This is a genomic window from Bradyrhizobium sp. CCBAU 11361 (assembly GCF_028128935.1).
GTDB classification, from domain to species: domain Bacteria; phylum Pseudomonadota; class Alphaproteobacteria; order Rhizobiales; family Xanthobacteraceae; genus Bradyrhizobium; species Bradyrhizobium niftali.
In genome coordinates, this window is the sequence record NZ_LBJZ01000026.1 from 1 (window position 1) to 54,376 (window position 54,376).

General features: G+C 65.3%; 57 protein-coding genes and 1 riboswitch (1 of these 58 cut by a window edge). Of the genes, 24 read left to right on the top strand and 33 right to left on the bottom strand.

Translation table 11 applies throughout. From position 1 onward, the window contains the following. The 5 genes from XI08_RS08950 to XI08_RS08970 form a co-directional block, all read right to left on the bottom strand. On the bottom strand, positions 1 to 312 hold a 312-nt coding region (locus XI08_RS08950; RefSeq protein WP_271574140.1), incomplete at its 3' end, for a M16 family metallopeptidase. 194 nt (positions 313 to 506) lie between these two features. Then, the gene (locus XI08_RS08955) at positions 507 to 1,232 is read right to left on the bottom strand and encodes a hypothetical protein (protein ID WP_271574141.1); all 726 of its coding nucleotides are present in this window, start codon (positions 1,230 to 1,232) and stop codon (positions 507 to 509) included. 96 nt (positions 1,233 to 1,328) lie between these two features. Further along, the gene (gene lspA / locus XI08_RS08960) at positions 1,329 to 1,823 is read right to left on the bottom strand and encodes a signal peptidase II (RefSeq protein ID WP_271574142.1); all 495 of its coding nucleotides are present in this window, start codon (positions 1,821 to 1,823) and stop codon (positions 1,329 to 1,331) included. 183 nt (positions 1,824 to 2,006) lie between these two features. Continuing rightward, a complete protein-coding gene (gene ileS / locus XI08_RS08965) occupies positions 2,007 to 5,015 on the bottom strand; it encodes an isoleucine--tRNA ligase (protein ID WP_271574143.1) in 3,009 nt (1,002 codons plus the stop codon). Between the two features lie 205 nt (positions 5,016 to 5,220). Further along, a complete protein-coding gene (locus tag XI08_RS08970; RefSeq protein ID WP_271574144.1) occupies positions 5,221 to 6,192 on the bottom strand; it encodes a bifunctional riboflavin kinase/FAD synthetase in 972 nt (323 codons plus the stop codon). A 232-nt stretch (positions 6,193 to 6,424) separates the two neighbouring features. Here XI08_RS08970 and XI08_RS08975 point away from each other — a divergent pair, with 232 nt between their 5' ends. Then, complete coding sequence (locus XI08_RS08975) at positions 6,425 to 6,820, top strand: response regulator (RefSeq protein WP_007596883.1); 396 nt, start codon at positions 6,425 to 6,427, stop codon at positions 6,818 to 6,820. Between the two features lie 177 nt (positions 6,821 to 6,997). On the opposite strand, the gene XI08_RS08980 is transcribed toward XI08_RS08975, so the two are convergent. The 3 genes from XI08_RS08980 to XI08_RS08990 form a co-directional block, all read right to left on the bottom strand. Continuing rightward, on the bottom strand, positions 6,998 to 7,852 hold the full coding sequence (locus tag XI08_RS08980; RefSeq protein WP_027546011.1) for a TIGR01459 family HAD-type hydrolase: 855 nt from the start codon (positions 7,850 to 7,852) through the stop codon (positions 6,998 to 7,000). Positions 7,853 to 7,867: 15 nt separating this feature from the next. Continuing rightward, complete coding sequence (locus tag XI08_RS08985; protein ID WP_271574145.1) at positions 7,868 to 9,361, bottom strand: EAL domain-containing protein; 1,494 nt, start codon at positions 9,359 to 9,361, stop codon at positions 7,868 to 7,870. Positions 9,362 to 9,503: 142 nt separating this feature from the next. Beyond that, positions 9,504 to 11,066: a winged helix-turn-helix domain-containing protein gene (locus XI08_RS08990; protein ID WP_271574146.1), complete on the bottom strand. Its 1,563-nt coding sequence runs from the start codon at positions 11,064 to 11,066 to the stop codon at positions 9,504 to 9,506. A gap of 120 nt (positions 11,067 to 11,186) precedes the next feature. Here XI08_RS08990 and XI08_RS08995 point away from each other — a divergent pair, with 120 nt between their 5' ends. Further along, entirely contained in the window at positions 11,187 to 12,026 is an 840-nt protein-coding gene (locus XI08_RS08995) for a class I SAM-dependent methyltransferase (RefSeq protein ID WP_271574147.1), read from the top strand. Between the two features lie 41 nt (positions 12,027 to 12,067). Here XI08_RS08995 and XI08_RS09000 read toward each other — a convergent pair whose 3' ends face one another. The 7 genes from XI08_RS09000 to uvrC form a co-directional block, all read right to left on the bottom strand. After that, positions 12,068 to 13,198 carry a YihY/virulence factor BrkB family protein gene (locus tag XI08_RS09000; protein ID WP_271574148.1) on the bottom strand — a complete coding sequence of 377 codons (1,131 nt, stop codon included), beginning with the start codon at positions 13,196 to 13,198 and terminating at the stop codon, positions 12,068 to 12,070. Position 13,199: 1 nt separating this feature from the next. Further along, entirely contained in the window at positions 13,200 to 13,787 is a 588-nt protein-coding gene (locus tag XI08_RS09005; protein WP_271574149.1) for a phage holin family protein, read from the bottom strand. An 89-nt stretch (positions 13,788 to 13,876) separates the two neighbouring features. Continuing rightward, the gene (gene prmB / locus XI08_RS09010) at positions 13,877 to 14,836 is read right to left on the bottom strand and encodes a 50S ribosomal protein L3 N(5)-glutamine methyltransferase (protein ID WP_271574150.1); all 960 of its coding nucleotides are present in this window, start codon (positions 14,834 to 14,836) and stop codon (positions 13,877 to 13,879) included. Beyond that, positions 14,836 to 15,318: a molybdenum cofactor biosynthesis protein MoaE gene (locus XI08_RS09015; RefSeq protein WP_271574151.1), complete on the bottom strand. Its 483-nt coding sequence runs from the start codon at positions 15,316 to 15,318 to the stop codon at positions 14,836 to 14,838. Before XI08_RS09015 ends, prmB begins: the two co-directional genes overlap by 1 nt. 4 nt (positions 15,319 to 15,322) lie before the next feature. After that, positions 15,323 to 15,574 (bottom strand): molybdopterin converting factor subunit 1, encoded by a 252-nt coding sequence (moaD, locus tag XI08_RS09020; protein ID WP_027546003.1) that lies wholly within the window; start codon positions 15,572 to 15,574, stop codon positions 15,323 to 15,325. Continuing rightward, positions 15,571 to 16,188 carry a CDP-diacylglycerol--glycerol-3-phosphate 3-phosphatidyltransferase gene (gene pgsA / locus XI08_RS09025; RefSeq protein WP_011090204.1) on the bottom strand — a complete coding sequence of 206 codons (618 nt, stop codon included), beginning with the start codon at positions 16,186 to 16,188 and terminating at the stop codon, positions 15,571 to 15,573. The genes moaD and pgsA overlap by 4 nt, the downstream gene beginning before the upstream one ends. Positions 16,189 to 16,285: 97 nt before the next feature. Beyond that, a complete protein-coding gene (gene uvrC / locus XI08_RS09030; RefSeq protein ID WP_271574152.1) occupies positions 16,286 to 18,346 on the bottom strand; it encodes an excinuclease ABC subunit UvrC in 2,061 nt (686 codons plus the stop codon). Between the two features lie 252 nt (positions 18,347 to 18,598). On the opposite strand from uvrC, the gene XI08_RS09035 reads away from it, so the two are divergent. Continuing rightward, entirely contained in the window at positions 18,599 to 19,222 is a 624-nt protein-coding gene (locus tag XI08_RS09035; protein WP_027546001.1) for an outer membrane protein, read from the top strand. An 87-nt stretch (positions 19,223 to 19,309) separates the two neighbouring features. Here XI08_RS09035 and XI08_RS09040 read toward each other — a convergent pair whose 3' ends face one another. The 4 genes from XI08_RS09040 to XI08_RS09055 form a co-directional block, all read right to left on the bottom strand. Then, positions 19,310 to 19,525, bottom strand: a complete 216-nt coding sequence (locus tag XI08_RS09040) for a cold-shock protein (protein WP_008544396.1) — start codon at positions 19,523 to 19,525, stop codon at positions 19,310 to 19,312. A gap of 250 nt (positions 19,526 to 19,775) precedes the next feature. Next, entirely contained in the window at positions 19,776 to 20,636 is an 861-nt protein-coding gene (locus XI08_RS09045; RefSeq protein ID WP_027546000.1) for a 23S rRNA (adenine(2030)-N(6))-methyltransferase RlmJ, read from the bottom strand. A gap of 123 nt (positions 20,637 to 20,759) precedes the next feature. Further along, the gene (locus XI08_RS09050; RefSeq protein ID WP_271574153.1) at positions 20,760 to 21,464 is read right to left on the bottom strand and encodes a ribonuclease T2; all 705 of its coding nucleotides are present in this window, start codon (positions 21,462 to 21,464) and stop codon (positions 20,760 to 20,762) included. Between the two features lie 120 nt (positions 21,465 to 21,584). Continuing rightward, positions 21,585 to 22,049 carry a hypothetical protein gene (locus XI08_RS09055; RefSeq protein ID WP_027545998.1) on the bottom strand — a complete coding sequence of 155 codons (465 nt, stop codon included), beginning with the start codon at positions 22,047 to 22,049 and terminating at the stop codon, positions 21,585 to 21,587. Between the two features lie 182 nt (positions 22,050 to 22,231). Between XI08_RS09055 and XI08_RS09060 the strand changes: the two genes are divergently transcribed. Both XI08_RS09060 and XI08_RS09065 read left to right on the top strand, forming a co-directional pair. Beyond that, positions 22,232 to 22,525: a hypothetical protein gene (locus tag XI08_RS09060; RefSeq protein WP_135176524.1), complete on the top strand. Its 294-nt coding sequence runs from the start codon at positions 22,232 to 22,234 to the stop codon at positions 22,523 to 22,525. 44 nt (positions 22,526 to 22,569) lie between these two features. Continuing rightward, complete coding sequence (locus XI08_RS09065) at positions 22,570 to 23,100, top strand: DUF3617 domain-containing protein (protein WP_271574154.1); 531 nt, start codon at positions 22,570 to 22,572, stop codon at positions 23,098 to 23,100. Between the two features lie 219 nt (positions 23,101 to 23,319). On the opposite strand, the gene XI08_RS09070 is transcribed toward XI08_RS09065, so the two are convergent. Genes XI08_RS09070 through XI08_RS09080 form a run of 3 tightly spaced genes read right to left on the bottom strand, consistent with a single transcriptional unit; the run spans position 23,320 to position 25,997 of the window. Then, positions 23,320 to 24,708 carry an ATP-binding protein gene (locus XI08_RS09070; protein WP_027545995.1) on the bottom strand — a complete coding sequence of 463 codons (1,389 nt, stop codon included), beginning with the start codon at positions 24,706 to 24,708 and terminating at the stop codon, positions 23,320 to 23,322. A gap of 18 nt (positions 24,709 to 24,726) precedes the next feature. Beyond that, positions 24,727 to 25,458, bottom strand: coding sequence for a response regulator (locus XI08_RS09075; RefSeq protein ID WP_027545994.1), 732 nt, complete (start codon positions 25,456 to 25,458; stop codon positions 24,727 to 24,729). Then, the gene (locus XI08_RS09080) at positions 25,455 to 25,997 is read right to left on the bottom strand and encodes a MarR family winged helix-turn-helix transcriptional regulator (protein WP_027545993.1); all 543 of its coding nucleotides are present in this window, start codon (positions 25,995 to 25,997) and stop codon (positions 25,455 to 25,457) included. Before XI08_RS09080 ends, XI08_RS09075 begins: the two co-directional genes overlap by 4 nt. A 338-nt stretch (positions 25,998 to 26,335) precedes the next feature. Between XI08_RS09080 and XI08_RS09085 the strand changes: the two genes are divergently transcribed. The 5 genes from XI08_RS09085 to XI08_RS09105 all read left to right on the top strand — a co-directional run bounded on the left by XI08_RS09085 (position 26,336) and on the right by XI08_RS09105 (position 30,686). After that, the gene (locus XI08_RS09085; protein ID WP_271574155.1) at positions 26,336 to 27,418 is read left to right on the top strand and encodes a branched-chain amino acid aminotransferase; all 1,083 of its coding nucleotides are present in this window, start codon (positions 26,336 to 26,338) and stop codon (positions 27,416 to 27,418) included. 138 nt (positions 27,419 to 27,556) lie between these two features. Next, on the top strand, positions 27,557 to 28,081 hold the full coding sequence (locus tag XI08_RS09090; protein ID WP_271574156.1) for a YegJ family protein: 525 nt from the start codon (positions 27,557 to 27,559) through the stop codon (positions 28,079 to 28,081). A 168-nt stretch (positions 28,082 to 28,249) separates the two neighbouring features. Beyond that, positions 28,250 to 29,770: a histidine--tRNA ligase gene (gene hisS / locus XI08_RS09095; protein ID WP_271574157.1), complete on the top strand. Its 1,521-nt coding sequence runs from the start codon at positions 28,250 to 28,252 to the stop codon at positions 29,768 to 29,770. A 117-nt stretch (positions 29,771 to 29,887) separates the two neighbouring features. Then, positions 29,888 to 30,091 (top strand): tautomerase family protein, encoded by a 204-nt coding sequence (locus XI08_RS09100; protein WP_008144861.1) that lies wholly within the window; start codon positions 29,888 to 29,890, stop codon positions 30,089 to 30,091. A gap of 190 nt (positions 30,092 to 30,281) precedes the next feature. Further along, on the top strand, positions 30,282 to 30,686 hold the full coding sequence (locus tag XI08_RS09105; protein ID WP_027545989.1) for a thioesterase family protein: 405 nt from the start codon (positions 30,282 to 30,284) through the stop codon (positions 30,684 to 30,686). A gap of 96 nt (positions 30,687 to 30,782) precedes the next feature. On the opposite strand, the gene proC is transcribed toward XI08_RS09105, so the two are convergent. After that, complete coding sequence (proC, locus tag XI08_RS09110) at positions 30,783 to 31,655, bottom strand: pyrroline-5-carboxylate reductase (RefSeq protein ID WP_271574241.1); 873 nt, start codon at positions 31,653 to 31,655, stop codon at positions 30,783 to 30,785. 116 nt (positions 31,656 to 31,771) lie between these two features. Beyond that, complete coding sequence (locus XI08_RS09115; RefSeq protein ID WP_027545987.1) at positions 31,772 to 32,272, bottom strand: YbjN domain-containing protein; 501 nt, start codon at positions 32,270 to 32,272, stop codon at positions 31,772 to 31,774. A gap of 464 nt (positions 32,273 to 32,736) precedes the next feature. Beyond that, positions 32,737 to 32,912: riboswitch (FMN riboswitch) on the top strand. A 76-nt stretch (positions 32,913 to 32,988) separates the two neighbouring features. On the opposite strand from XI08_RS09115, the gene XI08_RS09120 reads away from it, so the two are divergent. The 9 genes from XI08_RS09120 (at position 32,989) to XI08_RS09160 (ending at position 42,526) form a co-directional block, all read left to right on the top strand. Continuing rightward, positions 32,989 to 33,579 (top strand): 6,7-dimethyl-8-ribityllumazine synthase, encoded by a 591-nt coding sequence (locus XI08_RS09120; RefSeq protein WP_271574158.1) that lies wholly within the window; start codon positions 32,989 to 32,991, stop codon positions 33,577 to 33,579. A gap of 230 nt (positions 33,580 to 33,809) precedes the next feature. Continuing rightward, positions 33,810 to 35,003: an MHYT domain-containing protein gene (locus tag XI08_RS09125; protein WP_271574242.1), complete on the top strand. Its 1,194-nt coding sequence runs from the start codon at positions 33,810 to 33,812 to the stop codon at positions 35,001 to 35,003. A gap of 252 nt (positions 35,004 to 35,255) precedes the next feature. After that, entirely contained in the window at positions 35,256 to 36,119 is an 864-nt protein-coding gene (locus XI08_RS09130) for an FAD binding domain-containing protein (protein WP_271574159.1), read from the top strand. Positions 36,120 to 36,131: 12 nt separating this feature from the next. Next, positions 36,132 to 36,632, top strand: coding sequence for a (2Fe-2S)-binding protein (locus XI08_RS09135; protein WP_027545983.1), 501 nt, complete (start codon positions 36,132 to 36,134; stop codon positions 36,630 to 36,632). Beyond that, positions 36,629 to 39,049 (top strand): aerobic carbon-monoxide dehydrogenase large subunit, encoded by a 2,421-nt coding sequence (locus tag XI08_RS09140; protein WP_271574160.1) that lies wholly within the window; start codon positions 36,629 to 36,631, stop codon positions 39,047 to 39,049. The genes XI08_RS09135 and XI08_RS09140 overlap by 4 nt, the downstream gene beginning before the upstream one ends. Before the next feature lie 86 nt (positions 39,050 to 39,135). Beyond that, a complete protein-coding gene (locus XI08_RS09145) occupies positions 39,136 to 40,002 on the top strand; it encodes an AAA family ATPase (RefSeq protein WP_271574161.1) in 867 nt (288 codons plus the stop codon). Beyond that, positions 39,999 to 41,207 carry a vWA domain-containing protein gene (locus tag XI08_RS09150; RefSeq protein WP_271574162.1) on the top strand — a complete coding sequence of 403 codons (1,209 nt, stop codon included), beginning with the start codon at positions 39,999 to 40,001 and terminating at the stop codon, positions 41,205 to 41,207. Before XI08_RS09145 ends, XI08_RS09150 begins: the two co-directional genes overlap by 4 nt. Before the next feature lie 11 nt (positions 41,208 to 41,218). Continuing rightward, positions 41,219 to 42,058, top strand: a complete 840-nt coding sequence (locus XI08_RS09155) for an XdhC family protein (RefSeq protein ID WP_271574163.1) — start codon at positions 41,219 to 41,221, stop codon at positions 42,056 to 42,058. 9 nt (positions 42,059 to 42,067) lie between these two features. Continuing rightward, a complete protein-coding gene (locus XI08_RS09160) occupies positions 42,068 to 42,526 on the top strand; it encodes an SRPBCC family protein (RefSeq protein WP_271574164.1) in 459 nt (152 codons plus the stop codon). A 20-nt stretch (positions 42,527 to 42,546) separates the two neighbouring features. Here XI08_RS09160 and XI08_RS09165 read toward each other — a convergent pair whose 3' ends face one another. The 8 genes from XI08_RS09165 to XI08_RS09200 all read right to left on the bottom strand — a co-directional run bounded on the left by XI08_RS09165 (position 42,547) and on the right by XI08_RS09200 (position 50,303). Then, positions 42,547 to 43,581 carry a D-alanine--D-alanine ligase family protein gene (locus tag XI08_RS09165; protein ID WP_027545977.1) on the bottom strand — a complete coding sequence of 345 codons (1,035 nt, stop codon included), beginning with the start codon at positions 43,579 to 43,581 and terminating at the stop codon, positions 42,547 to 42,549. Beyond that, a complete protein-coding gene (locus tag XI08_RS09170; RefSeq protein WP_271574165.1) occupies positions 43,578 to 44,606 on the bottom strand; it encodes a putative zinc-binding metallopeptidase in 1,029 nt (342 codons plus the stop codon). Before XI08_RS09170 ends, XI08_RS09165 begins: the two co-directional genes overlap by 4 nt. 258 nt (positions 44,607 to 44,864) lie before the next feature. Then, positions 44,865 to 45,818 carry a ribose-phosphate pyrophosphokinase gene (locus XI08_RS09175; protein ID WP_271574166.1) on the bottom strand — a complete coding sequence of 318 codons (954 nt, stop codon included), beginning with the start codon at positions 45,816 to 45,818 and terminating at the stop codon, positions 44,865 to 44,867. Positions 45,819 to 46,012: 194 nt separating this feature from the next. Continuing rightward, positions 46,013 to 46,627 (bottom strand): hypothetical protein, encoded by a 615-nt coding sequence (locus XI08_RS09180; RefSeq protein WP_271574167.1) that lies wholly within the window; start codon positions 46,625 to 46,627, stop codon positions 46,013 to 46,015. A gap of 180 nt (positions 46,628 to 46,807) precedes the next feature. Next, positions 46,808 to 47,575, bottom strand: a complete 768-nt coding sequence (gene pgeF, locus XI08_RS09185) for a peptidoglycan editing factor PgeF (RefSeq protein WP_271574168.1) — start codon at positions 47,573 to 47,575, stop codon at positions 46,808 to 46,810. Continuing rightward, complete coding sequence (locus tag XI08_RS09190; RefSeq protein ID WP_271574169.1) at positions 47,575 to 48,690, bottom strand: class I SAM-dependent methyltransferase; 1,116 nt, start codon at positions 48,688 to 48,690, stop codon at positions 47,575 to 47,577. The genes pgeF and XI08_RS09190 overlap by 1 nt, the downstream gene beginning before the upstream one ends. Positions 48,691 to 48,711: 21 nt before the next feature. Next, positions 48,712 to 49,557, bottom strand: coding sequence for a prolipoprotein diacylglyceryl transferase (gene lgt / locus XI08_RS09195; protein WP_271574170.1), 846 nt, complete (start codon positions 49,555 to 49,557; stop codon positions 48,712 to 48,714). A 14-nt stretch (positions 49,558 to 49,571) separates the two neighbouring features. Next, complete coding sequence (locus XI08_RS09200) at positions 49,572 to 50,303, bottom strand: dienelactone hydrolase family protein (RefSeq protein ID WP_271574171.1); 732 nt, start codon at positions 50,301 to 50,303, stop codon at positions 49,572 to 49,574. 166 nt (positions 50,304 to 50,469) lie between these two features. Here XI08_RS09200 and XI08_RS09205 point away from each other — a divergent pair, with 166 nt between their 5' ends. The 4 genes from XI08_RS09205 (at position 50,470) to ychF (ending at position 53,482) form a co-directional block, all read left to right on the top strand. Next, complete coding sequence (locus tag XI08_RS09205) at positions 50,470 to 50,721, top strand: accessory factor UbiK family protein (RefSeq protein ID WP_271574172.1); 252 nt, start codon at positions 50,470 to 50,472, stop codon at positions 50,719 to 50,721. A gap of 268 nt (positions 50,722 to 50,989) precedes the next feature. After that, positions 50,990 to 51,715, top strand: a complete 726-nt coding sequence (locus XI08_RS09210; protein WP_271574173.1) for a 50S ribosomal protein L25/general stress protein Ctc — start codon at positions 50,990 to 50,992, stop codon at positions 51,713 to 51,715. 58 nt (positions 51,716 to 51,773) lie between these two features. Continuing rightward, positions 51,774 to 52,379 (top strand): aminoacyl-tRNA hydrolase, encoded by a 606-nt coding sequence (pth, locus tag XI08_RS09215; protein ID WP_271574174.1) that lies wholly within the window; start codon positions 51,774 to 51,776, stop codon positions 52,377 to 52,379. Between the two features lie 5 nt (positions 52,380 to 52,384). Further along, positions 52,385 to 53,482: a redox-regulated ATPase YchF gene (ychF, locus tag XI08_RS09220; RefSeq protein WP_271574175.1), complete on the top strand. Its 1,098-nt coding sequence runs from the start codon at positions 52,385 to 52,387 to the stop codon at positions 53,480 to 53,482. A gap of 118 nt (positions 53,483 to 53,600) precedes the next feature. Here the strand turns inward: ychF and XI08_RS09225 are convergent, their stop codons facing one another. Continuing rightward, on the bottom strand, positions 53,601 to 53,897 hold the full coding sequence (locus tag XI08_RS09225; protein ID WP_027545964.1) for a DUF4282 domain-containing protein: 297 nt from the start codon (positions 53,895 to 53,897) through the stop codon (positions 53,601 to 53,603). Between the two features lie 169 nt (positions 53,898 to 54,066). Here XI08_RS09225 and XI08_RS09230 point away from each other — a divergent pair, with 169 nt between their 5' ends. Then, positions 54,067 to 54,376, top strand: the 5' portion of a protein-coding gene (locus XI08_RS09230; protein ID WP_167771145.1) for a MaoC family dehydratase. 143 nt of this gene lie beyond the right edge of the window; only the first 310 of its 453 coding nucleotides appear in the window; the start codon lies at positions 54,067 to 54,069; its stop codon lies beyond the right edge, outside the window.

Here is a 54,376-nt window from a genome sequence, read left to right on the forward strand (position 1 = left end):
ACGAAGCACGGTCTGGGAGAATTCGCCGACCGGATGCTTCGAAGTGCCCTTGAACATCAGGTGCTCGAGGAAGTGCGCGAGCCCGGATTTGCCCGGCGTCTCGTCGGCCGAGCCGACCTTGTACCAGATCATCTCCGTGACCACGGGTGTGCGGTGATCCGGGATCACCACGACCTGCATGCCGTTGCTGAGCGTGAAGCTGGCGGGCGGGGCCGATGTCACCGTGGTCTGGGCGAGGGCCGCGCTGGCTGAGAGGACACTCGACGAAAGCAGCGCGGCAAGGAGGCGGGCAGCCGATCGGTAAGAGGACATCATGATCCCTAGTGAAAGGCCGAGGTCCGGATGTCCGGCTCGGCGGCACGGCATGCTACACCGTGCGGCTGAGGCTTCGCGTCACGAAGCAGAGAACGCCGTCATCGTGAAGTTAAAGATAAGTCATGTGCCTCGTCCGGCCTACACCGGTCGATTGCGGCAGTTCCGTATGGGGACGCCAATCGGCAAGAGCGCTATTTCTCTTTTTCCTTGCCGCTGAGCACGTCAAAATATGTCCTTTTGGACTTATCCGGTCCGCCGGCGCCATAGGCGTAGTTGGGCGAGGGCGTCTGGTATCCGGGCGGTGGTTCGGTCAGGGATGCCCGCGGCGGCTCAGATGTGAATTGCTTGGATTCTTCGCTGTCACCCTTGAAGATGCCGAGCAGACCGCCCTTATAGCCGAGCTGGCTGGGGCTCATGGTTGGATTGTTTCCGCCCGGCTGGACAGAGTCGTTGCTCGACGTGCGGCTGGTGCCGTTGGTCTTGGCGGCGTTCAACTCGGCCGGAGTGAGTGGTCGGGCCGCTTCCCAGGGGTTCACGAACTTGGTGCCGGATTTCTTCCTGGCTGCGGCAGCCTCCTTGCGGCGCTTCTCATCCGGGTCTTTTGGCCAGTTCGGAGGAGCCGCCTCGGCGGCCGCTGCCGGCGGCGGCAGGTCGAGCTTCGGCGGCACCACCAGCGGCGAACGTTCGCGGTACTCAATACCGGGCGTTTCCATGCTCTTGGCGCCGAGACCCGACATCAAATTATCGATGATCTTTTCCTCGAAGGTCCGATCGTCTTCGTCATCGTCGCCGGCGCGGGCCGCGCCTGCTGCCATGACGAGACCGATGCCGAGCGCGACAGCGGACAATTTCAACGCCCGCCAGAACCCCCACCGGGGGTCTCGAACCATCGAACCGCTGGTCTTCGAGCTGCGCATCAGTGTACCTGTTCCATATTGTGGCAGATTGCCGCTCGCCGGCGGCTCAAACTCTCGCAAAAAGCGGGTTCCACCTGCCGGTCGTATCGGCCGGGATCAGGGCGCTTTTGCGGCGGGTACCCCCAGGAAGGAATCATACAATAGCGCCGCCACCCCAGCAACGATGGCCACGTCGGCGAGGTTAAACACATACCAATTATAGGTATTTCCGCCGATCTCGATGTGGAATAGGGCGAAATCCACCACCGCGCCATAGGCCAGGCGGTCGATGCCATTGCCGATGGCGCCTCCGATGATCAGGCCGAGCGCGATGGTCGCAAGCAGGGTGTGCGAGCGGGCCATCCAGATCGCCAGCGCCACCACTGCGATACCTTTGACGGCCATCAGCGCGAGCTGCGCCGCCTGGCTGTCGTTCTGGAGCCAGCCGAAGCTGATGCCGATGTTCCAGGCCAGCACCAGGTCGAAGAACGGCGTCACCTTCACCGCGCCGCGACGGGCGAGGTCGAACACGTTCAGTAGCCAGAGCTTGGAGGCCTGGTCGAGGATGACCGTGGCGATGGCCGAGATGATGCCGGCGCGGAGGGGGGTCATCGTGAGTGACCCAACGCCGCCGCGGCACACTCCGCCGTCGTCCTGGCGAATGCCAGGACCCATAACCCCAGGCGGTCGTTGATTGAAAGACTCGTGGTCATCAGCCTTCGCTGCAATTGGCGACGGTGGTAATGGGTCCTGGCTCCCGTGCGCAATTGCGCACTAGGCCAGGACGACGCTAGATCAAACGCCGACCCCCAGCGCCTTCCATTCGCGCAGCGCCTTGGCATCGCGCGGGGTGACGTCGGGGTATTCGGGGTCTTCGCCGACTGTCGGCGAGATCTTCCAGGAGCGGGCGCATTTGGTGCCGACCGCCTTCTCCACCACGACGGCAACGCCGGGCACGGCATCGAGACGGAACGCAGACGCCGGCGCCTCGCCCTCGCGCACCTCGTAGTTCGAGGTGATGCAGACTTCGGCGAGGTCGGTGTCGAACAGCGTCGCCAGCATGTCGCGGTCGGCGACATAGATGACCGGCGAGGCCTCCAGCGACGAGCCGATGTTCTTGGCGGCGCGTTCGAGCTCGAGCGCGCCGGTGACGACACGGCGGACGTTGCGGATCGCCTCCCATTTCGCGGCGAGCTTGTCGTCGCGGAGCTTTTCGAGATCCCCCGGAAATAGCGTGAGGTGCACTGAAGGCTCCGCATCCGGCCGGTACATGCGCCAGGCTTCCTCCGCAGTGAAGCTGAGGATCGGCGCCAGCCATTTCAGGATCGAAGAGCACAACAGGTCGATCGTGGTCAGCGCCGCCTTGCGCGTCGGCGAGGACGGCGGATCGCAATAGAGCGTGTCCTTGCGGATGTCGAAGTAGAACGCCGAGAGCTCGCTGTTCAGGAACGCGGACAGCGTCGCCACCACGTTCTTGAAGTCGAACGTCTCGTACGCCTTGCCGATCAGCTCGGCGCGCATCGCGAGTTCGTGCAGCATCAGCCGCTCGAGCTCGGGCATCTCGGCGGGCGCGACCGCCTCTGTCGGCTTGTAATGATGCAGCGTGCCGAGCATCCAGCGCACGGTGTTGCGCAGCTTGCGATAGGTCTCGACCGTGTTCTTCAGGATCTCGGGGCCGATGCGCTGGTCGTCGGTGTAGTCGCAGGACGCAACCCAGAGCCGGAGGATGTCGGCGCCGGATTCCTTGATGACGGCCTGCGGCTCGATGGTGTTGCCGAGCGACTTCGACATCTTGCGGCCGTCCTCGGCCTGGGTGAAGCCGTGGGTCAGCACGATGTCGTAGGGCGCGCGGCCCCGCGTGCCGCAGCTTTCCAGCAGCGAGGAGTGAAACCAGCCGCGATGCTGGTCCGAGCCTTCAAGATACATCACGGTGTCGGTGCCGCCGTCGACCTTGCGCTTGATGCCTGACAGCCCCGGGAAGTGCACGGGGTCTTCGAGCACGAAGGCGTGCGTCGAGCCGGAATCGAACCAGACGTCGAGGATGTCGTCGACTTTCTGCCAGCCCTCGTTCGCATGCGCGCCCAGGAAGCGCTCGCGCGCGCCTTTCGCGTACCAGGCGTCGGCGCCTTCCTTTTCGAAGGCGTCGCCGATGCGGGTATTGACGGCCTCGTCCTGGAGGATCTCGGCGGAGCCGTCAGCCTTCTCGCGCACGAACACGGCGATCGGCACGCCCCAGGCCCGCTGGCGCGAGATCACCCAGTCGGGGCGCGCCTCGATCATGCCGTTGATGCGGTTTTCACCGGACGGCGGCACCCATTGCGTCACCGAGATCGCGTGCAGCGCGCGGGCGCGCAGCGTGTCGCCGGACTTGGTCTTGCCGCCTGCCGCGATATCCTTGTCCATCGCGATGAACCATTGCGGCGTGTTGCGGAAGATCACCGGCTTCTTGGAGCGCCAGGAATGCGGATATTGATGCTTGAGCCGGCCGCGCGCCAGCAGCATGCCCTTTTCGACCAGGGCCTTGATCACGGCCTCGTTGGCATCGCCCTTCTCGCCCTTGTCGTTGATGACGCGCTTGCCGACGAAGCCAGGGGCATGGTCGGTGTAGGCGCCGTTCTCATCGACCGTGTAGGGGATCGTGCTGTTGATGCCGCGCGCGTCGAGGTCGCGCGTGTTCGCCATCCAGACGTCGAAGTCCTCGCGGCCGTGGCTCGGGGCGGTGTGCACGAAGCCGGTGCCGGTGTCGTCGGTGACGTGGTCGCCCGACAGCAGCGGCACGGTGAAGTCATAGCCGCCGGCAAGGTCCTTCAGCGGATGGGCGCATTCGATTGCGTCCATGGTGTCGGCGGGGACGTCGCGCACCTTCTCATAGGCGGTGACACGCGCCTGCTTGAACACCTCGTCGGCGAGCGCATCGGCGAGGATCAGGAGATCGCCGGTCCTGGCCCAGTTGTCCGCCGGTGCGTCCGTCACCTTGTAGAGGCCATAGGCGATCTTCGGCGAGAACGAGATGGCGCGGTTGCCGGGTAGCGTCCAGGGCGTGGTGGTCCAGATCACGACGCTCGCGGAGGCGAGCGCGCCGTGCGCGGGCGAGGTCACCGGGAATTTCACCCAGACCATGTCGGAGGTGTAGTCCTCGTACTCGACCTCGGCTTCGGCCAGCGCGGTCTTCTCGACCACGCTCCACATCACCGGCTTGGAGCCGCGGTACAGCGTGCCGTTGGCGGCGAACTTCATCAGTTCGCGCGCGATCTGGGCTTCGGCCGGGAAGCTCATGGTGGCGTAGGGATGATCCCAGTCGCCGATCACGCCGAGACGCTTGAACTCCTCGCGCTGCACGCCGAGCCAATGGGTGGCATAGGCGCGGCACTCTTTCCGGAAATCGATCATCGCCGCACTGTCGCGGAAGTCGGGCTTCTGCTTGCCCTTCTTGCGATAGTGCTCCTCCTCGACCTTCCACTCGATCGGCAGGCCGTGGCAGTCCCAGCCCGGCACGTAGTTGGAATCGAAGCCGAGCATCTGCTGGCTCTTGGTGACGAGATCCTTGAGGATCTTGTTCAGCGAGGTGCCGATGTGGATGTTGCCGTTGGCGTAGGGCGGGCCGTCATGCAGCACGAACTTGTCGCGGCCCTTGGCGCCCGCGCGCAGCTTCTCGTAGAGGCCGATCTCGTACCAGCGCTTGAGGATCTCCGGCTCGCGCTGCGGCAGGCCGGCGCGCATCGGGAAGTCGGTCTGCGGCAGGAACAGGGTTTTCGAATAGTCTTTGACTTCGGACTTTTGGGACTTTTGCGGCTTTTCGGACATGAGGCTGACTGGCTCGGAAGGGCGCGGGAAAACGGATGGCGATGCGGAATCGCGGGGTGAAAACGACGAAATCCCGGTCTTGCGCCGAGCCAAAGGCTCAGGCGGAAGCCGGGCCGCTAATCCCTATGATGCGCCGCGCAAACATGGGCTCTCCATAGCAGGGGGCTAAGGGAAGCGCAAAGGTCCGGCCGGCCGGTTTTCGGCCTCAATCGATGACGCCAAGCCGCGGAAATGCGTCCGGGGCGGCGGCCAGCATGGCGCGGGCGCGGGCGGAATCGTCGTCCATCTGGCGGATCAGGGCCTCGATGCCGTCGAATTTCAGCTCCTCGCGGATGAAGCCGACGAAGGCGCAGTCGAGCACCTGCCCGTAGAGGTCGCCCTTGAAGTCGAACAGGAAGATTTCCAGGAGCGGAGCGCCATTGTCGAATGTCGGGCGGCGGCCGAAGCTGGCCACCCCGTCCAGGCGCTCGGCGCCGCGGCCGACCCGCACCGCATAGATGCCGTGCTTGAGGCCGCAATTGGCGTCGAGGCGGATATTGGCGGTGGGGTAGCCGAGGTCGCGGCCGCGCTTCTCGCCATGGATCACCTCGCCGGTGATGAACCAGGGGGCGCCGAGCATGGTGGTGGCCCCGTCAAGCTGGCCTTCGGCGAGCGCAATCCGGATGGCGCTGGAGGAGACCGGCCGCTCGTCGAAATCGACATGCGGCTGCACGTCGACCTCGATGCCGAGCCGGGGCGCCTCGTTGACCAGCAGGCTCGGCGAGCCGACCCGTCCCTTGCCGAAATGGAAGTCATAGCCGACCGCGATTGCGCTGACGCCGAGACGCCCGATCAGGTCATGGTGAATGAAATCTTGCGCGCTGGTGCCGGCTCTTGCCTTGTCGAAGGTCATGACCACGGCGCCGGAGAGCCCGGTCCCGGCCAAAAGCCGCAGCTTGGCCCGCTCGTCCGTCAGGCGGAATTGCGGGGTGTTGGGGCTGAAAAATCGCCGTGGGTGCGGCTCGAAGGTCAACGCCAGCGCAGGGCGGCCATGCGCCCGGCCCATCTCCAGGGCTGCTGCGATCACTGCGCGATGGCCAAGATGAACCCCGTCGAAATTGCCCATGGCGACCACTGCGCCCCGGGGAATAGCGGAATCCGGCGTGGTGTCGCGGATAACGGTAAAATGCGGGACCATCAGGGGAATTCTCGAGCCGGGCGGGACCGGCCGGGACCGTGGCTTGACCCGCCCGGCGAAGTCAAGCGGGGGAGGCGGCGGCATTGAACACGATTTCAATTCTTCGGGGGCCGCCCCAGTTAACGGGCTGTTTAACGCCTTGATGCTAGTCCTTGAAACGTGGAACTGCACGGGCCTCCCGGCCTGGCAGCTCCAATCGTAATATTCCTGGGTTTGCGTTGGGGGAGTCGAGATGGCGGTTGATTTGTCGATGTCGGTTCTGGTGGTTGATGACTACAGCACCATGATCCGCATCATCAGGAATCTGCTGAAGCAGCTTGGCTTCGAGAACATCGACGATGCCAGCGACGGTTCGGCGGCGCTGAACAAGATGCGCGGCAAGAAGTACGGCCTCGTGATCTCCGACTGGAACATGGAGCCGATGACGGGCTACGACCTCCTGCGCGAAGTGCGCGCGGATCCGAACCTCGCCACCACGCCTTTCATCATGATCACGGCGGAATCGAAGACCGAGAATGTGATCGCGGCCAAGAAGGCCGGCGTGAACAACTACATCGTCAAGCCGTTCAACGCGGCGACGCTGAAGACCAAGATCGAGGCGGTCTTCCCGGACATGGCGAGCGCGTAAGGCGCGCCTGAGTTTTCGGCTGAATTCGGAAAGCCCGGGCTTTGTCCCGGGCTTTCTGCGTTGGGAGTGTCATTCCGGGGCGCCCGAAGGGCGAACTACGGTGCGCGATTGCGCACCTGGGAATCTCGAGATTCCGGGTTCGATGCTCCGTATCGCCCCGGAATGACGATCAGATCACTACCACTTCAATTCGCGCATCAGCGCCTTCGGCGGGTGGCCGAACAATTCCATCACGGACGCCGGGTCGAGCTGGTCGAGGCCTTCGAACTCCTCGGCATGGATGCCGCGGGTGACGAACAGGCAGTCGATGCCGAATTCGCGCGCGCCGGTTAAGTCGGTGCGGACGGAATCGCCGATCGCCAGCACGCGTCTGCGGTCGATCTGATGGCCCTGGCGTTCGCCGGCGAGCGCCATCGCGCGCTCGTAGATCGGCCGGTGCGGCTTGCCGTAGAAGATCACCTCGCCGCCGAGCTCGCGATAGAGCTCGGCGATCGCGCCGGCGCAATAGATCAGCCGGTCGCCGCGTTCCACCACGATGTCCGGGTTGGCGCAGACCAGCGTCAGCTTGCGCTCGCGCGCCTTCAGCATCATGCCGCGATAGTCTTCCGCCGTCTCGGTCTCGTCGTCATAGAGGCCGGTGCAGACGATGTAGTCGGCCTGTTCCAGCGGCGCGGTCACCGCATCTAAGCCGCGATAGATCGAGTTGTCGCGCTCTGGGCCCAGCCAGAACATCTTGCGGCCGGGATGTTCGGCGACATAGAGCCGGGTCAGGTCGCCCGACGAGACGATCGCGTCATAGGTCTCGTCGGCGACACCGAGCTTGCGCAATTGCCGCTGCACAGAGTCGGCGGGGCGTGGGGCATTGGTGATCAGGATCACCGTACCGCCGCGGCTGCGATAGGTGTGCAGCGCCTCGCAGGCTTCGGGGAAAGATTCCAGGCCGTTGTGGACCACGCCCCAGATGTCGCTGAGCACGACGTCCACATCGCCCACGAGCTCGCGCAGGCTTTCGGCGAAATGCAGCGTGGTCATGATGCGCGCGACCGATCAGATCCGGCGTGCGAGCGCCGCGTTGCCGGTGATGCGTTGTGCCGGAGGTGCGGCTGACGTCGCGCCTTGGCTGAGTGGAGCGGAGCCATTGGATCCCTGAATATCCTGCGCCTGGTTCGGCGAGGCCCCGCCGGTAGCAGATGCCCCCTCCGGCCGCAATGGCCGGGGCGGCGCGAACAGGAACCCCTGGCCGAACCGAACGTCATAGTCGAGCAAATCGACCACGGCGCGCTCGCCTTCGATCCGCTCGGCGATCAGATCGATGCCGAAACGGCCGAGCAGGTCGGAGAGGTCGGACGGGTGGATGTCGGAGGTCGAGGCCTGCCTCGGGTCGAGCAACAGCGTGGCCGGAACCTTGATGAAGCGCACGCCGCGGTCGGCGAGTTCGCGCGGCTCGATGCGCAGATCCGTGACATGGTCGATCGAGAAGCGGAAGCCGCGCTGGGCGAGCGCGGCGAGGTTCTCGGACTCGGCCGGGCCGAGATTGCGGAAGGTCGACTGCTTGAACTCCAGCACCAGCGACGGCGCCAGCGCCCGGTTGGCTTCGAGGAAGTCGAGGCATTGCGCGAAGGTGGTCGAATTGCCGAGCGTGGAGGCCGCGACGTTGCAGAACACGCCGACGTCCTTGTTGCGGACCATGAGGCGGCGCAGCACCTGCACACAGCGCAGCATCACCATGTTGTCGATGCGCCCGATCAGGCCCGAGGCCTCCGCGATGCTGATGAACTCCTCGGCGGCGATCAACTGGTCGCGCTCGTCGCGGACGCGTGTCACCGCCTCGTAGAACCGCACCTTGCGCTGCGGCAGCGTCACCATCGGCTGGAGGAAGATGTCGATGCGGTTCTCGTCGACCGCGTTGCGGAGCGTCGCCAGCAATTGGGTCTGGTTACGTCCGTTGGCGGTCTGAACCGGTTGGGTGGTTTGGGCCTGAACTGCCGGTGCCGGCCGCGGCTGCGCTGCGGGAGGCGGGGGAGCCGCGGGAAGCAGTGGCGGCGCCACCGGCCGCTCTTGGAGCGGCGCGATCAGGTCGATCGGCGCTTCCGGGTCCGGCCTTGCGGCCGGAGCCGCCGCAGCTGCAGGCGCGGCGCCAGCCAGCAGGTCCTCATGGGTCGACACGGTGGAAGCAAGCTGCCTGACGAGCCCGCCGAGCTCGTTGATCTCGCCGACCACCGACTGGATGCGGTCGGAATTGGTCGAATTGGACGAAGCGATGCGCCCTTCGATCGCAGCTAACCGGCGGCCGAATTCGGCCACCTGGCGGGCGAGGTCGGCGGTGCCGCGGGAGAGGTCGGCGATCTGGCCGCCGACGTCGCTGCGGTCGCGCAGCCGCATCGACACCGCGTTGTAGAGGATCAGGAAGGTCAGCGCGGTCAGCGCCACGATCGCGGATTCGGTTCCGCTGATGCCGGCGACCGCGTAGAGCACAAGCCCGAGCGAGGCCGCGACCAGAACCATGCAGATGGCGATGAAGATCGTCGAAATGCGAATCATGCCGCGCGTTACGCCTCAAGAGCTGACTGCCTCACCCGGGAAAACACGGGTTACTGTGCGAACCCGTCACGCCTCATGCTCCCCCAAGCCGCATGACCCTAACATCATTGTTGATTCGAGGGGATAGTGGTCCGTTTGCCCTTCAAGTCAGGCCAGCCCGGCGAAAGCCTTCGAGATAGTGCTCGCGATCGGAGGCGAGTTTGATCGGCATGAATTCGGCGATCCAGGTCAGCGAAACGTTCGGCTGGGCCCGGTGGAGTTCCTTCAGGGCAACCCGGGCGGTCTCGGTTTGTCCGGCCATGCCGGCAGCGGCAACCAGCACCCGGTGCCCGCCGACGAAGTCGCTACGCTGGCGCAGCGACTCCTGTGCGAGCCGGATCGCTTCCGCGTAGTCGCTGCCGAGGAAGCGGGCGAAGGCGGCGATGCCGAAATAGACCGGCGCGTAGGGATCGCGCGGGCTGAGGCGGATCGCTCGGCACGCGGCCTCGTCGGCATCCTGCCAGCGGCCGCAATAGCCCAGCGCCAGACCATAATAGCCCTGCGCCAGCGCAAAATTCGGATTGAGCCGGAGCGCGGTCTCGAACTCGGCGAGCGAGTCCTCGAACCGCCGCGCGAACAGATGGACATGGCCGAGCGCATTGTGGGCCCAGGCATCCTCATCGTCGGCGCGGATCGCGGCCCTGGCCGCGCGCTCGGCGAGGGGTATTGCCGTGGCCATCTCCATCCAGCCCATATGCGCCGTGAACATGTAGCTGGTGCCGAGCAGGCCGAGCGCCTTGCCGTAGTTCGGGTCGAGCGCGATAGCCTTCTCGAGCAGCGCCTGCGCCACGACATGATCCTGCCGCGTCACGCGCCAGTAGTGGGAAAGGGCGCGCATCACGAGATCCCAGGCGTCCAGGCTGTCGGGCGGCTTGCGCTGGGCGCGAAAGCTCTCCGCGGCATAGAGCTGTGGCTCGATCGCGGCGACGATGGCTTCGGTGATCTCGTCCTGCACGGCGAAGACGTCGGCGAGCTCGCGGTCATAGCGCTCAGCCCAGAGATGACTGCCGGTGGCGACGTCGTTGAGCTGCGCGGTGATGCGGACGCGGTCGCCATCCTTGCGGACGCCGCCTTCGACGACATAGCGCACGCCGAGTTCTTCCGCGACCTGCCGCAGATGAACCGGACGGCCCTTGTAGATGAAGGAGGAGTTGCGCGCGATGACGAAGAACCAGCGCAGCTTCGACAGCGCGGTGATGATGTCCTCGCTGATGCCGTCGGAGAAATAATCCTGCTCGACTTCGCCGCTCATGTTGGTGAAGGGCAGGACCGCGATGGCCGGACGATCTGGCAGCGGCAATGCCGTTGGCGGCGCGTTGGACGGTTGGGCTGGCGCCGCGGGCGTTGCGGCCGAGGAAAGTTCCGTGACATCGCCGACGAAGCGCACGCCCTTGCGCGCGATGGTGCGGATCAGCCGCTGCTCCTCGCCATTGTCGTTGACCGCGCGCCGTGCTGCGTTGATCCGGCTGGTAAGGGTCGATTCCGAGACGACGCGGCCGTTCCAGACCGCATCGAGCAGATTGTCCCGCGTCACCACGCGCTCGCGGTTGCGGACCAGATAGAGCAGAAGATCGAACACCTGGGGCTCGAGCGCGACGAGCGAGTCCGCTCGCCGCAATTCGCGGCGCTCGGGATCGAGCACGAAATCCTCGAACTGAAACGCCACGCCTCGCCTCGGCCTCCGTGCGGAAATCAAGGTGCTCTCAGCGTAAAATAACGCTGGTCTCAAGGCCAGCGACCCGCATGCGCCCTATCGTCCCGGCGCTTTCAACCGCAGGAGATTGCCATGTCGACATCCGCCGCGCTCAAGCCCGCCGCAGCCCAACTCGATCTCGCCGCCGTCAAGCAGCGCCAGCACGGCGCCTGGTCGTCCGGCGACTATGCCATCGTCGGCACCACCTTGCAGATCGTCGGCGAGCAGCTTTGCGAGGCGCTGGACCTTCGCGCCGGCAGCAAAGTGCTGGACGTCGCTGCCGGCAACGGCAATGCGACGCTGGCGGCGGCCCGGCGCTGGTGTGACGTCACATCGACCGACTACGTTCCGGCGCTGCTCAAGCGCGGCCGCGAGCGCGCGGCAGCCGATCGTCTGATGGTCGAATTCCGCGAGGCGGACGCCGAAGCGTTGCCGTTTGCCGATGGCAGTTACGACGTCGTCGTCTCGACCTTTGGGGTGATGTTCACGCCGGACCAGGACAAGGCTGCTGCCGAACTCGCACGAGTCTGCAAATCCGGCGGCAAGATCGGCCTCGCCAACTGGACGCCGCAAGGCTTCATCGGCCAGCTGTTCAAGACCATCGGCGGGCATGTGGCGCCGCCGGCCGGCGTGAAGTCGCCGGCATTGTGGGGCACACCGTCCCGCCTCAAGGAGATGTTTGGAGACCAGGCGTCGGAGATCGCCGCCGAGCCGCGCATGTTCGTGTTCCGCTATCGCTCGCCGGAGCACTGGCTCGAAATCTTCAAGTCGTATTACGGGCCGATGCTCAAAGCCTTCGCCGCACTCGACGAGTCCGGTCAGGCTGCGCTGCGGCGCGATCTCATCACGCTGCTCGGCGAGTTCAACCATGCCGACGACGGCACGGTCGTCGTGCACAGCGAATATCTGGAAGCCGTCATCACCAAGCGCTGATGCGGGTTGAGGTCAGGCCGGCGTTCGGCCTGACCTCAACATCATGCCGGGGCGGCGGCGCCGACCGTGGCGGCCGAGACCGCCTCGCGGCTGCCGAGCGGCTTGGGCTCCCCGGTGGTCGTGTTGCGCAGGGTCTGCCGTTCGATCTCCGAGTTCAACTCGGCGCCGAACATGATGACGATCGCGGACATCCATAGCCACATCATCAGGCCGATCGCCGCGCCGAGCGAGCCGTAGGTGGCGTTGTAATTGGCGAACTCGGACAGATACCAGGACAGCAAGGCAGAGCCGGCAATCCAGAGCAGGGCGGCCGCCACCGCGCCGAGGCTCAGCCATTGCCAGCGCGGCGCGTCGCGGCTGGGTGCGAAGCGGTAGAGGATGGCGAGTGCCGCGAGCAGGACGACGAACAGGAGCGGCCATCGTGCCAGCGCCACGATGAGCTTGCTTTCGGGCGCCATGCCGAGATGATTGAGCGCGAGCGGGAAGGCGACGACGGCACCCACCATCAGCAGCAGCGCGGCGATGCCGCCGACCGTGAAGGCCAGCGACACCGAGTTCAGCCGGATGAAGCTGCGCTTCTCGCGCTCCTCATAGGCGACGTTGAGGGCGTCGAAGATCGATTTGACGCCGGCATTGGCGCTCCAGATCGCAAGCAGGAGGCCGAGCAGGAAGGTGGCGCCAAGCGTCGTATTGCCCTTCGACACTACGCGCGCGACCTGGTCCTCGACGATCTGGAACGAGCCCTCGGGCAGCATCGTCGCGAGGGTCTGGAGATTGGCGCTGATCGTGGCGGGATCGGCGAACAGCCCATAGGACGAGACCAGCGCGGTGACGGCCGGAAAGATCGCGAGCAGCCCGAAAAACACGACGCCGCCGGCGGTCGCGAGCAAGCGATCGTCGTCGATGCGCTGATAGGTGCGCCAGGAGATATCCTTCCAGCCGGCCCAGGGGATCGCGAAGGGGCTTCTGGAACGGCGCCCGCGGCCGGGCTGCGTCGCGGCACGGGTTAAGCTCGTTTCCGGAGAGCTTGCTTCGTTGTTGCGGTGGTCTTGCGGTGGACCCGGCCGGATCACGCCGGGGTCCTGGAAGTAGCGTTCTGCGGTCAGCACCAAGACGGCGGTGGCGGCGACCAGCAGCCAGGAGTCGAGCTGCCCTGAGCGCCGCGCGGGCATCTCACGCGTCCAATCCGTGCCGGTGCCGTCTCCGGCGCGCGGCCGTGAAGCCCAGCAGCCCGACGGCTGCGAGCATCAGACCCAGCTGCACGGGACGGTTGGCGCGCACGGGCCGGGTGTTGCCGCCATGGCGGCGTTCGCCGGGCGCGAGCGGTGCCAGGGGAATCGTCGTCGCGACCTCTTTCACTGCCTGCTTGACCGTTCCACGCGGAATCCGCGGGGTGGCGATCGCCACGCGCAGGCGGCTGGCCAGCGGCACGATCGGCTTGTCCCGACGCTTCATTTGAGCCAGAGCCGCGCCGGCGCAGCACGCAGCCAGGACCAGCAGGACCGCGCCGACGGCACCAAAGCCCCAGAATTGTCCGTAGGTGATTGCGATCCAGCGGTACAAGGCAACCAGACCGACAAAGAAGGCCGCGATCAGGAACAGCCCGGCCACTGCGAACAGGCCGGCCGCGACCGCATAGGAGGTCGCCCGTCCCGTGGCCTGGCTGGTGCGGTCACGCAAGTAAGACCGGGTGGCGCGCCTGAGATGGTTGAGTTTCAGCGCCATGCCGGCGCGCAGCAATTCACCCGATGGCGCGAGCATGCGGACATCCTCCGAGAGCGAGACATTCGTCGGGGATGAACGTGACGGGATTTGACTTGTTCCGCGCCGGGCGCCGCCGCGGTGACCGATCAGCCGAGATCGGCGGCCGCGATCCAGAACACCTCGCCTTCGGAGTCTTCGGTGTCGAGCCAGAGCAGCGGCAGCTCCGGAAAGGCCTCGTCGACCAATTCGCGGCCGCGGCCGATCTCGCAGATCAATCCGCCATCCGGCGTCAGGTGATCGGGGGCGTCGCGCAGGATCCGGCGCACCACGTCGAGACCGTCGGCGCCGCCGTCGAAGGCGAGCTTGGGCTCGGCCCGGCATTCCGGCGGTAATGCCGCCATGCCTTCCGCATCGACGTAAGGCGGATTGGTGATGATGAGGTCGTATCTGTTGTCGCCGAGCGGGGCGAACAGGTCGCCGCGATGCAGGGTGACCCGCTCATCGAGCCCGTGCTCCCCGACATTGCGCGCGGCGACTTCGAGCGCGCCCTTGGAGATGTCGACGGCATCGACCGTTGCATTCGGGAAGTGATACGCGGCGAGGATGGCAAGGCATCCCGATCCCGTGCAGAGGTCGAGCACGCGCTCGACGGCGGTGGGGTCGTCGATCAGCGAGCCGGCCTCGCCGTCGCCGCCGAAATGCGAATCCAGGAGCTCGCCGATGAAGGAGCGCGGGACGATAACGCGCTCGTCGACATAGAAGGGCAGGCCGCGCAGGTAGATCTTGTTGACGAGATAGGCGGCCGGTTTGCGCGTGGTCACGCGCTTATCGATGAGATCGAGGATGGTCTTGCCTTCTGCAGCCGTGACGCGCGCGTGGGCAAAGGCCTCGAACTGGTCGGGATGCAGATGCAGGGCCTCGCAGACCAGAAAGGCCGCTTCCGCCACCGGATCGGTCGTTCCGTGCGCGAAGGCGAGCTTGGCCTCATTGAAGCGGCTCACGGCATAGCGGACGAAGTCGATGAGCGTGACAAGCTCGCCGCGGCCGACTTTCGCAAGTTTGGGCGCGGCGCGGCCGCGCGCGGTCTTTTTTGAAGCTCTTGCCATCAGGATTTCGTCCAGCGCGCGGCGGCCTCGTCGTCACGGGCGTGGGCTTCGACCCAGCCGGCGCCGGTGGCGCTCTCTTCCTTCTTCCAGAACGGCGCGCTGGTCTTGAGATAGTCCATCAGGAACTCGGCTGCCTGGAACGCCGCCTGACGATGCTGCGATGCGGTCAGCACCAGCACGATGTTCTGGCCGGGCATGAACCGGCCGACGCGGTGGATGACCGTGACGCCGTTGAGCGGCCAGCGCGTGGTCGCCTCCTCGACATGACGCTTGATCTCTTCCTCGGCCATGCCCGGGTAATGTTCGAGCGTCAACGCCGCGATCTTCGCGCTGTCCTCGTCGCCGCGGCAGATGCCGGAGAAGCTCACGACTGCACCGATGTCGGTCCGGCTCCCGGTCAGGAGCGCGATCTCGCGCGCAATGTCGAAATCGTCTTCCTGGATACGGATGGTGACGGGGCCGGTGGTCGCAGGGGAAGTCATGGGCCTAGCCGCCGGTCATCGGCGGGAAGAACGCGATCTCGCGGGCGCCCGCGATCGCGGCGTCCGACTTGACGTGGGCGTGGTCGATCGCGGCGCGGATGACCTTCGGTTTCTCGAAGGCGTAGGCATAGGCCTCGCTCCGGCCGGAGAGCCAGGCGATCAGCTCTTCCACGGTGCGCACGGTCGCTGGCGGCTCGACGGTCTCCTCGGCCTTGCCGACCCGTTCGCGCACCCAGGCAAAATATTTCACCTTCATACCTCATCCTCCTTGATGAGGTGATGGATGCCGGAGCGGAAATAATCGTAGCCGGTGTACATGGTGAGGATCGCCGAAGCCCACAGCAGCAAGAGGCCGATCTGGGTCACGACAGGCACGACCTGGTCGCCGGCCTCGCCCGCGAGCAGGAAGCCGATGGCGACGAGCTGGACCGTGGTCTTCCACTTGGCAAGCTTGGTGACGGGCACGCTGACGCGCAGCGCGGCGAGATATTCGCGCAGGCCCGAGACCAGGATCTCGCGGCACAGGATCACGATGGCGGCCCACAGCGACCAGCCATGGATGATACCGTCGGCGGCCAGCATCAGCAGGCAGGAGGCGACCAGCAGCTTGTCGGCGATCGGATCGAGCATCCGGCCGAACGCCGATTGCTGATTCCAGATCCGCGCGTAGTAGCCGTCGAGGTAATCGGTGACTGCTGCCGCGATGAAAATGGCGACCGCGACCCAGCGCAGCCACAGCGGCTGATCCAGAATCGACTGCGCATAGATGCACCCGACCACGACCGGGATCGCGGCGATCCGGCCATAGGTCAGGATGTTCGGGAGGGACATCGCGCGGCTGGTCGTCCCTCGTGTCGTGGCGATGTTCATCCGTCCTACCAATACCGCTGTGGCCCGAAGGTCAACCGTTCCGCTCCCCAAATGGGGTGCGGGATGCGACGACCATAAGACCACGGCCCCCTTTAGTTCACCCCGGCTGGGGATGGAAATACTCGAAAATCCTGCGGGCGCTTTCGGCGCTCACCCCCGGAACCTTGCCGAGATCGGCGATCGAGGCCCGTTCGATCTCCTTCAGGGTTCCGAAATGATGCAGCAAGGCACGTTTGCGTGACGGGCCGATGCCCGGAATCTCCTGCAAACCGGCCTCGCGGATGTCCTTCTTGCGCAGCTTGCGATGCGAGCCGATGACGAAGCGGTGGGCCTCGTCGCGCAGGCGCTGGATGAAATAGAGCACGGGGTCGCGCGGCTCGAGCTTGATCGCCTCGCGCTCCGGCATGAACAGGGTCTCGCGGCCGGCATCCCGGTCCGGCCCCTTGGCGACCGACATCAGCGACACCTGGGTCAGGCCGAGATTCGCAAAGATCTCCCGGACGGCATTGAGCTGGCCGCGGCCGCCGTCGATGATCACGAGGTCGGGCCATTGCGGAAAATCGTCGTCCTTGACCTTGGCGCCCTCCTCGGGCGGGTTGATGAGACGCTTGAAGCGGCGCTCCAGCACCTCGCGCATCATGCCGTAGTCGTCGCCGGGCGTGAGCCCTTCCGACTTGATGTTGAACTTGCGGTACTGGTTCTTCACGAAACCGTCCGGGCCGGCGACGATCATGGCGCCGACCGCGTTGGTGCCCTGGATGTGGCTGTTGTCGTAGACCTCGATGCGCTTGGGGGCATGCGGCAGGCTCAGCGTCGTCGCCATGGCGTCGAGCAGGCGGCCCTGCGTCGCGGTGTCCGCGAGCTTCCGGCCCAGCGCCTCGCGCGCATTGGTCAGCGCGTGGGCGACGAGTTCCTTCTTCTCGCCACGCTTCGGCGCGGTGACCTCGATCTTGTGCCCGGCCTTGATCGACAGCGCGTTGGCAAGCAGCTCGCTCTCCTCGATCTCATGCGAGAGCAGGATGTTCTTCGGCGGCGGCTTGTCGTCGTAGAACTGGGCGAGGAAGGAGCCGAGCACTTCTTCGGGCGTAAAGGTCTTCTCCGCCCGCGGGAAATAGGCGCGGTTGCCCCAGTTCTGGCCGGTGCGGAAGAAGAACACCTCGACGCAGGAGAAGCCGCCCTCCTGGTGGATGGCGAACACGTCGGCCTCTTCCACCGTGCGCGGATTGATGCCCTGCTGCGACTGGATCGCCGACAGCGCGGCGAGGCGGTCGCGGTAGAGCGCCGCGGTCTCGAATTCGAGCTCATTGGCCGCCTTCTCCATCTCGCCGGCAAGCTCCTGCTTCACCGCATGGCTCTTGCCGGAGAGGAAGTCGGTCGCCTCGCGCACCAGGGTCGTGTAGCCGGGGAAATCGATCTCGCGGGTGCAGGGACCGGCGCAGCGGCGGATCTGGTAGAGCAGGCAGGGCCGGGTGCGGCTTTCGAAGAAGGAATCGGTGCAGGAGCGGATCAGGAACGCGCGCTGCAGCGCCGTGATGGTGCGGTTGACAGCGCCGGCGGAGGCGAACGGGCCGAAGTACCGGCCGGGGCGGGTCTGCGCGCCCCGATGTTTCAGGATCTGCGGCGCCCAATGGTCGCCGGTGATCAGGATATAGGGAAACGACTTGTCGTCGCGCAGCTGCACGTTGAAGCGCGGCCGCAGCTGCTTGATGAGGTTGGCTTCCAGCAGCAGCGCTTCGGTCTCGGTGTTGGTCGAGACGATCTCCACGGTCACGGTGGCGGCGATCATGCGCAGGATGCGCGCCGGCTGCGGCGCACTCTGGCGCGCGTAGTTGGACAGGCGCTTTTTGACGTTCTTGGCCTTGCCGACATAGAGCACGTCGGCATTCGCATTGAGCATGCGATAGACGCCGGGCGAGGTCGGCGCGAGCCGGACTGCGCGCTCGATTGCCTCATGGCCCGTCGCCAGCGGCTCTTCGCCGACCGCGCCGCTCTCTTCCAGGATATCGGGCAGAAGCGCATCGTCCTCGTCGTCGCCGCCTGTGGTGGCGGGATCGAGGTCCGGCGGTGCCGTCTCCTGGGACGGGGTGTCCGGTGCCATGCCGCGCCTGGATTTGGGTGCGCGAGCGTCGTCCGGATTGTCGGTGGAATCGTGAACCATGGGACGAATTTAGGCGCTGGGGATGCCGATTTGAAGTTCCGGCCATGCTGCACGCACAGGATGGCGGGCGCGGTTCCCGATAACGCTTCCTTAAGTCTGTTAAGCGCGCGGTAACGGGTCTTAACAGCGCTTTAACTTAAAACTCTCGATAAATCTTACGCGAAAAGGTCTTGGTTCCGTAACCATGCGACGTGGCCCGGCGCGGCGGCGCGGGCATCGCACCGGTTTACGGCAGTTGCGTTGGAGTGTGTGATGAAGAGGCTCGTTGTGGGCGCGGCCGTGTTGGTTGCCGCAGGCTGGACAGCTTCGGCAGAGGCCGCCGATCTCAATTACGGGCAGCGTGCGCCCTATACCGTCAATCAGCCGCTCAATGCCTATAGCTGGGCCGGTCCATATCTCGGTGCCAATCTCGGCTATGAGTGGGGGTCGGTGAGTAACTCACCCGTAAAGCCCTCCGGCTTCGTTGGCGGTGTGCAGGCCGGCTATAATTTCCAGAACGGTCCATGGGTGTTCGGCGTCGAGGGCGATATCCAGGCCGCCGGCGCTGATGACACCTTCGCGCCGTGGAAGTTCTCCAATCCGTGGTTCGGCACTCTGCGCGGCCGTGCCGGCTATACCTTCAGCAACGTCCTGCTCTACGGCACCGCCGGCCTCGCCTTCGGCGAGCTGCGTGCGCAGACCTTCGGCTGGACCGAGTCGCACACGAGCGCCGGCTGGACCATCGGTGCCGGTGCGGAAGTGGGCTTCGCGCCCAACTGGACCGCCAAGCTCGAATATCTCTACATCGATCTGTCGACGAGTCAGTTCGCAATCACAGGCGTGTCAAACGGCTATAGCGCCAGCGTTGTGCGCGCAGGCGTGAACTATCACTTCTGATAGCCAAATAAGAAAATACCGGACAATAACCTCCCGGCCGCTCGCGGCCGGGACTTTTTTTGCGCCAGGTTTTTTGAGTCAGGCCCGCTAGGAAAGGATGACCAAATTGACCGCCTTCGGTCCCTTCCCTTTCTTGTCCGGTTCGACTTCGAAAGTAATACGCTGTCCTTCGGCAAGGTCCTTCAGTCCCGCTCGCTCCACAGCAGTGATGTGAACGAAGACATCGCGACCGCCGTCATCCGGCTTGATAAAGCCGTAGCCGCGCTCGCCGTTGAAGAACTTGACCGTTCCCGTCATGGCCATCGGGAAACTCCCCCTCATTGCTCCTCCGTCGCGACGCAGACTCACGTCACGACATGACCGGGCCGTACGGAGCCCGGGAGCTGGCCATCCTTGGGCGGACCTTTTGGTCCGGCCGGATCTTTCTTAGGCCTTCACTCCGCCGCAACCATTCGCGGAAGCGGAACGCAAAGCCAGTCACGGAAATAGCATAATACGGTTCTTTGCAGATTGACTACGGCTCCTGCATATTTTTCCCAAGAATGCCGGAGTGTTACGGCCTCGGCACCTCTAATCGGAATCTGGCAGCGCCGCCCTGGCCGAGCGGCATTTCGAGCTCGGGCAGGATCGTCTTGAGCTCGCCGTGCAGCGTGTAAGGGGGATTGACGATCAGCAGTCCGGTGGAGGTGAGGGCTGCGCCGTCCAGTTGCGGCGCGGCGCTGAATTCGAGGCGCAGGCATTTGCCCGGCGGCTTTGCTGCGGCTGCGAGCCGCGCCACGAGTTGCGCCAGCGTGTCGGTGGCGCGCCGGCTCTTGGCCGGATACCAGATTACATAGATACCGGTTGGCCATTTTGCGAAAGCCTCCGAGAAGGCTTCGCCCAGCCGTTCGAACTCGTTCTTTGCCTCGAACGGCGGATCGATCAGCACCAGCCCGCGCCGTTCCTTCGGCGGCACGAAGGCCGGCAGCGCCACCCAGCCGTCGAGATCGACCACGCGGGCCTGCTCGTCGCGGCGCAACACGTCGATCAGCGCCTTGCGCGCCTTCGGCTCGAGCTCGCAGGCGACGAGGCGATCCTGCGGCCTCAGCAGGCCGCGCGCGATCAGCGGCGAACCCGGATAGGCCTTGAGCTCGCCCTTCGGATTGAAGGCGCGGACGATGTCGAGATAGGGCTTGGTCAGTGCGGCGGTCTCGTTCGACAGGCGCGCCTGCATCAGCCGCGCGATGCCGGTCAGCCATTCGCCACCGCGCCGCGCCTCGTCGCTTTCGAGATCGTACAGGCCGGCGCCGGCATGGGTGTCGATGACGCGGAACGCCCCCGGCTTGTCCTGCAAGTAAGTGAGGATGCGCGCGAGCACGATGTGCTTGATGACATCGGCGAAGTTGCCGGCATGGAAGGCGTGACGGTAGTTCATCGCGGAGAGTTACGACATCGCGCGATGAAAGTAACTCCCGTCATTCCGGGGTCACGCTTCCGCCTTCGCTCTTCGAGCTTCGGCGGACAAGTCGCGTGCCCCCGAATGACGGAGCTGATTTAGCTACCCACCCCTGATCGGCGGCATCGTCACCTGGTCGCGGCGGCAGGCGCGGCGGTCGATCTCCTCGCAGGCGCGGAATTGCAGGTCCTTGCTGAGGCAGATGCGGACCTCGGAAAGCCGCGTCCGGTTGCAGGTCACCGAGACGGCGGCGCTGCTAAGGCCCGGATTGGCCTTGATGAAGGCCTCCTCGACCTCCGCCGGCGCCACGGTCTTGGCCTGCGACAGGTCGAGATACTCGGCCGGAATCTTGATCGCGGCACGCGCTTTCCGGATCGTCTCGAAATAGCTGCGATCGGCGAGCCCCGAGCAGGTGCCGTGCTTGTCCCACTCGTTGAAGATCAGGCCCGGTGCGGGCATCAGATCGAGCATCGAGGAGACGATGCTGCGGTTCAGCCGTGGCGCCGGCCGCTGGCAATATTCCGGAAAGCCGTTCTCGTATTGCGGCCACAGCCCGTGCACCACGAAAGCATAGGGCCGGCCGCTGCACTGGGTCTGGGAGCGGCCGCCGCGCTCGGCCGCCTCCTCGCAGAAGGAGGGCGACCACGACAGCGACAGCACATAGAAATCGAACTCGCCGGGCGCGTTCTGCCGCCTGTCCTGGGCTTGCGCGGCGCCCGTCAGCGAAACCAGCCCGGCGGCAAGGGGCAGGGCAAGGACCAGCGAGATCATCAGGCGGGAGAACGAGTGCAATCTGGAATGAAACATGGCGACGCCCCTCAACTAGACTGTGCAATCGAGCCTAGCAGGCGATAAGAACATTTCAAGAACAAAATACGGGCCGCCCCCGCCAAGCCGCTGGCTCGGTCCGAATCAGGGCTTGTCGAATTACTGCCTGGCGGCGCGGCAGGCCGGATTGTAGGCCCAGTTGCGGTCGAGCCCGACCACGCACCATTCGACACCATTGCCGTAACCGGCGAAGCCGCCATCCTCGATGATCGAGAAATGCACCTTGCGCACCTTGCCGTCGTTGAGCATGGCCTCGCCGGTGCAATAGCGGCGCGGAATGTTGTCGGACTGCCAGGGCCGGAACGCGGTCTCGCGCACGGCGGAGAAGCCGGTGATCTTCAACGAGGAGTTCCAGAAGGAGCTTTCCTTCTCCCAGAACTGGGTGGCGATCGTCGGCAGCGCCTTGTCGCAATCGGCAACGCCGCCGTCATAGCGCGGTCCGCTCAGCCAGAAGTTCAGCTCCAGCGGATTGGCCGCCCTGGCCTCACCGAGCGACAGCGCCCCGAACATGAGGCCGAGCACGGCGGCAAAGCGGAGCGATTTCAGGGGGGGCGAGGCGCGCATGGGCAATCCAGACAGAATGATCTGCGAAGGTCGGACGGTGCCGCGAAGGGCGGGTGAGGTCAAGTGCAGCGCGGCAACACTTGGCCAGGACTTGACCATAACGTCGCATCCGACAGGGCTTCAGTTCTTTTCACTTCCGTCCCGGCACCGTAAACTGGCGCCAACCAATTGGAGTAACGGGAATGCGAATCATTGCGGCCGCGGGCCTTCTTGCCCTGGGTATGATGGCGAGCCAGCCGGCGCGCGCCGATCTCCTTCCGGTGCCTCCGTTCAAGGGCAACGACACCGGCGGCATCATCGCCTATTCGATGGCCACCCAGGTCGATGCGCGGCAGGTCGCGGTCGATCACTGCGCGCGCTACGGCAAGGTCGTCAAATTCCTCGGCGTGCAGGCCTATGAGGGCGGCTACATCTCGTTCTCCTGCCGCTGGGTGCCCTATGGCGCCGCCAACCAGCCGATCCGCACGCTGTACTGAGGCGTTTTCGTAACGCAGCGATCTCTCAGCCGGGAGCTTCCCACATGACGCGCAAACTTGCTTTGCTCGGCTCGGCCGCTTGCTTCGTGTTGTCGGCCGGCAGCGCCTCTGCCGACGATCTGCCGGTGCGCAAGGCCGGCCTGTGGGAATTGAAGATGGTCAGGAGCGGCTCTGCGATGCCGGAAATGACCATGCAGCACTGCACCGACGAGACCGTCGACAAGGAGATGAACAACAACGTCTCCCCGATGGCCAAGCAGATCTGCGCCAAGCAGGACATCAAGAAGACTGCGACCGGTTATGTCAGCGATTCCGAGTGCAGCGTCGCCGGCATCAGCACCACCTCGCATGCCGAGATCACCGGCGACTTCAACTCGGCCTATACGGTGAAGACCTCGTCACACGCGCAAGGCGGCGCTGCCGGCACGGCGGGACGCGACACCAGCATGACGCTCGAAGCGAAATGGCTGGGCGCCTGCAAGCCCGATCAGAAGCCCGGCGACATCGTCATGCCCGGCGGCTTCAAGATGAACGTGCGCGACGTCGACAAGCTGAAGAACCTGCTGCCGAAGTAGGGTTGTCTTCCCCTCTCCCCTTGCGGGAGAGGGTGGCTCGCCGCGAAGCGGCGAGACGGGTGAGGGGTATCTCACCGCGTGTGACGCTCTTACTTCTGAATTCGTTGAGGCAACCCCTCATCCGGCGCCATAGCCGAAGCTTCGCTTCGGCGTTCTTAAGAACGGCGGCCGAAGGCCGCCTACGCCACCTTCTCCCGCAAGGGAGAAGGAAGATCGCGGCTACACCGGTATCCGCACACTCGCCCTTAATCCGCCCATCGGGCTGTCGCCAAGCGTGATGTCGCCGCCGTGGGAGCGGGCGATGTCGCGGGCGATGGCAAGGCCGAGGCCCGTGCCGCCCTCGTCCTGGTTGCGGGCGTTGTCCAGCCGCAGGAACGGCTTGAACACCTCTTCGCGCAGATGCGCGGGAATGCCCGGGCCGTCGTCGTCGACCGTGACGGTCAGATAACGGTGATCGCGCTGGCCGGTGATGGCGATGCTCTTGCCGTAGCGCGCTGCATTGGTGACGAGGTTGGCGAGGCAGCGCTTGAACGAGGCCGGCTTCACCGTCACCACGGGCAGTCCGTTGAATGCGACGGTCGCAGCGTGGCCGTGGCGTTCGGCATCGCTGCGCAGCTCCTCGAGCGCCTGCGCCATGTCGGTCGGCTGCGACTGCTCGCCGGAATCGCCGCGGGCAAAGGCGAGATAGTCCTCCAGCATCATCGACATCTCGTCGACATCCTTGCGCATGCCCTCGAGCTCCGGGTTGTCGCCGATCAGCGCCAGCTCGAGCTTGAAGCGGGTCAGGATGGTGCGCAGATCGTGGCTGACGCCGGCGAGCATCGCGGTGCGCTGCTCCATGGTGCGCTCGATGCGCGACTTCATCTCGAGGAAGGCGACCGCCGCGCGCCGCACCTCGCGCGCGCCGCGCGGCCGGAAGTTCGGCGCCTCGCGGCCCTTGCCGAAGCTTTCGGCGGCATCGGCAAGGCGCAGGATCGGCTTGATCTGGTTGCGCAGGAACAGCACCGCGACGATCAGCAGGATCGAGGACGTGCCGACCATCCAGAACAGGAAGATTTCCGAGTTCGAGGCATAGGCGGCGCTGCGCTGCGCGAACACGCGCATCACGGCGTCGTCGAGCTGGATGCGGATCTCGACGAGGTTGGAGCGGCCGACCGTGTCGATCCAGAACGAGCGCCCGATCTGGCGGCCGAGCTGCACCGACAGCGTCTGGTCGAGCAGCGAGAAGAACGGCTTTGGTCCCGGCGGCGGCATGTCGCCGGCGGGCAGGAAATCGACGACGAGGCCCAAACGCTGCTGGGCGATGCGACGGATCTGGTCGCGATCCTTGTCCTGCGGATAGCCCTTGTAGACGTCGATCAGCGCGGCGATGTCCTGCACCACCGCGGCCGACAGGCGGCGCGTCACCGTGTTCCAGTGCCGCTCCATGAACACGAAGGCGACGACCGATTGCAGGATCACCATCGGCACGATCATGATGAGCAGCGCGCGGGCATAGAGGCCGGTCGGCATCCAGCCCTTGAACGCATTGCCCATCCAGCCATTGGCGGCAGAGACGCGGCCGGCAGCGCTCTTCAGCAGCGTCAGGCCGGTATCGATCGTGCTCATCGGTCGCGCTTCACTGCTTTATGGCGATGCCACCAGCCGGTAGCCGATGCCGCGCACCGCCTGGAGGAACAGCGGATTGGCGGGATCGGTTTCGATCTTGCGCCTGAGGCGGTTGATCTGCACGTCGACGGCGCGCTCGTTGACGCTGCCATTGCCGGTCAGTGCGCTGCGCGGCACGGTCTCGCCCGGGGTCTCCGAGAGAATGCGAAGCATCTCGCGCTCGCGGTCGGTGAGGTGAATGACCTCCTCGCCCTGGCGCAATTCGCCGCGATCGAGATGGTAGACGTAGGGGCCGAACGCGATCTTCTCCACGACCGCGGCCTGCGGCGGCGGGGCGGCGCGCTTGAGGATGTTGTTGATGCGCAGCGCAAGCTCGCGCGGCTCGAACGGTTTTGCCACGTAGTCGTCGGCGCCGATCTGGAGCCCCTCGATGCGGGCTTCGGCCTCATGGCGCGCCGTCAGCATCACGATCGGCACCGAGGAGGAGGTCCGGATGAAGCGAGCGAGGTCGAAGCCGGTCTCGCCGGGCATCATGACGTCGAGGATCAAGAGGTCGAAATGCAGGCCCATGAGCTTCGAACGCGCATCGCTGGCGCTGGCTGCGGTCGAAACGCGATAGCCTTCGCTGGCGAGGAAGCGCGACAGCAGATCGCGGATGCGGCGGTCGTCGTCGACCAGCAGGAGATGCGGGGCGTCATCGGCCGGTTGCACCGGCGGACGGGCGAGCGTGGCAGCGAGCGGCACGGTCACTCCTTTGCGTCTTGATTGACGGATGCGAAGATCGTCTCCAGCACCTTGTCCGGATCGTCGCGGTCGATCATCGCGCGCAGGAAGCGCTTGACCGTTTCCGCATCCTGCGGCGCCATCTCGGCGAGCGCCTTGGTGATCCGCGTGGTCTGGAGCCCGGCGAGCTTCTGCACCAGCGCCTCGCCCTTCGGCGTGGCGTAGAGCAGACGCTGGCGGCGGTCATTGTCGCCGGTCTTCTGCACGATGTAGCCCTCGTCCAGGAGCTGCTTGAGCACCCGGCCGAGCGACTGTTTTGTGATGCGCAGGACGTCGAGCAGATCGGCGACCTTCAGCCCGGGATAGCGGTAGACGAAGTGCATGACGCGGTGATGGGCCCGGCCGAAGCCGAATGCCTCCAGCTCCTGGTCGGGATCGCCGACGAAGTCGCGATAGGCGAAGAACAGTAGCTCGATGATATCCCAGCGCAAATTGCCTCCTTCGCCTGCGGCCGGCCGGAGCTCGGCAGCGTCTTGAGAGGGAGTCGCGAAATTTATGTCAGGCATATTGACGTATCTTGGGTTCAATGTTACAAAACGATCAGCCCGCACGAAATTTTAGATCGTTTCGCGTCGGGTGGCATTTTCTAAGAGCGGCCGGAGAGAGCCGGACAGGCGGCAACGGCCGGATCAGATCTACCGTGCGATTGTCGAGCGGCATTTCGGCAAAACATACTGGACTTCCGCCTTCCGCAAAAGCATGTCCTCGGCGACATGCTGGTCACGGAAACCGGCCGTAACAAGGCTGGCGGTGGTTCGGCCAACAATCTAATCAAGCCAGCCGGGCCCGGAACGGGCAGGCGGGCGCCCGAACAGCGCCGCTACCGGCAGCGGGAGGCAAGGACATGAGCATGAAATTCGACATCCAGCCCGCATCCAATCCGACGCCCGAGAAGGATCGGGTCGCCAAGCTGGTGGACCCCGGCTTCGGGCGCGTCTTCACCGATCACATGGCGATCGTCCGCTACAACCAGGCTAAGGGCGGCTGGTACGAGGCGAAGATCGAGGCGCGTGCCAACTTCCAGATCGATCCAGCCGGCGCAGTCCTGCACTACGCCCAGGAGATTTTTGAAGGCCTCAAGGCCTACAAGCGCGACGACGGTGGCGTGAACCTGTTCCGCCCCGACGCCAATGCGCGGCGCTTCAGGGACTCCGCCGACCGCATGGCGATGGCGCAGCTGCCCGAAGATGTCTTCATCGAGGCGGTCGAGCAGGTCGTGCGCATCGACCGCGCCTGGATGCCGGGCGGCGAGGGGAGCCTTTACCTGCGGCCCTTCATGATCGCGAGCGAGACCTTCCTCGGCGTCAAGCCGTCGTCCGAATACATCTTCGCGGTGATCGCCTCGCCGGTCGGCTCCTATTTCAAGGGCGGGCCTGCGCCGGTCTCGATCTGGGTCTCGGAGAACTATACCCGCGCCGCGATCGGCGGCACCGGCGCCGTCAAGTGCGGCGGCAACTATGCCGCAAGCCTGCGCGCGCAGGCCGAGGCCATCCAGCACGGCTGCGATCAGGTCGTGTTCCTCGACGCGGTCGAGCGCCGCTACATCGAGGAGCTCGGCGGCATGAACATCTTCTTCGTGTTCGACGACGGCTCGCTCTCGACGCCGCCGCTCGGCACGATCCTGCCCGGCATCACCCGCGACTCCATCATCGCGCTGGCGAAGGATGCCGGCAAGACGGTGCGCGAGGAGCCGTACTCGCTCGACCAGTGGCGCAAGGATGCGGCCTCCGGCAAGCTGAAGGAGGCGTTTGCCTGCGGCACCGCGGCTGTGATCTCGCCGATCGGCAAGGTGCGCTCGGTGAGCGGCGATTTCGACATCAGCGGCGGCGCCGCCGGCCCCGTCGCCATGGGCTTGCGCAAGCAGCTCATCGACATCCAGTACGGCCGCACCAACGATCCGCACAACTGGATCCGCAAGGTGTTTTGATCGACGGCGATTACGTTTCCCCTCTCTCGCAAGGGAGAGGGGAAACGCGCAACGTTTGTGGCTTATTGCGCTATGAACGTGCTGCTGCCGACACGCGACAAAGCCAGGAGACATCGAAGCATCCTGGACATCGCGATCATGGCAACGCAACTCTCCCAGCCCCTGAAATGGGTCGTACTCGCCGCAATCACCGGCGTCTCCATCTTCGGCATCCTGACCATCGGCCCCACGCCCGAGGTCGCAGCGCAAGACCGCTCTCCGATCGTCGACGTGCGCACCACCGATCCCGAGATGAACACCGCGATCGCACGCGCCCGCGGCACGCTCCCGACCTTCTGGGCCTCGTACGAGGCGCCCAAGCCGTCGGAGGCCGGGCACGCCCTGAAAGTGCGCTTTCCCACCCGCAAAGGCGGCGAGCATATCTGGATCGCCGAGGTGAAGAAGCTGCCCAACGGGGCCTATTCCGGCCGCTTCGCCAATGAGCCGCGCGATCTGCCCGGAAAGCACGCGGGCGACGAGGTCAAGTTCAGCGAAGCCGACATCTCGGACTGGATGTTCATGCGCAACGGCAAGATCGTCGGCGGGGAGACCATCAAGCCGACGCTGAAGTCGCTGCCAAAGGCCGACGCTGATGCCCTCCGGGCGCGCATGGAGCAGCCGTAGCGGTAGGGTCGTCATTCCGGGATGGTCCGAAGGACCAGACCCGGAATCTCGAGATTCTGGGTTCGATGCTGTGCATCGCCCCGGAATGACGGCGAACTGGACAGGCCGTGGGGCTCGCGGCATGCCGCGGCGGTTGCCGCCTCGCGCGTCGGCTGGTAAACGCCGCGCATGGCCGAGAAACCCAAAAAACCCCAGAAACTGAAGGCGCGTCTGCCGCGCGGGCTCGAGGACCGTGATCCCGCCGCGATCCGGGCGACGCGCGAGATGGTCGAGAAGATCCGCGCCGTCTACGAGCTCTACGGGTTCGAGCCGGTGGAGACGCCGGCGATGGAATATACCGATGCGCTCGGCAAGTTCCTGCCCGACCAGGACCGCCCGAACGAGGGCGTGTTCTCGTTCCAGGACGACGACGAGCAGTGGATTAGCTTGCGCTACGACCTGACCGCGCCGCTCGCCCGCTACGTCGGCGAGCGCTACGGGACCGACGCTCTGGTCTTGCCCTACCGCAGCTACCGCGTCGGCTACGTCTTCCGCAACGAGAAGCCCGGCCCCGGCCGCTTCCGCCAGTTCATGCAGTTCGATGCCGATACGGTCGGCTCGGCAACGCCGGCGGCAGACGCCGAGATCTGCATGATGGCCGCGGACACGATGGAGGCGCTCGGCGTTCAGCGCGGCCAGTACGTGGTGAAGGTCAACAACCGCAAGGTGCTCGACGGTGTTCTGGAAGCAATAGGACTCGCCGGTGACGAGAATGCTGCACGCCGACTGACCGTGCTGCGCGCAATCGACAAACTCGACAAGTTTCCCGCCGACGAGGTGCGCAAATTGCTCGGTCCCGGCAGATGGGATGGAGGCGAAGAGGGCAAGGGCGACTTCACGAAGGGCGCCAATTTGAGCGCGGCCGAGGCTGACGTTGTTCTCGCCATCACCAAACCGCGCGACGATTGGAAAGAGGCCATTGCCGCGGCGGAAACTTACCTCGCCAAGACCGAAGTTGGTCAGGCCGGCGTGAGCGAGCTGGAAGAGATCGCCAAGCTGGTCACGGCGTCGGGTTATGGCGCGGACCGCATCAAGATCGACCCCTCCGTCGTGCGCGGCCTCGAATATTACACCGGCCCCGTCTACGAGGTCGAACTCCTGCTCGACACCAAGGACGAGAAGGGCCGCCCGGTGCGCTTCGGCTCCGTCGGTGGTGGTGGCCGTTATGACGGTCTCGTCTCGCGCTTCCGCGGCGAGCCGGTGCCGGCGACCGGTTTCTCGATTGGCGTCTCGCGTCTCCAGGCCGCGCTGACGCTGCTCGGCAAGCTCGACACGCGACCCGAATTCGGGCCTGTCGTCGTCACCGTGTTCGACCGCGACCGCGTCGCCGACTACCAGAAGATGGTCGCGTCCTTGCGCACCGCCGGCATGCGCGCCGAGCTCTATCTCGGCAATCCCAAGAACATGGGCAACCAGCTCAAATATGCCGACCGCCGCAACAGCCCTTGCGTCATCATCCAGGGCTCCGATGAAAAGGCGCGCGGCGAGCTGCAGATCAAGGATCTGATCGAAGGCGCCAAGGCGGCCGCCGCCATTGCCTCCAACCAGGAATGGCGCGAGAGCCGCCCGGCGCAGTTCTCGTGCAGCGAAGCCGACCTCGTCGCCAAGGTGCGCGAGGTGCTGGCGCGCCATGACGTGAGCTGGGGCTAGCCATTCGCGCATCGCCTGATGCCCGGGCTTGTCCCGGGCACCCACGTCCTGTTTGATGCACACGACTTTGAATGATCGGGATAGCCCGATCATGACGACAGCAGCAGGGAGAGAACGATGCCTGAGATCACCGTCAGCATGGCCGAAGGCCGCACCGACGAGCAGAAGGCCGGCATGATGCGCGACATCACGCAGGCATTGGTGAAGAATCTCGGCGTCGATGCCGATGCCGTCGTCATCCAGATCAACGAGGCCCCGCTCCGCCACAAGATGAAGGGCGGCAAGACGTTCGTGGAGCGCGCGGCCGCGGCGAAGAAGTAGCGACGGCTGGCGCGGGTAGCCACAGTCGCAGCAGCAATCACAACTGTCGTCCCCGCGAACGCGGGGACCCATAACCACAGGGAGCGGTTGTGGGCGAGCTGCTAACTACGTGTCTTCGCCAAGCTACTCCCTGTGGCTATGGGTCCCGGATCTGCGCTTCGCTTGTCCGGGACGACACTGAGCAAGCACCATGGACGCACGCGACTTCATCAAGGTCGGCATGAGCGCGGAACGCACACTGGTGGTGCCGGTGGAGCGCACGGTCGGACATTTCGTGCCCGGCATGCCTTTTGTCTATGCGACGCCGATGATGATCCTCGAGATGGAGATGACCGCGGGCGACGCGATCCGCTCTGCGCTTCAGCCGGGCTGGGTCACCGTCGGCACCGAGGTCGACATCCGCCATCTCGCAGCCGCCCTCGTCGGCGCGACGGTGCGAGCCACCGCGACAGTGGTCGCGGTCGAGCGCCGCGTCATCCGTTTCGAGGTCGGAGCGTTCGAGGGCACGCGCAAGCTCGGCGATGGTCGCCACGCGCGCGGACTCGTGAATGTCGAGATGTTCAACAAGCGCCTCGGGGCAGGCTTGAAATCGTAGGGTGGGCAAAGGCGCGAAGCGCCGTGCCCACCATTGCTCCGCGTGCGAGATAGATGTGGTGGGCACGCTTCGCTTTGCCCACCCTACGGCATCTTGCTACTTTGCCAATTCCCTCGACCGCTGCGTTGCGGCCGCAATCGCGCGGATCATCAGGTCGCGCAGTCCGGGCTCACCCATCAGCACGCCGAGCGCTGCGGCCGTGGTGCCGCCGGGCGAGGTGACGTTCTGGCGCAGCGTGCCGGAGGGAAGCTCGGATTGATGCAGCAGCTCGCCCGAGCCGGCGACGGTTTCGCGCGCGAGCTTCGTCGCCAGCGCCTCGGGCAATCCCGCTTCGACACCGGCGCGCGCAAGTTCCTCGGCGAGCAGGAACACATAGGCCGGCCCCGAGCCGGACACCGCGGTCACCGCATCCATCAGGCTCTCATCCTCGACCCATTCGACCGAGCCGGTGGCGCGCAGCAGCGCATCGGCGACCGCGCGCTGCGTGGCGCTGACGTTGTTCGCCGCAACCGCCACCGTGATGCCGCGGCCGATCGCGGCCGGCGTGTTCGGCATCGCGCGCACCACGGCGCCGCCGCAGACCTCCTGGAGCGAGGCGATCGTGGTTCCCGCCATGATCGAGACCACGGAGGTGTTCTCCGAGACGAAGGACTTCAGCTTCGCGCCGGCCTCGCGGAACATCTGCGGCTTCACCGCGACGACCATGGTCTCGACCCGGCCTGCCGCCTTCGCATCGGGATTGAGCGCCACGCCGTTGGCGGCAAGCACGCTGATCTCGGGCGCAATGTGCGGATCGACCACCGCGACACGGCGCGGATCGAGCCCGCCCGCAAGCCATCCGGTCAGCATCGCGCCGCCCATCTTGCCGGCGCCGGCGAGAAGGATGGTGCCGGTGATGTTTTGAAGGGTGCTGTTCGCCACTGTGGTCACCACAAATTCGGTGTCGTCCCGGCGAAGGCCGGGACCCATAACCACGAATGTTTCTAGTGGATGCAGGTGTTGGCAACAAGCCGCGTGCCCTAAGCGATTTCACGCGCAGGACGACGGTGGGGAGGGAGCGGCGGCTCCCTTACGTCACGAGAGACTTACGCCTCTCCCACCGTATCGAACATCGCCGCGTCCATCGCTTCCGTCGTGGTCTTGCCGGCCCACACCACGAACTGGAACGCCGGGAAGTAGCGCTCGCAGGCGTGGATGGCGCCGGCGAGCATGGCTTCGCATTGCGCGGTCGAGGCGGTCAGTCCGCCCGGCAGCACCAGGGCCTGACGGTGCATGACCATGCCGGTGTTGGTCCACAGGTCGAAATGGCCGACCCACAACTGCTCGTTGACGGCGGCGACGAGCCGCTGCACTTCGTTCCGCCGCGCGACCGGAATCTTCATGTCGAACGCGCAGGCCAGATGCAGCGCCTCGATCCCGCCCATCCAGGTGAAGGAGAGCTGGTAGTCGGTCCATTGTCCCTTCGAGACAATCGTGAGTTCGTCTTCGCCGGAGCGTTCGAACGGCCAGTTGTTGCTGGCAGCGATATCCTCGACCACCGCGAGCGGATGACTTCGGGAATCGATAGCGCCTTCGAGCAGGGACATGCCGTCTCGACCTCTTGCCTTCTTGTTGTCTTTGATACGCACGCGGTTGGTCCGGCGCGCGCTTCCTCAACATCACTGAGGCGATCCCCTCGGAGTCGCTCTCGCGATCCCGGGATCAGCGCGGGCTTGTCGCGGATCAACTGATGTGATTTGCGGAATCTGCGCAACTGGCTGCCGAGTCCGTCCACAAGTCAGGACTCGTTCGTCCACAGCTCATCTCCGCCACAATTCTTAACGGAGGAGAACAAACCGGAATCGGATCGACCGGCCCTGCTGCGTTCCGTGTGCCGGGGGCCCTCCTTGCGGGTCCGGATCGGTCCCGCCCTGTTCGATGTCCGCCCCGCAGGATTTTCGCAGAGTTTCGCTCTGACGTCATAGGCACATGCGTAGTACCCATAAGGAAGGTTCTTGCTGGCCGTCTCCCGGTTCGTCATAATTCGAAATAGTCCACCCATATCGGGTGGATAAGTTCTCAGGGCGGGGTGGAAGTCCCCACCGGCGGTAAGGGCCGAAAGGTCCAAGCCCGCGAGCGCCTTCCCCAGGATTTGTCCTGAAAAGGGATTTTTTCCGAAGGGAAGGGTCAGCAGATTCGGTGCAACTCCGAAGCCGACGGTTAAAGTCCGGATGAAAGAGAACGGTCGGTGGCAGACGCATCGCAAGGTGCGGCTGTTTGTCGTTCCGTGTGCCCTGATTCTGGTCCTTAACTGAGGAAAGCCATGAATCAGATGTTGCAAGATCCCCAAGTCCAAACTTCCAAAGTCCAAACTTCCAAAGCTGAAACTGCCGAGACGACCCAACCGCCGGTTCCCGTCGACCCGCCGGCCATCGAGCATCCGCGTTTTGCAAAGCCGCAGCGGGTGGCCTTCGTGCAGGCCTGCTGGCACCGCGACGTGGTCGAGGAGGCCCGCATCGCCTTCATGAAGGAGGCGGAGGCGCGTCACCTCAGCCACGTCGACGTGTTCGAGGTGCCGGGCTCGTTCGAGATCCCGCTGCACGCGCAGATCCTCGCCAAGACGCGGCGCTACACCGCGATCGTCGCGGCCGGCCTCGTCGTCGACGGCGGCATCTATCGGCACGAGTTCGTCGCCGACACCGTGATCAAGGCGTTGATGGACGTGCAGCTCCGCACTGAGGTGCCGGTGTTCTCCGCGGTGCTGACGCCGCAGCAATTCCACGAGACCGAGGTGCACTACGATTTCTTCCGCAGGCATTTTGCGATCAAGGGCGTCGAGGTCGCGGAAGCCTGCGCCAACACGCTGCTCGGTCTGGAGCGCTTGCGCGGCCAGGTCGCGGCGGGGATTGCGTAACGCAGCGCAACGACTCTCATCCCTCACCCTGAGGAGCGCGTAGCGCGTCTCGAAGGATGAGGGCCCGGATGCTGCCGCGGGCCTGCATGGTCGAGACCGCGCTTGCGCGCCTTCTCTCCATGAGGCTCCGGCAGCCTTCACACGCCGCTGATTGTCAATTCCGCCGCCGTCCCTGTAAAGTCGGCGGCGGGAGGAGGCCGTGCCGTGGAGACGGTGTGGCCGACAAGATCATGTTCGAAGGACACGATCCCTATCTCGTCGCGCTCTCTGTGGCGATCGCGAGCCTGGGTGGCTATACCGGCTTTGCGCTTGCGGCTCGCATCCGCAACACGCCTGGCGTCAGTAACCGCGTTCTTCTCGCGGGCGCGGCGGTGTTTTTCGCCGTCGGCATCTGGACCATGCATTTCGTCGGCATGCTAGCCGCGCCGCTGCCGCCCGACACGGTCTATCTCGTTCTTCCCACCATCATCTCGTTCCTGATCTGCGCGCTGGTGGTCGGCATCTCCCTGTTCTTCGTCTCGATCGGCGAGCCATCCCTGAAGCGGGTGGCCTCGTCCGCCGTGCTGCTCGGCGTCGGCATCGCCAGCATGCATTATGTCGGCATCCATGGGCTCGCCGGTCCCTTCGGCATCGCGCATGACCGGACGATGGTGCTGCTGTCGGTTTTGGTTGCGGTCGTCACCGCCTATGGCGGCTTGCGCGCCTTCCTGGCGCAGCAGGAAGGCGTTCGGCTGATCGTCAGCTCGATCGCTTTCGGCATCGCCGTCTCCGGCATGCACTACACGGCAATGCTCGGCATGCATTTCGAGCCGCTGACGGCGGCGGGGCATCACCATCCCGGCAGCGGTCTTGCCGCGTCGCAGCAAATTCTCTCCATCGTCGTCGCCGTGCTGTGCTTCGTGATCGCCGCCGGATTCCTGCTCTCGCTGGTGCCGGATCGCCGGCAGGCGCAGACGTCTCCAGCCGCCGACCCGGTTTTACCGCCAGTCGCTCCCGCTGAACCGGTCGTCGCGGCTGGCACATCGCCGCGGCCGGTGGGGCCGCTCGGCGGTCTCGGCCTGCCGCCCCGCGCACCGGCGCCGCGGCTGCCGGTCGAGGGAGCCGACGGCACCCATTTCATCGACACGGCCAACGTCCGCAGCGTTCGGGCGGACGCGCACTACACCCTCGTCCATGACGGCACGCGCGAGCGGATGTGTCCATGGTCGATCTCGGAGGCCGAGGCGCAACTCGATCCGTCGCTGTTCCTCAGGGTACACCGCAGCCATATCGTCGCGATCCCCCATGTCGCGCTGGTCCGGAAAGAGGGCGACGGTGCCGTGCTCGAGCTCGACGGCCCGTCACCACACTTGGTCCCGGTCAGCCGCGCCAAGATCGCCGAGGTGAAGGCGAGGCTGGGGCTGGCCAATCGGCGGCACGCGTAACGCTCCGGCCGCACGGGAAGTGCGCTCCCTGCCGCGCACTTCGAGCGCGTCGACCTCCCCCGCAAGCGGGAGAGGTGCGGCGAGATCGCCGCCTTAGGTCGCCGACCCTGACGCAATTCGTGCGTTCCCACCCGCAACTCGTGCGAAATCCGCTGTTCCGTGCCCCGGCGATTGCAGCTTGCCCCGCTCGGAGAGACCGTCCGGCCAACGTCCGCGCCGCCACCGGCCCAAGGACGATTATGGGAGGAGACGATGATCCCGGGCTCATTCAGCTATCACCGGCCGACGAGTGTCGCCGATGCCGTCAAGCTCTTGTCAGACCTCGGCGAGGATGCGCGGCCACTGGCCGGCGGGCACAGTCTGGTGCCGATGATGAAGCTTCGGCTCGCGACCCCCGCCCATCTGATCGATCTGCACGGCATCGCCACCCTGAAAGGCATCCGCCGCGACGGCAATAATCTGGTCATAGGCGCGATGACCACCCAGCACGAGCTGCTGGCCTCCAGCGACGTCGCCCAGTCCATGCCGATCCTGCACGAGGCAGCCCTGCTGATCGCCGATCCCCAGGTGCGCTACCGCGGCACGATTGGCGGGAACGTCGCCAATGGCGATCCCGGCAACGACATGCCGGCGCTGATGATGACCTTGGGGGCGACCTACCGCCTCGAAGGGCCCGATGGTGCCCGGGATGTCCCCGCCGCCGATTTCTATCAGGGCGCCTATTTCACTGCGCTCGAACCCGGCGAGATCCTGACCTCTGTCTCGGTCCCCGTGCCGGCAGCCGGCCACGGCTACGCCTATGAAAAGCTCAAGCGCAAGGTCGGCGACTACGCCACCGCGGCGGCGGCCGTTGTGCTCACCATGTCCGGCGGCAAGGTCGCGACCTGTTCGATCGGCCTCACCAATGTCCACGAGACGCCGCTGCTCGCCGCTGACGCCGCCAAAGCGGTGATCGGCACCAGCCTCGATCCAGCCACGCTGGAAAAGGCGGCTGCCGCAGCCGAAGCGATCATGGCGCCGGCGGCAGATGCGCGGGGGCCGGTCGAATACCGGAAACATGTCGGCGGCATCATGGTGACGCGCGCGCTTCAGCGCGCGGCCGCCGTCGCCAAGTAAGGGAGGGGATCGATGGCAAAGACACATGTGACCATGAAGGTGAACGGCGCCGAGGTCGAAGGCCTCGTCGAGCCACGCACGCTGCTGGTGCATTTCATCCGCGAGAACTTGCAGATGACCGGCACCCATATCGGCTGCGAGACCACCCATTGCGGCGCCTGCACTGTCGATATCGACGGGATGTCGGTGAAGTCCTGCACGATGTTCGCAGTCCAGGCGGACGGCTCCGACATCACCACGATCGAAGGCATCGCCAATGCCGACGGCACGCTGTCGGCCCTGCAGGAAGGCTTTCGCATGATGCACGGCCTGCAATGCGGCTTCTGCACGCCCGGCATGATTGTCCGCGCGCATCGGCTGCTGAAAGAAAACCCGTCGCCGAGCGAGCAGGAGATCCGCATGGGCATCTCCGGCAACATCTGCCGCTGCACCGGCTACCAGAACATCGTCAAGGCAATCCAGTACGCTAGCGCCAAGATCAACGGCGTGGAATTCCAGGAGGCCGCAGAATGAATGACCTCACTCCCACGCGGGAACAACGCACCGCCGCACTCGAGGGCATGGGCTGCAAGCGCAAGCGCGTCGAGGACATCCGCTTTACGCAGGGCAAAGGCAATTACGTCGACGACGTGAAGCTGCCGGGCATGCTGCATGGCGACTTCGTTCGCTCGCCGCATCCGCATGCGCGCGTCAAAAGGATCGACGACAGCGAGGCGCTGAAAGTTCCCGGCGTGCTCGCGGTCATCACCGCCGAGACGCTGAAGACCGTGAACCTCGCCTGGATGCCGACCTTGGCCGGCGACGTGCAGATGGTGCTCGCCGACGGCAAGGTGCTGTTCCAGAACCAGGAGGTCGCCTTCGTGGTCGCGACCGACCGCTATGCCGCCGACGACGGCATCAACAAGGTGGTGGTCGAATACGAGCCGTTGCCGCCGCTGGTAGATCCCTTCAAGTCGATGGATGCGGACGCGCCGGTGCTGCGGGAAGATCTCGCCGGCAAGACCACGGGCGCGCACGGGCCGCGCAAGCATCACAACCATATTTTCGAGTGGACCGTGGGCGACAAGGAACTGACCGACGCCGCCTTCAACAAGGCCGAAGTGAAGATCAAGGAGATGATCTCCTATCACCGCACCCATCCGTCGCCGCTCGAGACCTGCCAGTGCGTCTGCTCCTTCGACAAGATCAAGGGCGAACTGACGATCTACGGCACGTTCCAGGCCCCGCATGTGATCCGCACCGTGGTGGCGCTGATCGCAAAGCTGCCGGAGCAGAAGATCCATGTGATCGCGCCTGACATCGGCGGCGGCTTCGGCAACAAGGTCGGCGCGTATCCCGGCTATATCTGCGCGGCCGTCGCCTCCATCGTCACCGGCAAGCCGGTGAAATGGGTCGAGGACCGCATCGAGAACCTGACTGCGACCTCGTTCGCGCGCGATTATCACATGACGACGGAAATCGCGGCGACGAAAGAGGGCAAGGTCACCGGCCTGCGCGTGCACGTGCTCGCCGATCACGGTGCGTTCGACGCCTGCGCCGACCCGTCGAAATGGCCGGCCGGCTTCTTCAACATCGTCACCGGCTCCTACGACTTCCCGACCGCGCATCTGGCGGTGGACGGTGTCTACACCAACAAGGCGCCGGGCGGCGTCGCCTACCGTTGCTCGTTCCGCGTCACGGAGGCGGCCTACTGCATCGAGCGCGCCATGGATATTCTGGCGCAGAAGCTCAACATGGACCCGGCGGAGCTGCGGCTGAAGAATTTCATCAAGCCGGAGCAGTTCCCGTATCACTCGGCTTTGGGCTGGGAATACGATTCCGGCGATTACCACACCGCCATGCGCAAGATGATGGAGACGACCGGCTACGCCGCGCTCCGCAAGGAGCAGGTCGAGAAGCGCGCGGCCTTCGCGCGCGGCGAGACCCGCGAGATCATGGGCCTCGGCATCTCCTTCTTCACCGAGATCGTCGGCGCCGGCCCGTCGAAGAATTGCGACATCCTTGGGATCGCCATGTTCGACTCCTGCGAGATCCGCATGCACCCGACCGGTGCGGGCATCGCCCGCATGGGAACCAAGAGCCAGGGTCAGGGGCACGAGACCACCTGGGCCCAGATCATCGCGACCGAGATCGGAATCCCTGCCGACAACATCCAGGTGGAGGAGGGTAACACCGACACCGCGCCCTACGGGCTCGGCACCTACGGCTCGCGCTCGACGCCGGTGGCGGGCGCCGCAATCGCGATGGCGGCGCGAAAGATCAAGGCCAAGGCGCAGATGATCGCGGCCTACAAGCTCGAGGTCCACGAGGATGATCTCGAATTCGACATCGACGGCTTCCGCGTGAAGGGCCTGCCGGAAAAATTCATGTCGATGAAGGACATCTGCTGGGCAGCCTACAACTCCGTGCCGCCGGGCATGGAGCCGGGGCTGGAGGCGGTGAGCTACTACGATCCGCCCAATATGACCTACCCGTTCGGCGCCTATCTCTGCGTGATGGACATCGACGTCGATACCGGCGTGTACAAGATCCGTCGATTCTACGCGCTCGACGATTGCGGCACCCGCATCAACCCGATGATCATCGAGGGCCAGGTGCATGGCGGCCTGACCGAAGCCTTCGCGATCGCGATGGGTCAGGAGATCCGTTACGACGAGGTGGGCAACGTCGTCACCGGCTCGTTCATGGATTTCTTCATGCCGACCGCGGTCGAGACGCCGCATTGGGAGACCGACTTTACCGTCACCCCGTCGCCGCATCACCCCATCGGAGCCAAGGGTGTCGGCGAGAGTCCGAATGTTGGCGGCGTGCCGGCCTTCTCCAACGCCGTCAACGACGCGTTCTCGTTCTTGGGGAGTACGCATATCCAGATGCCGCACGACTTCTGGCGCAACTGGAAGGCGGCCAAGGATCTGGGCGCGGTTGCGTAGTTGGTTGGTTCGTCATTCCGGGGGCGCCTGATCTCGAGGTTCCGGGTTCGATGCTTTGCATCGCCCCGGAACGACGGAGAAAAGACATGAAAGGTCGTGACGAAATCGCACAATCCCTGTCCGCATCGGGCTACATCGCCGATGCGGACCTCGCGACTGCGATCTCGCTGATGCAATTGCTGCGGCGTCCGCTCTTGCTCGAAGGCGAGGCGGGCGTCGGCAAGACCGAGGTGGCGAAAACGCTGGCCAAGGTGCACGCGACCGAGCTGATCCGTCTGCAATGTTACGAAGGCCTCGACCAGTCGTCGGCACTTTACGAGTGGAACTACCAGCGCCAGTTGCTGGCGATCCAGGCCCATCGCGGCACTGACAGCATCGAGGACCAGGTCTTCTCGGAAAAGTACCTGCTGGAGCGACCGCTGCTCGCCGCGATCCGCCGGCCGAAGGCGCCGGTGCTGCTGATCGACGAGATCGATCGCGCCGACGACGAGTTCGAGGCGTTCCTGCTGGAACTGCTGTCCGACTTCCAGGTCTCGATCCCTGAGCTCGGAACCATCCCTGCGGTCACCATCCCGCATGTGGTGCTGACCTCGAACGGCACGCGCGAGCTCTCCGACGCGCTGCGCCGGCGTTGCCTCTACCATTATGTCGATTATCCCGACGTCGATCGCGAGACCCGCATCATTCTGGCGCGCGTCACTGGCGCCAGCCCGTCGCTCGCGCTCCAGATTGCTCGTATGGTCGAGGGCGTGCGCAAGGAGGAGCTGCGAAAAGTCCCGGGTGTCGCGGAGACACTCGACTGGGCGGCGGCCCTGGTCGGGCTTGATATCCGCGATCTCCACGATGCGCCCGAGACGGTGCATGAGACACTGGTCTGCCTGCTCAAGACCCATGAGGACCGCGCCCGCGTCACGTCGGAGGTGACGCAGCGCCTGCTGGGGAAGGTCGCATGAGCTGCTGCGGCTCCAGCCCCGGATATGACGATCTCAACGAGGTCTCTCGCCTCGTGTCGACACGGCTTGCCGCCTTCCTGCGCACGCTGCGTGATGCCGACTTCCGCGTCGGCCTTGCCGAGGGACAGGACGCGGCGACGCTGATGGCGTCGGGCTACGCGGCGCGGCCGAGTTTGTTGCGCGCGGCATTCAAGCACTTGTTCTCGGCGCGCAAGTCCGACTGGGACAAGTTCGACGGGCTGTTCGATGCGTTCTGGCTAGGCAAGCGCGTGCGCTCGCGCTCCCGCACGATTGGCTCGGCGCCCGGCGCCAGCAATCCGTCGCTGAAGAGCCTGCGGGACAAGTCGGCGGAGCAGAGCGGCAACCAGTCCGTCACCGACCAGCTCCCGTCGTCCGATGATGCTCCGGAAGGCCGTTCCGGCGAGGGTCGAATGGAAGGCGCTTCGCGCGCGGACAATCTTGCGGAGGTCGATTTCAGGAAGCTTGGCGATCCCGATCAGGTCGCACAGGCCCATGAAGCTGCGGCGCAACTCGCGAGCGCGATGCGCACGCGGCTGACGCGGCGCGATCTGGCGCGCCGGCGCGGCTACCGGCTTGATCTCCGCCGCACCATTCATCGCAATATCAGCCATGGCGGCGTGCCGATCAGCCTCGTCAAACGGCAGCGCAAGGACAAGCCGCTGCGTCTGGTCGTGCTGCTCGACGCCTCGGGCTCGATGAGCATGTACACATCAGTGTTCCTGCGCTTCATCCACGGCGTGCTCGACCAATTCCGCGAGGCCGAGGCGTTCCTGTTCCACACCCGCCTCGCCTACGTCTCCGATGCGATGAAGGAGAGGGACGCCGGCCGCGCACTCGACCGGCTCTCGATCATGGCGCAGGGCGCGGGCGGCGGCACGAAGATCGGCGAAAGCCTGCAAACCTTCAACCGATGGCATGCTTCGCGCGTTCTCCATTCGCGCAGCTGCGTGATGATCGTCTCCGACGGCTATGAGACCGGCGATGCCGCGCTGCTCGGCCGCGAAATGGCGGCGCTGCGCCGCCGCTGCCGCCGTATCGTCTGGCTCAATCCGATGATGGCCTGGGAAGGCTATGCGCCCGAAGCGCGAGGCATCAAGGCGGCGCTGCCGCATGTCGATCTCTATGCGCCCGCGAACTCGCTGCAAAGCCTGCGCGCGCTCGAACCCTATCTGGCGAAGCTCTAGAGGAGGCGCCGATGACCGCTCATGTCGAAGTGCTGGATCTCGTGGCGCAGATGAAGGCCGCCGAGCGCGCCTTCGTGCTCGCGACGGTGGTGCGTACGGTTTCGGTGACCGCGGCGAAGGCCGGCGCCAAGGCGATCATCGCGGCCGACGGCAGCATCGTCGCCGGCTGGATCGGCGGCGGCTGCGCCAAGGGTGCGGTGCTCAAGGCGGCGCGCGAAGCGCTCGCCGATGGCGAGCCGCGCATGGTCTCGGTGCAGCCGGAAAACCTTCTGGCCGAGCTCGGAGTCAGCGCCGGCGAGAGCCGCGACGGCATCCGCTTCGCCAGCAACATGTGCCCGAGCAAGGGCACCATGGACATCTTCGTCGAGCCCGTGCTGCCGCATCCCTCGCTCGTCATTCTTGGCGCCAGCCCGGTGGCGCTGTCGCTGGCCGCGCAGGCGCGCACGCTCGGCTATCACGTCACGCTGGCCGCACCCGCCGCCGACCTCACGGCCCAGCCGGATGCCGACATTGTCATCGATGGCTACCAGCTCGGCGAGCTCAACGAGGCAAAACGCTTCGTCGTGGTCTCGACGCAAGGCAGGGGCGACGAAGCCGCTCTGCGCGCGGCGGTCGCGACCAGGGCCGACTATCACGCCTTCGTCGGCAGCCGCCTCAAGATGGCCTCGCTGCGCGCGAAGCTGATTGCGGAGGGCACCAGCGCCGTAGCAATCGATGATGTCAAGGCGCCGGCCGGACTCGATCTCGGTGCCATCACGCCGGAAGAGATCGCGATGTCAATCCTCGCCGAAATCACCAGGGAGCGCCGGCGCGGCCAGCGCGCCGCCATCCAAGTCGCAAGCAGAGAGTGAGAACCGATCATGCAGATGAACGACAGCCAGCGCATCCCCGCCTCACGCGAACAGGTGTGGGCGGCGCTGAACGACCCCGCTGTGCTGAAGCAGTGCATTCCCGGCTGCCAGTCCCTCGAGGTGACCGCCCCGAACGAGATGACCGCGACGGTGGTCTTCAAGGTCGGCCCGGTGAAGGCGACGTTCAGCGGCAAGGTGACCCTGTCCGATCTCGATCCGCCCAACAGCTACCGCATCTCGGGCGAAGGCTCCGGCGGCGTCGCCGGTTTCGCCAAGGGCGGCGCGGTCGTGCGGCTGGAATCCGAGAGCACCGAGATCACGGTGCTGCACTACGATGTCGACGCGCAGATCGGCGGCAAGCTCGCCCAGTTAGGGGCGCGGCTGATCAATTCGACCGCGACGAAGCTGGCCGGCGAGTTCTTCAAGTCGTTTGCCGAGGTTGTGGGTGCGGAGGCCGAATCGGGTTGAAACGTCGTGAGGTCTTGGCCTCACCCCAGCGACACCCCCGCCTTGGCACGGCTGATCCCGAGCGTCAGGATGCGCTGCAGGAGATCCGGATATTTGAGCCCGGCATGTTGAGCCGCCGTGGCGAATTCCTGGCTCTTGGCGATCTCGGGGTTGGGATTGGCTTCGATGAAATACGGCGTGCCGTCGGCGGCGAGACGAAAATCGATGCGCGCGTATCCATCTAATCCGAGCGCCCGGTAGATGCGCTTCGCGGCGCGCTGGATGCGCGCGGTGACTTCGGGCGCGAGGTCCTTCGCCGGCCCGTCGACGATGCCGACCTTTTCCTGATAGTCGGTGTCGTGCTTGGCTTTCTCCGTGGCGATGTGCCGTGAGCTGCGTCCGCCCATGCTGCCGAATTTCAGTTCCCAGACCGGCAGAACACGCAGCCGGTTGTTGCCGAGCACGCCGACATAGAGCTCGCGCCCCTCGATGAACTGCTCGGCGATCGCGGCGGATTCGACGCGCTCGTGGATGAAGGCGACCCGCTCCGCGAGCTTCTCGTCGGTATCGACGATCGATGCCTGCGAGATGCCGAAGGACCCGTCCATGTTCAGGCTCTTGACGATCAGCGGCAGCGCAAGGCGCGTCGGGCGTTTCACCTTGCGGCGCATCGGGAAGACGGCGAAGGCCGGCGCCGCGATCCGGCGGTGATGCACCAGCGTCTTGGACAAATCCTTGCCGCGCGCCAGGATCAGGCCGCGCGGATTGCACCCGGTATAGGGGACCTTCAACAGCTCGAGATAGCTGGCGATGTGCTGGTCGTAGGCGACGTTGTTGTGGAATTCCTCCAGCAACGTGAAAACCACGTGCGGCTTGAACTCTTCGATCGCCTCGCGCACCGGCTTGATTTCGTCCTGCGCGCCGAGGGCGCGAACCTCGTGGCCGGCCGCGCGCAAGGTACTCACCACGTCGTATTCCGTTTTCCACGCGTTGATTTCCTGCGCGGTGTATCCGTCGCTTGAGTCCGGAGGCATGAAGTCCGGATGCATCAGGACCAAAATGCGCAAGCGTCTCATAGCGCGATCCATTTGCGCCGAGACGGGCCAAACAGCGCGTGCATCGTCTTGGCGGTCACGAGGACAGTGAAATCGAGAACGAGCTTCTGTTCGGGGCCGACGGCACGCAGATCGAGCTCGCGGCAGCGGGAGATCATATCGTCAAGCACGGCATCGAGCGTGAGCTGGTTCTCGCCGGTCCACCGCGCGACCAATTGCCTGATCTGGGCGCGGTGCCGCCTGATCAGGCTCGAAGCCGGCTTTGACCGGTAATGCCGTGGATCGGCGGAAAACAGCCTCGAGAGGTCGCGGTCGTAGGTCTTCGGCGGCGCGAAGGCGTAGAACGCCTGCTTCTTCTTGTAGTGGTCGTCGAGCGTCTGGCTAAGCTTGCTCAGCGGGTCGACACGCTCTCGCGTCGTGATAAGCGGCCGCTTGCCTGCGATCTCGCCCATCAGTTCGTCGACATATTCGAGCTTCTTCAGTGCCGGCCAGCCGGCATATCGTGTCCGCCAGTTCGAGCGCGGCCGCAGCCACACAGCAAAGGTTTCGGCGAAGTCTTCGTCAGGATGGCTCTGCGCGTACCAGAGCCGAAGATGCTGGACATAGCGCCGGCTCGCCGGATTGGGCCGGTAGTAGCGCGGATAGTGCTTTGACGATGGGCCGAACAGCTGCTGCCAGCGCCGGCGGCGCTGCAACTGATAGCCGTGCTGGATGGCATGGCCTGCCTCGTGCCGGAGGATGGCCATGCACTCGCGCCAGGTTCCGCCCTCGACGTCGAACATCATCCTCTTCTCGAGCTTCATCAGGCGGGGATGGGCGAGATAGAACGGGATGGCGATGCCGGGCACATCTCCCGGACTGAACCATTCGCTCGAGATCCATGTGTGCGGCCGCAGCCGGATGCCCCGCTCTTCGAGCTCCTCGTGGAGCGTGCCGACGCAATCCTCGAGCCAGGTACCTTCGACCGTAACCCTCAGGCTGCTGAGGCGTTGCTCGAGCAATTCGTCATCCGACAGCTTCTCCCAGGCAAATTTCCGGCGTGGCATCAGGCATCCAGAGGGCAGAGATGACTCGGCGTCCGGATGATGTCATGGGCCGCGGTTGGCAACAACCCGTGGGGCTAGGTCGTAAGGGACGCAAGCGTCGCGCACTCCCTCGCCCCGCTTGCGGGGAGAGGGTGGGGTGAGGGGGAGTCTCCACAGGGGCGGTGAGAGCGAGACTCGCGGAGAGTCCCCCTCACCCGGACTCCGCGCTTCGCGCGAATTCCGGCCTCTCCCCGCAAGCGGGGAGAGGCGAAGAAATAATTAATCGAACAGGCTCGACACCGACTCTTCCGCTGCGGTGCGCGCGATCGCGTCCGAGATCAGGCTGGCGATCGGCAGCGTGCGGATGTTCGGCGCCTTGCTCACCGCTTCCGTCGGCAGGATCGAGTCGGTGATCACGAGCTCCTTCAGCCTGGAGTTCGTGATACGGGCGGCCGCGCCGCCGGAGAGCACGCCGTGGGTGATGTAGGCGTAGACGTCCTTGGCGCCCTTGGCGATCAGCGCGTCGGCCGCGTTCACCAGCGTGCCGCCGGAATCGACGATGTCGTCAACCAGAATGCAGCTGTAGCCGGAGACGTCGCCGATCACGTTCATGACTTCGGATTCACCCGGCCGCTCGCGGCGCTTGTCGACGATGGCGAGCGGGGTGTTGATGCGCTTGGCGAGTCCGCGGGCACGGGCCACGCCGCCGACGTCGGGCGATACCACCATCACCTTGGAGAGGTCGAAACGTTCGCGGATGTCGCGCACCATCAGGGGGGCAGCAAACAAATTGTCGGTCGGGATGTCGAAGAAGCCCTGAATCTGGCCGGCATGCAGGTCGAGCGTCATGACGCGGTCGACGCCGGCATGGGTGATCAGATTGGCGACGAGCTTGGCCGAGATCGGCGTGCGCGAGCCGGAGCGGCGGTCCTGCCTGGCATAGCCGAAATAGGGGATCACTGCCGTGATGCGGCGCGCCGAGGAGCGGCGCAGCGCGTCGGTGATGATCAGCAGTTCCATCAGATTGTCGTTCGCCGGGAACGAGGTCGACTGGATGATGAAGGCATCCGAGCCGCGGATGTTTTCCTGGACCTCGACGAAAATCTCCATGTCGGCGAAGCGCCGCACAACCGCTTTGGTCAGCGGCATGTCCAGGCCTTGGGCAATGGCCTGGGCGAGAGCCGGATTGGAGTTGCCGGCGACAAGCTTGATGGAGCCGTTCTTGGCCGACATGGACGCTTCCTCCCGCGCTTTGCTGGATAGGACGTTCAACATCTGGGAATACCCACTTGAAGCACGGTTACGACGGGCGAGGAAATATCAGGCCGAGGGCCGCGATGGCAACCCGGGATGCTACGTTTTCCCTTTGAAAATCCTGAGTCGGGCCAACGGCTTGGCCGCAACTTGAGGCCGTGGTTTGGCGGGGGTTATCGCTCGGCGTAGCCGAGCGCCGAGGCCGGCATGTCGGGTGCCGGTGCGTCCGGGGTCACGCTTGCCACCGCCGGTCCGCGCAGGCCCGGAGCAGCGCCCGGCGCCTCCGGCGTGCCGTTGATCATGTTGGAAAGTCCGCTGAATCCGGCCTGGGCGATCTTCCGCAGCACAAGGTCGTCGGCGGCTCCCCAGGGATCGCGGCCCCCCTTGCTGGCGGTGGGTTCCTCGCCGGAGAGGCGCAGTGCCCGCTGCTGGTTGGCGTCGTAGACGTCCCAGACCCAGGCGATCACGGTCCTGCCGCGCACGATCTGAGCGGAGAGGTAGCTGCGCACGCGGTAGGCGGCCGTTCCCTCGCGCGAGACCACGGACAGGCTGCGCAGCTTGGATTCGCTGTCGAGCACGCCGACCATGCGGTCGAACACCTGCGGCGGCGGCCCGTCGATCGATTCGAAGGCCACCGTCGCTCCAGAGCCGGCGCTCGGCGCCATCGCATAGGAGTTGGCGGCACCACCCCCGCCGGCGCAGCCGCCGAGCGCGGTCGCAGCCGCCAGCAGCATGACCGCCAGCACGCGCGAACCCGCGCGGCCCAGGATGAATGACGCGTCCCTCATTATGGAGGGCAGCGATATCGTTAAAACGCATTAACGTCTAGGGCGGAGGCGACACAGACCACTGTCATCGCGTCTACGCGCCGTCATTCCGGGGCGGATCGAAGAGCCGAACCCGGAATCTCGAGATTCCGGGTTCGATGCTTCGTATCGCCCTGGAATGACACGAGGTTGCCGTTGTGTTCACCCCTCGAGCGCGATCGCGTGAACGTGCCGGCCGTAGTCCGGCTCCTTGCGATGCACCGAGCGGCGATAGCTGAAGAAGCGCTCGTCGGCGTAGGTGTCGAGGCCGAGATCGTCGATCATCAGGATGCCGGCGGCCTCCAGCCGTGTCCGGATGAAGCCGGCGAGGTCGAACATCGCGTGGCCCTCGCGCGCCGACGGAATGAAGAACATCGCGTTCTCCGCGTCCGCCTCGATGAAGCGCGCCACGAACTCGTTGCCGACCTCGTAGCTCTCCTGCCGGATCAGCGGGCCGATCGCCGTGATGATGCCGCCGCGCGTGGCGCCGAGCTTTTCCATCGCTAGAATCGTCGCCTCCAGCACGCCGGTCAGCGCGCCCTTCCAGCCGGCATGGGCGCAGCCGATGACGCGCGCATTGGGATCGACGAACAGCACCGGCCCGCAATCGGCGGTGGAGACGCCGAGCGCGATGCCGGGCGTCTTGGTCACCAGCGCGTCGCCCTTCGGCCGCGGCCCGCTCGGCCACGGCGTCTCGGCAACCAGGACGTCGGGCGAATGGATCTGGTGCAGGCTGATGAAGCGTTCCGGCGCCACGCCGACATGCTCGGCCATGCGGCGGCGGTTCTCCGCGACGAGGGCCTGATCGTCGTTGGAGCCGAGCCCGCCATTCAGCGCGGCATAGATGCCGCCGGAGACACCGCCTTCGCGGGTGAAAAAGGAATGGCGCAGGCCGGGCACCGCCGACAGCAGCGACGAAGCGAGAGTCATCAGTTCCCTCCGGCCTGTTCGAGATCGCTGAGGCCGGCAAGGCCTGACAGCCGCGGCTCGGAGATGCCGAGCACCTTGAACATAGAGCCCATGCCGCTGCGCCCGGTGTCGGTCAGGCGCTTCAGCGCCACGGAAATGTCGGTGGCGACCTCAGGCGCCGCCTTCTGCATCAAGGCGGCCGCGCGGGTGTCGATGCCGACACGCTTGAGGAAATCGCCCTGCGTCACCGGCCCGTGCACGCGGGCGCCGACATCCTCGGCCGCGCGCGCCAGCGCCTGGAAATCGACATGGGCGGTGACGTCGGCCTGGCCCGGCGCCTTCAAGGGATCGGTGAAGGTGTGGCGCGCGATCGCCTGGAAGGTGTCGCCGGCATCGCTGCGCAAATGGCCGTAATCGATGATCAGCGCCGCACCGTCCTGGTCGCGCACGCGCGTGGCGAGCTTCATCATCTCACCGTCGGGACGCCATTCGAACACGGCGCCGACGGGCGCGGCGCGCACCAGGGGCGGCAGCAGCACGTCGAAGCGCGGCGTCGGCTCGGGGGCCGCGCCGAACTGAAGCTTGCCGTTGGGATCGATCTCGATCACGCGCTCGTGCCAACCATTCTCGTGGCGGACCATCTGGTGGATCGGCAGCACGTCGAAATATTCGTTGGCGAGGATGATGCTCGGGCCTTCGGGCACGTCGTCGATGCTGTCGTGCCAGGCGATGTGGCGCACGCCTGACAGCATCGCACTCTGCCGTTCGCGCAGGACGGGATTGACCTCGACCAGGTGGACATGAAGCGCCTGGTAGAGCGGCGGCAGCACGCGGAGCGCGCGCAGCGCATCCGCCATCATGGTGCCGCGGCCGGGGCCGAGCTCGATCAGCCGCAAGAATTGCGGCGAGCCCATCTGCTTCCATACCGAGGCGGTCCACAGTCCCAGCAGCTCGCCGAACATCTGGCTGACCTCGGGCGCGGTGGTGAAGTCGCCCTCACGCCCGAGCGGATCGCGCGAGACGTAATAGCCGTAGCGCGGGTGCATCAGGCACAGTTCCATGTACCGCCAGACCGGCATGGGGCCTGAGGATTTGATCAGCGCCTTGATCTCGTTCAACAGCGGCGAGTCGGTCACGGACGGCTTTCTCGAAATGAATTAACTGATAGCCCCGATGGGCCTCGGCGCACCGCGCCTGATAGCCAATACAATAAGTATGCCGCCAACAATAAGCATCGGGATCGACAACAGCATGCCCATGGTTAACCCGCCCCAGAGGTAGCCGAGCTGAGCGTCCGGCTCGCGAAACTGCTCGCCGGCAATCCGGGTCAGCCCGTAGATCAGGATGAAGGCGCCCAGCACCATGCCGGGCCGCTTCAAGGCGCCGAGGCGGATCATCACCGCGAGCACCGTGAACAGCAAAAGGCCCTCCATGCCGGCCTCATAGAGCTGGCTCGGATGGCGCGGCAGCTGCGTCGGGTCGTTGGGGAAGATCATCGCCCAGGGCAGGCTCGCATCGGTGGCGCGACCCCACAATTCGCCATTGATGAAATTGGCGATGCGCCCGAGCAGCAGCCCGACCGGCGCGACCGCGGTGGTGATGTCGCCGAGCGACAGGATCGGGATGCCATTGCGATAGGCGAACCACATCACCGCGACGACGCAGCCGAGGAAGCCGCCATGGAACGACATGCCGCCCTCCCACAGCCGGAAGATCGCGGCGGGGTGATCGATGAAGAAGGGCAGATTGTAGAACAGCACGTAGCCGGTGCGGCCGCCCAGGATGATGCCGAGCGTGACCCACAGGATGAAGTCGTCGATCTGCACCAGCGACATCGGCGCCGGCCCGCCCCACAGGCGCTCTTTCTTCAGGAGCGAGCGCGCATAGAGCCAGCCGAACACGATGCCGCAGATATAGGCCAGCGCATACCAGCGGATCGCGAACGGACCGATCTCGAGTGCGATCGGCTTGAAGGCGGGAAAGTCGATGAGCAGAAAGGGCATCACGCCTTCTATGTCTAGACGAGATTGCGGCGATAGAGCGCCAGCAGCCGCTCCCAATGCCGCTCGGCGGCGTCGCGGTCATAGACCGGCCGCTTGGGGAAGGCAAAACCGTGATGGGTGCCCGGATAGATCTCGACCTCGGCTTGGGCGCCGCTCATGCCCTGCTTGACCTTCTCGATGATCTCGGTCGGCGCATAGATGTCGGTCTCGGCGCAGGCGAAATAGAGTTCGGCCCTGGTCTTGGCCGCAGCGAGATGCGGGCTGTCGTCCCGGTCCGTCGCAAGCTGCGTGCCATAGACCGAGGCTGCAGCCTTGACGCGATCGGGGAAATGGGTGGCGGCGTTGATGGCGTAGCGGCCGCTCATGCAGTAGCCGACGGTGCCGACCATCTTCGTGTTCGCGGCGGCCTGGCCCTCCGCATAGGTGAGCAGCGCGCTTGTGTCGTCCATGATCATCGGGATCGTCAGCGAGCTCATCAGTGCGAACATGCGCTTGCGCTCCGGCGCGTTCGGGTCCGTCGGCAGCGCGCCGAGCTCCATCACGCCGGAGCGGTAATAGAGGTTCGGCAGCATCACGTAATAGCCTGATGTCGCGAGCCGGCGCGCCATGTCGCGCAGCTCTTCGCGGATCGCCGGCGCGTCCATGTAGAACAGGATGACCGGAAACGGCCCGCCGCGTTCGGGATGGGTGATGAAGGTTGCGGTATGGCCGTCCCTGGTGGGAATCGCGATCTGCTGGTCGATCATCTCGTGCGCCCTGTGATTCTTCTTATGCCGGGACGTTGAATACGATTGCAAGGAAACCGGGGCATGACAAGGATACCGCCGATCGGCCCTTGATCCGTTCCGCCCGGATTGCCATTGTCTTTTCGAGCGTTCGCGCAAAGTTTATCGGAGCTGCCAGGAGACCGAAATGACCCAGACCAACAACCGGTTTTTCGACGAGATCGGCCGCCTGATGAACGACGCCGCCGGTGCGGCCCAGGGCGTCAAGCGCGAGTTCGACACGGTGATGCGGACCCAGGCCGAAAAATTCCTGCGCGACATGGACCTGGTCAAGCGCGAGGAGTTCGAGGCGGTCAAGGACATGGCCCGCTTGGCGCGTGAGGAGAACGAGGCCCTGAAGGCGCGCATCACGGCGCTGGAGGCGAAGTTCGGGGGATAGGGCCGGCGTGAAGATCGGTGGGGGCTGCCTCCGCTCGTCATGGCCGGGCTTGACCCGGCCATCCATCCTCTTCGAAAGGTCCGTTTAGGTGATGGATGCCCGGGTCAAGCCCGGGCATGACAGGGGCCCATTCTCCTTGTCATTTCCGCGTCTTCCGGGTAAAAGCCCGCCACGTCCGCGGCCCCCGCACCCCTGGAGGCTTGCTGTGGACGATGCCATGGGCCGCGCTGCGGCCCATTAACTTTTGCAAAAACAAGGACTTAACGACATGGCGACGACCGTCAAGGAATTGAAGGCGACCGCACGTCCGAAGAGCGGCAAGGGGGCCGCCCGGGCTGAGCGTCGCGCCGGGAAAGTGCCCGGAGTGATCTATGGTGACAAGCAACCCCCGCTCCCGATCTCGGTTGACGATCGTGAACTGCGCCAGCGCATCCTCGCCGGCCGGTTCCTGACCACGCTGGTCGACATCGACCTCGACGGCAAGAAGCACCGCGTGATTCCGCGCGACTATCACCTCGATCCGGTCAAGGATTTCCCGATCCATGTCGACTTCATGCGGCTCGGCGAAGGTGCCACCATCCGCATCAGCGTTCCGCTGCACGTGGTGAAGGCGGAAGGTTCGCCCGGCGTGAAGCGCGGCGGCGCCGTCAACATCGTCGCGCATGCGATCGAGCTCGAATGCGGCGTCGAGAGCATCCCGCAGTTCATCGAGGCCGACGTCGGCTCGCTCGAAATCGGTCACTCCCTGCATCTGGCTGACATCAAGCTGCCGGCAGGCGTGAAGGCGCTGACCCGCGAGGACGCGACCCTCGTCACCATCGTGCCGCCGTCCGGCTACGCCGAAGAGCAGAAGGCTGCTGCTGCGGCCGCGGCTGGTGGTGCGGCTCCGGGCGCTGCGGCGGCTCCGGCGGCTGGTGCGGCTGCTCCGGCGGCCGGCGCGGCTGCTCCGGCAGCAGCTGCCAAGGCTCCCGCCGGCGGCGACAAGAAGAAGTAATCTCTCAAGGCTGGCGCGCGGTCCCTGATCGCGCGCCGAGCGAGGGGCGCGCCGCGTCATGCGACTCTTTGTTGGGCTCGGCAATCCCGGCGCGAAATACGCACGTAACCGGCACAATATCGGCTTCATGGCCGTCGACGAGATCGCGCGGCGTCATGGTTTCTCGCCATGGCGCCGCAGGTTTCAGGGCGAGACCTCGGAAGGCGCGCTCGGCACTGAGCGCGTGATCCTGCTCAAGCCGACGACCTACATGAATGAATCCGGCCGCAGCGTTCAGGAGGCGGCAGGCTTCTTCAAGATCGCCCCTGGCGACGTCACCGTGTTCCATGACGAGCTCGAACTGCCGCCGGGCAAGGTGCGCGTGAAGATCGGCGGCGGCATCGCCGGCCACAACGGTCTGCGTTCGATCTCGGCGCATATCGGCAACGACTACCGCCGTGTCAGGCTCGGCATCGGTCATCCCGGCGTCAAGGAACTGGTGCACGGCCACGTGCTGTCGGACTTCGCCAAGGCCGACAACGACTGGGTGGCGACGCTCTGCGGCGCGGTCGCCGAGCACGCCGCGCTGATCGCCAAGGGCACGGACGCGACCTTCGCCAACAGGGTGCATCTTGCTATGCAGGCGAAGGGATTTTTGACCAAGGACGACAACGGCAAGGAATAGCGCTCGTGGGATTTAAATGCGGGATCGTCGGGTTGCCCAATGTCGGCAAATCGACCTTGTTCAACGCGCTGACCGAGACGGCCGCGGCGCAAGCCGCGAACTATCCGTTCTGCACCATCGAGCCGAATGTCGGCGAGGTCGCCGTGCCCGATCCGCGGCTCGACAAGCTCGCGGCGATCGCCAAGTCCGGTCAGATCATTCCGACCCGGCTGACCTTCGTCGACATCGCGGGCCTGGTGCGCGGCGCCTCCAAGGGCGAGGGCCTCGGCAACCAGTTCCTCGCCAACATCCGCGAGGTCGACGCCATCGCGCATGTCGTGCGCTGCTTTGAAGATTCCGACATCACCCATGTCGAGGGCAAGATCGCCCCGCTCGCCGACATCGAGACCATCGAGACCGAGCTGATGCTCGCCGACCTCGACAGCCTCGAGAAGCGCGTCGACAACCTCAGCAAGAAGGCCAAGGGCAACGACAAGGACGCCAAGGAACAGCTCGACCTCGTCAACCGCACGCTGGTGCTGCTGCGCGAGGGCAAGCCCGCACGCCTCGTCGAGCGCAAGGCGGAGGAGGAGCGTGCCTTCGGGATGCTCGGCCTGCTCTCGTCCAAGCCCGTGCTCTATGTCTGCAATGTCGAGGAAGGCTCGGCCGCGACAGGCAATTCGTTCTCGAAGGCGGTGCAGGAGCAGGCTGCCAAGGAAGGCGCCGTCGCTGTCGTCATCTCCGCCAAGATCGAATCCGAGATCGCCACCATTTCGCGTGAAGAGCGCGCAGACTTCCTGGAGACGCTGGGTCTCGAAGAGGCCGGCCTCGACCGCCTGATCCGCGCCGGCTACACGCTGCTCGACCTCATCACCTATTTCACGGTGGGCCCGAAGGAAGCGCGTGCCTGGACCATCTATCGCGGCACCAAGGCGCCGGGCGCGGCCGGGGTGATCCACACCGACTTCGAGAAGGGCTTCATCCGCGCCGAGACGATCGCGTATGACGACTACGTCGCGCTCGGCGGCGAGGCCGGCGCCCGCGATGCCGGCAAGCTGCGGCTCGAAGGCAAGGAATACGTCGTCGCCGACGGCGACGTGATGCATTTCCGGTTCAATACGTAAGGTCTCGTTGTCATTCCGGGGCGCGCCTCTTGGCGCGAGCCCGGAATCCATTTGTCCGCGTACCCTGAGGCTTGATGGATTCCGGGCTTGCGCTACGCGCGCCCCGGAATGACGAGCCTCACTTCATCCCGCCGCCCTGGTCCCGGATCGCGCCGAGATGCTCGTTGATGCGGAAGACGATCAGGATCAGTTCCGCGACGATGCGCGAGAACACGATGCCGACGACGACGCTCGCGATCGACGACAGCAGCACCAGGAAGCCGCCGAACGGGCTGATCGCCATCGCGGCGAGCCCTGAGAAGATGCCGGAGAGGCCGAAAAGGCAGATCAGCGCGATCACCAGCCAGTAGAAGGTCTTGATGATCGTCGGCGTGATGAAGCGGTCCCACTGAAACAGGTCGCTGAATGAAAACATCGCTCTCCCCAGGACAAATCGGGCCTTGTCAAATCGGGCTTCGGCCCTCGGTTGATCCGACTCAAGGCCAGGATCGCCGCGTCGAATGTAGCACGAGCCATGCGGGCCGGCGGGTTGAGATTGCCGCAAAGTGCGGCCACAATCTGTCATTTCCGCCAGCAATCCCAAGATGACCCTGACCTTCGAAGATTTCCCGCCCGGCCGGTTTGGAACGTTCGGCCCGCGCCATGTCACCCGCGACGAGATCTTGGCCTTCGCCGCCGAGTTCGATCCGCAACCGATGCACCTGGACGAGAACGCCGCCAGCCAAAGCATGCTGCGCGGCCTGTCCGGCTCAGGCTGGCACCTCTGCTCGCTGATGATGCGGATGATGGCCGACGGCTTCATCACCCGTGCCGCCTCGCTCGGCTCGCCCGGCGTCGACGAGGTGCGCTGGCTGTCGCCGCTCAGGCCCGGCGACGACCTCATGCTTGACGTCG

Excerpts from the sequence above, each read along its gene's own strand:
- XI08_RS08955 (WP_271574141.1), bottom strand. The coding sequence starts at position 1,232 with ATGCGCAGCTCGAAGACCAGCGGTTCGATGGTTCGAGACCCCCGGTGG.
- lspA (WP_271574142.1), bottom strand. The coding sequence starts at position 1,823 with ATGACCCCCCTCCGCGCCGGCATCATCTCGGCCATCGCCACGGTCATC.
- ileS (WP_271574143.1), bottom strand. The coding sequence starts at position 5,015 with ATGTCCGAAAAGCCGCAAAAGTCCCAAAAGTCCGAAGTCAAAGACTAT.
- XI08_RS08970 (WP_271574144.1), bottom strand. The coding sequence starts at position 6,192 with ATGGTCCCGCATTTTACCGTTATCCGCGACACCACGCCGGATTCCGCT.
- XI08_RS08975 (WP_007596883.1), top strand. The coding sequence starts at position 6,425 with ATGGCGGTTGATTTGTCGATGTCGGTTCTGGTGGTTGATGACTACAGC.
- XI08_RS08980 (WP_027546011.1), bottom strand. The coding sequence starts at position 7,852 with ATGACCACGCTGCATTTCGCCGAAAGCCTGCGCGAGCTCGTGGGCGAT.
- XI08_RS08985 (WP_271574145.1), bottom strand. The coding sequence starts at position 9,361 with ATGATTCGCATTTCGACGATCTTCATCGCCATCTGCATGGTTCTGGTC.
- XI08_RS08995 (WP_271574147.1), top strand. The coding sequence starts at position 11,187 with ATGTCGACATCCGCCGCGCTCAAGCCCGCCGCAGCCCAACTCGATCTC.
- XI08_RS09000 (WP_271574148.1), bottom strand. The coding sequence starts at position 13,198 with ATGCCCGCGCGGCGCTCAGGGCAGCTCGACTCCTGGCTGCTGGTCGCC.
- XI08_RS09005 (WP_271574149.1), bottom strand. The coding sequence starts at position 13,787 with ATGCTCGCGCCATCGGGTGAATTGCTGCGCGCCGGCATGGCGCTGAAA.
- prmB (WP_271574150.1), bottom strand. The coding sequence starts at position 14,836 with ATGGCAAGAGCTTCAAAAAAGACCGCGCGCGGCCGCGCCGCGCCCAAA.
- XI08_RS09015 (WP_271574151.1), bottom strand. The coding sequence starts at position 15,318 with ATGACTTCCCCTGCGACCACCGGCCCCGTCACCATCCGTATCCAGGAA.
- moaD (WP_027546003.1), bottom strand. The coding sequence starts at position 15,574 with ATGAAGGTGAAATATTTTGCCTGGGTGCGCGAACGGGTCGGCAAGGCC.
- pgsA (WP_011090204.1), bottom strand. The coding sequence starts at position 16,188 with ATGAACATCGCCACGACACGAGGGACGACCAGCCGCGCGATGTCCCTC.
- uvrC (WP_271574152.1), bottom strand. The coding sequence starts at position 18,346 with ATGGTTCACGATTCCACCGACAATCCGGACGACGCTCGCGCACCCAAA.
- XI08_RS09035 (WP_027546001.1), top strand. The coding sequence starts at position 18,599 with ATGAAGAGGCTCGTTGTGGGCGCGGCCGTGTTGGTTGCCGCAGGCTGG.
- XI08_RS09040 (WP_008544396.1), bottom strand. The coding sequence starts at position 19,525 with ATGGCCATGACGGGAACGGTCAAGTTCTTCAACGGCGAGCGCGGCTAC.
- XI08_RS09045 (WP_027546000.1), bottom strand. The coding sequence starts at position 20,636 with ATGAACTACCGTCACGCCTTCCATGCCGGCAACTTCGCCGATGTCATC.
- XI08_RS09050 (WP_271574153.1), bottom strand. The coding sequence starts at position 21,464 with ATGTTTCATTCCAGATTGCACTCGTTCTCCCGCCTGATGATCTCGCTG.
- XI08_RS09055 (WP_027545998.1), bottom strand. The coding sequence starts at position 22,049 with ATGCGCGCCTCGCCCCCCCTGAAATCGCTCCGCTTTGCCGCCGTGCTC.
- XI08_RS09060 (WP_135176524.1), top strand. The coding sequence starts at position 22,232 with ATGCGAATCATTGCGGCCGCGGGCCTTCTTGCCCTGGGTATGATGGCG.
- XI08_RS09065 (WP_271574154.1), top strand. The coding sequence starts at position 22,570 with ATGACGCGCAAACTTGCTTTGCTCGGCTCGGCCGCTTGCTTCGTGTTG.
- XI08_RS09070 (WP_027545995.1), bottom strand. The coding sequence starts at position 24,708 with ATGAGCACGATCGATACCGGCCTGACGCTGCTGAAGAGCGCTGCCGGC.
- XI08_RS09080 (WP_027545993.1), bottom strand. The coding sequence starts at position 25,997 with ATGCCTGACATAAATTTCGCGACTCCCTCTCAAGACGCTGCCGAGCTC.
- XI08_RS09085 (WP_271574155.1), top strand. The coding sequence starts at position 26,336 with ATGAGCATGAAATTCGACATCCAGCCCGCATCCAATCCGACGCCCGAG.
- XI08_RS09090 (WP_271574156.1), top strand. The coding sequence starts at position 27,557 with ATGGCAACGCAACTCTCCCAGCCCCTGAAATGGGTCGTACTCGCCGCA.
- hisS (WP_271574157.1), top strand. The coding sequence starts at position 28,250 with ATGGCCGAGAAACCCAAAAAACCCCAGAAACTGAAGGCGCGTCTGCCG.
- XI08_RS09100 (WP_008144861.1), top strand. The coding sequence starts at position 29,888 with ATGCCTGAGATCACCGTCAGCATGGCCGAAGGCCGCACCGACGAGCAG.
- XI08_RS09105 (WP_027545989.1), top strand. The coding sequence starts at position 30,282 with ATGGACGCACGCGACTTCATCAAGGTCGGCATGAGCGCGGAACGCACA.
- proC (WP_271574241.1), bottom strand. The coding sequence starts at position 31,655 with ATGGGTCCCGGCCTTCGCCGGGACGACACCGAATTTGTGGTGACCACA.
- XI08_RS09115 (WP_027545987.1), bottom strand. The coding sequence starts at position 32,272 with ATGTCCCTGCTCGAAGGCGCTATCGATTCCCGAAGTCATCCGCTCGCG.
- XI08_RS09120 (WP_271574158.1), top strand. The coding sequence starts at position 32,989 with ATGAATCAGATGTTGCAAGATCCCCAAGTCCAAACTTCCAAAGTCCAA.
- XI08_RS09125 (WP_271574242.1), top strand. The coding sequence starts at position 33,810 with ATGTTCGAAGGACACGATCCCTATCTCGTCGCGCTCTCTGTGGCGATC.
- XI08_RS09130 (WP_271574159.1), top strand. The coding sequence starts at position 35,256 with ATGATCCCGGGCTCATTCAGCTATCACCGGCCGACGAGTGTCGCCGAT.
- XI08_RS09135 (WP_027545983.1), top strand. The coding sequence starts at position 36,132 with ATGGCAAAGACACATGTGACCATGAAGGTGAACGGCGCCGAGGTCGAA.
- XI08_RS09140 (WP_271574160.1), top strand. The coding sequence starts at position 36,629 with ATGAATGACCTCACTCCCACGCGGGAACAACGCACCGCCGCACTCGAG.
- XI08_RS09145 (WP_271574161.1), top strand. The coding sequence starts at position 39,136 with ATGAAAGGTCGTGACGAAATCGCACAATCCCTGTCCGCATCGGGCTAC.
- XI08_RS09150 (WP_271574162.1), top strand. The coding sequence starts at position 39,999 with ATGAGCTGCTGCGGCTCCAGCCCCGGATATGACGATCTCAACGAGGTC.
- XI08_RS09155 (WP_271574163.1), top strand. The coding sequence starts at position 41,219 with ATGACCGCTCATGTCGAAGTGCTGGATCTCGTGGCGCAGATGAAGGCC.
- XI08_RS09160 (WP_271574164.1), top strand. The coding sequence starts at position 42,068 with ATGCAGATGAACGACAGCCAGCGCATCCCCGCCTCACGCGAACAGGTG.
- XI08_RS09165 (WP_027545977.1), bottom strand. The coding sequence starts at position 43,581 with ATGAGACGCTTGCGCATTTTGGTCCTGATGCATCCGGACTTCATGCCT.
- XI08_RS09170 (WP_271574165.1), bottom strand. The coding sequence starts at position 44,606 with ATGCCACGCCGGAAATTTGCCTGGGAGAAGCTGTCGGATGACGAATTG.
- XI08_RS09175 (WP_271574166.1), bottom strand. The coding sequence starts at position 45,818 with ATGTCGGCCAAGAACGGCTCCATCAAGCTTGTCGCCGGCAACTCCAAT.
- XI08_RS09180 (WP_271574167.1), bottom strand. The coding sequence starts at position 46,627 with ATGAGGGACGCGTCATTCATCCTGGGCCGCGCGGGTTCGCGCGTGCTG.
- pgeF (WP_271574168.1), bottom strand. The coding sequence starts at position 47,575 with ATGACTCTCGCTTCGTCGCTGCTGTCGGCGGTGCCCGGCCTGCGCCAT.
- lgt (WP_271574170.1), bottom strand. The coding sequence starts at position 49,557 with ATGCCCTTTCTGCTCATCGACTTTCCCGCCTTCAAGCCGATCGCACTC.
- XI08_RS09200 (WP_271574171.1), bottom strand. The coding sequence starts at position 50,303 with ATGATCGACCAGCAGATCGCGATTCCCACCAGGGACGGCCATACCGCA.
- XI08_RS09205 (WP_271574172.1), top strand. The coding sequence starts at position 50,470 with ATGACCCAGACCAACAACCGGTTTTTCGACGAGATCGGCCGCCTGATG.
- XI08_RS09210 (WP_271574173.1), top strand. The coding sequence starts at position 50,990 with ATGGCGACGACCGTCAAGGAATTGAAGGCGACCGCACGTCCGAAGAGC.
- pth (WP_271574174.1), top strand. The coding sequence starts at position 51,774 with ATGCGACTCTTTGTTGGGCTCGGCAATCCCGGCGCGAAATACGCACGT.
- XI08_RS09225 (WP_027545964.1), bottom strand. The coding sequence starts at position 53,897 with ATGTTTTCATTCAGCGACCTGTTTCAGTGGGACCGCTTCATCACGCCG.